This is a genomic window from Pseudomonas sp. LBUM1655 (assembly GCF_059716085.1).
The window spans coordinates 4,579,659-4,637,329 of the sequence record NZ_CP166801.1; the positions used below are offsets into that span (position 1 = coordinate 4,579,659).

The 57,671-nt window shown below is 57.3% G+C and carries 48 protein-coding genes, 5 tRNA genes and 1 riboswitch (2 of these 54 cut by a window edge); of the genes, 18 read left to right on the forward strand and 35 right to left on the reverse strand.

Features of this window, described 5'->3' with window-relative positions:
• The 3 genes from flgB to ACA074_RS20475 all read right to left on the reverse strand — a co-directional run.
• On the reverse strand, positions 1-179 hold the 5' end (the start) of the coding sequence (gene flgB, locus ACA074_RS20465) for a flagellar basal body rod protein FlgB (protein WP_187680887.1). It extends 232 nt beyond the left edge of the window; the window shows 179 of its 411 coding nt (coding positions 1-179); it begins with the start codon at positions 177-179; its stop codon lies beyond the left edge, outside the window.
• Between the two features lie 332 nt (positions 180-511).
• Entirely contained in the window at positions 512-1,339 is an 828-nt protein-coding gene (cheR, locus tag ACA074_RS20470; protein ID WP_463555402.1) for a protein-glutamate O-methyltransferase CheR, read from the reverse strand.
• Positions 1,340-1,385: 46 nt separating this feature from the next.
• A complete protein-coding gene (locus ACA074_RS20475; protein WP_103304087.1) occupies positions 1,386-2,318 on the reverse strand; it encodes a chemotaxis protein CheV in 933 nt (310 codons plus the stop codon).
• Between the two features lie 82 nt (positions 2,319-2,400).
• Between ACA074_RS20475 and flgA the strand changes: the two genes are divergently transcribed.
• The 4 genes from flgA to ACA074_RS20495 all read left to right on the forward strand — a co-directional run bounded on the left by flgA (position 2,401) and on the right by ACA074_RS20495 (position 5,000).
• Complete coding sequence (gene flgA, locus ACA074_RS20480) at positions 2,401-3,162, forward strand: flagellar basal body P-ring formation chaperone FlgA (RefSeq protein WP_497677679.1); 762 nt, start codon at positions 2,401-2,403, stop codon at positions 3,160-3,162.
• A 160-nt stretch (positions 3,163-3,322) separates the two neighbouring features.
• Positions 3,323-3,649, forward strand: coding sequence for a flagellar biosynthesis anti-sigma factor FlgM (flgM, locus tag ACA074_RS20485; protein WP_187679263.1), 327 nt, complete (start codon positions 3,323-3,325; stop codon positions 3,647-3,649).
• 48 nt (positions 3,650-3,697) lie between these two features.
• Positions 3,698-4,165, forward strand: coding sequence for a flagella synthesis protein FlgN (locus ACA074_RS20490; RefSeq protein WP_401271939.1), 468 nt, complete (start codon positions 3,698-3,700; stop codon positions 4,163-4,165).
• 88 nt (positions 4,166-4,253) lie between these two features.
• Positions 4,254-5,000 (forward strand): flagellar brake protein, encoded by a 747-nt coding sequence (locus ACA074_RS20495; RefSeq protein WP_489878957.1) that lies wholly within the window; start codon positions 4,254-4,256, stop codon positions 4,998-5,000.
• Positions 5,001-5,065: 65 nt separating this feature from the next.
• Here ACA074_RS20495 and ACA074_RS20500 read toward each other — a convergent pair whose 3' ends face one another.
• The 5 genes from ACA074_RS20500 to ACA074_RS20520 form a co-directional block, all read right to left on the reverse strand.
• A complete protein-coding gene (locus ACA074_RS20500) occupies positions 5,066-6,442 on the reverse strand; it encodes an MFS transporter (RefSeq protein WP_497677680.1) in 1,377 nt (458 codons plus the stop codon).
• A gap of 69 nt (positions 6,443-6,511) precedes the next feature.
• On the reverse strand, positions 6,512-7,753 hold the full coding sequence (locus ACA074_RS20505; protein ID WP_497679339.1) for a glutamine synthetase family protein: 1,242 nt from the start codon (positions 7,751-7,753) through the stop codon (positions 6,512-6,514).
• A 201-nt stretch (positions 7,754-7,954) separates the two neighbouring features.
• Positions 7,955-8,647 carry a sensor histidine kinase gene (locus ACA074_RS20510; protein WP_401271942.1) on the reverse strand — a complete coding sequence of 231 codons (693 nt, stop codon included), beginning with the start codon at positions 8,645-8,647 and terminating at the stop codon, positions 7,955-7,957.
• A complete protein-coding gene (locus ACA074_RS20515) occupies positions 8,644-10,248 on the reverse strand; it encodes a response regulator (RefSeq protein WP_401271943.1) in 1,605 nt (534 codons plus the stop codon). The genes ACA074_RS20510 and ACA074_RS20515 overlap by 4 nt, the downstream gene beginning before the upstream one ends.
• A 475-nt stretch (positions 10,249-10,723) precedes the next feature.
• Positions 10,724-10,800 (reverse strand) — tRNA-Arg (locus ACA074_RS20520).
• 297 nt (positions 10,801-11,097) lie between these two features.
• Here ACA074_RS20520 and ACA074_RS20525 point away from each other — a divergent pair.
• Positions 11,098-11,325 (forward strand): hypothetical protein, encoded by a 228-nt coding sequence (locus tag ACA074_RS20525; protein ID WP_497677681.1) that lies wholly within the window; start codon positions 11,098-11,100, stop codon positions 11,323-11,325.
• A 20-nt stretch (positions 11,326-11,345) separates the two neighbouring features.
• Positions 11,346-11,525, forward strand: a complete 180-nt coding sequence (locus tag ACA074_RS20530) for a PA3371 family protein (protein WP_497677682.1) — start codon at positions 11,346-11,348, stop codon at positions 11,523-11,525.
• Here the strand turns inward: ACA074_RS20530 and phnN are convergent.
• Positions 11,500-12,069 carry a phosphonate metabolism protein/1,5-bisphosphokinase (PRPP-forming) PhnN gene (gene phnN / locus ACA074_RS20535; RefSeq protein ID WP_497677683.1) on the reverse strand — a complete coding sequence of 190 codons (570 nt, stop codon included), beginning with the start codon at positions 12,067-12,069 and terminating at the stop codon, positions 11,500-11,502. The genes ACA074_RS20530 and phnN overlap by 26 nt on opposite strands.
• Positions 12,070-12,457: 388 nt before the next feature.
• Here phnN and ACA074_RS20540 point away from each other — a divergent pair, with 388 nt between their 5' ends.
• Positions 12,458-12,784: an Arc family DNA-binding protein gene (locus ACA074_RS20540; protein WP_003178899.1), complete on the forward strand. Its 327-nt coding sequence runs from the start codon at positions 12,458-12,460 to the stop codon at positions 12,782-12,784.
• Positions 12,785-12,897: 113 nt separating this feature from the next.
• On the opposite strand, the gene mgtE is transcribed toward ACA074_RS20540, so the two are convergent.
• The gene (gene mgtE, locus ACA074_RS20545; RefSeq protein WP_187679273.1) at positions 12,898-14,340 is read right to left on the reverse strand and encodes a magnesium transporter; all 1,443 of its coding nucleotides are present in this window, start codon (positions 14,338-14,340) and stop codon (positions 12,898-12,900) included.
• 321 nt (positions 14,341-14,661) lie between these two features.
• Here mgtE and ACA074_RS20550 point away from each other — a divergent pair, with 321 nt between their 5' ends.
• Positions 14,662-15,180, forward strand: coding sequence for a cell envelope protein SmpA (locus tag ACA074_RS20550; RefSeq protein WP_489878953.1), 519 nt, complete (start codon positions 14,662-14,664; stop codon positions 15,178-15,180).
• Between the two features lie 19 nt (positions 15,181-15,199).
• Here ACA074_RS20550 and ACA074_RS20555 read toward each other — a convergent pair.
• From ACA074_RS20555 to ltaE, 8 genes are all read right to left on the reverse strand, one after another.
• A tRNA-Arg gene (locus ACA074_RS20555) sits at positions 15,200-15,276 on the reverse strand.
• 71 nt (positions 15,277-15,347) lie between these two features.
• A tRNA-Arg gene (locus ACA074_RS20560) sits at positions 15,348-15,424 on the reverse strand.
• Between the two features lie 71 nt (positions 15,425-15,495).
• A tRNA-Arg gene (locus tag ACA074_RS20565) sits at positions 15,496-15,572 on the reverse strand.
• A gap of 107 nt (positions 15,573-15,679) precedes the next feature.
• A tRNA-Ser gene (locus ACA074_RS20570) sits at positions 15,680-15,770 on the reverse strand.
• Between the two features lie 62 nt (positions 15,771-15,832).
• Positions 15,833-16,021, reverse strand: a complete 189-nt coding sequence (gene csrA, locus ACA074_RS20575) for a carbon storage regulator CsrA (protein ID WP_002554426.1) — start codon at positions 16,019-16,021, stop codon at positions 15,833-15,835.
• A 186-nt stretch (positions 16,022-16,207) separates the two neighbouring features.
• Entirely contained in the window at positions 16,208-17,449 is a 1,242-nt protein-coding gene (locus ACA074_RS20580) for an aspartate kinase (RefSeq protein WP_007919332.1), read from the reverse strand.
• Positions 17,450-17,540: 91 nt separating this feature from the next.
• Positions 17,541-20,159 carry an alanine--tRNA ligase gene (gene alaS / locus ACA074_RS20585; protein ID WP_187679276.1) on the reverse strand — a complete coding sequence of 873 codons (2,619 nt, stop codon included), beginning with the start codon at positions 20,157-20,159 and terminating at the stop codon, positions 17,541-17,543.
• Positions 20,160-20,305: 146 nt separating this feature from the next.
• Positions 20,306-21,310: a low-specificity L-threonine aldolase gene (gene ltaE / locus ACA074_RS20590; RefSeq protein ID WP_497677684.1), complete on the reverse strand. Its 1,005-nt coding sequence runs from the start codon at positions 21,308-21,310 to the stop codon at positions 20,306-20,308.
• Positions 21,311-21,507: 197 nt separating this feature from the next.
• Positions 21,508-21,679, forward strand: a riboswitch (FMN riboswitch).
• Positions 21,680-21,782: 103 nt separating this feature from the next.
• Here ltaE and ACA074_RS20595 point away from each other — a divergent pair.
• Entirely contained in the window at positions 21,783-22,292 is a 510-nt protein-coding gene (locus ACA074_RS20595; protein WP_401272014.1) for a 6,7-dimethyl-8-ribityllumazine synthase, read from the forward strand.
• A gap of 47 nt (positions 22,293-22,339) precedes the next feature.
• Here the strand turns inward: ACA074_RS20595 and astE are convergent, their stop codons facing one another.
• The 7 genes from astE to ACA074_RS20630 form a co-directional block, all read right to left on the reverse strand.
• Positions 22,340-23,347 carry a succinylglutamate desuccinylase gene (astE, locus tag ACA074_RS20600; RefSeq protein WP_401272013.1) on the reverse strand — a complete coding sequence of 336 codons (1,008 nt, stop codon included), beginning with the start codon at positions 23,345-23,347 and terminating at the stop codon, positions 22,340-22,342.
• Positions 23,348-23,359: 12 nt separating this feature from the next.
• Positions 23,360-23,650, reverse strand: coding sequence for a hypothetical protein (locus tag ACA074_RS20605; protein WP_016983958.1), 291 nt, complete (start codon positions 23,648-23,650; stop codon positions 23,360-23,362).
• A gap of 57 nt (positions 23,651-23,707) precedes the next feature.
• Positions 23,708-25,054, reverse strand: a complete 1,347-nt coding sequence (astB, locus tag ACA074_RS20610; RefSeq protein WP_497677685.1) for an N-succinylarginine dihydrolase — start codon at positions 25,052-25,054, stop codon at positions 23,708-23,710.
• A 166-nt stretch (positions 25,055-25,220) separates the two neighbouring features.
• Positions 25,221-26,690 carry a succinylglutamate-semialdehyde dehydrogenase gene (gene astD / locus ACA074_RS20615; protein WP_187679342.1) on the reverse strand — a complete coding sequence of 490 codons (1,470 nt, stop codon included), beginning with the start codon at positions 26,688-26,690 and terminating at the stop codon, positions 25,221-25,223.
• Positions 26,687-27,712, reverse strand: coding sequence for an arginine N-succinyltransferase (gene astA / locus ACA074_RS20620; protein WP_187679281.1), 1,026 nt, complete (start codon positions 27,710-27,712; stop codon positions 26,687-26,689). The genes astD and astA overlap by 4 nt, the downstream gene beginning before the upstream one ends.
• Positions 27,713-27,763: 51 nt before the next feature.
• Positions 27,764-28,783 (reverse strand): arginine/ornithine succinyltransferase subunit alpha, encoded by a 1,020-nt coding sequence (aruF, locus tag ACA074_RS20625; protein WP_100847631.1) that lies wholly within the window; start codon positions 28,781-28,783, stop codon positions 27,764-27,766.
• A gap of 289 nt (positions 28,784-29,072) precedes the next feature.
• A complete protein-coding gene (locus tag ACA074_RS20630; RefSeq protein ID WP_187679282.1) occupies positions 29,073-30,293 on the reverse strand; it encodes an aspartate aminotransferase family protein in 1,221 nt (406 codons plus the stop codon).
• A gap of 304 nt (positions 30,294-30,597) precedes the next feature.
• Here ACA074_RS20630 and ACA074_RS20635 point away from each other — a divergent pair, with 304 nt between their 5' ends.
• Positions 30,598-38,400: a dermonecrotic toxin domain-containing protein gene (locus ACA074_RS20635; RefSeq protein WP_497677686.1), complete on the forward strand. Its 7,803-nt coding sequence runs from the start codon at positions 30,598-30,600 to the stop codon at positions 38,398-38,400.
• A 3-nt stretch (positions 38,401-38,403) separates the two neighbouring features.
• On the opposite strand, the gene ACA074_RS20640 is transcribed toward ACA074_RS20635, so the two are convergent.
• From ACA074_RS20640 to acs, 7 genes are all read right to left on the reverse strand, one after another.
• Positions 38,404-39,384 (reverse strand): GlxA family transcriptional regulator, encoded by a 981-nt coding sequence (locus ACA074_RS20640; protein ID WP_187679284.1) that lies wholly within the window; start codon positions 39,382-39,384, stop codon positions 38,404-38,406.
• Positions 39,385-39,619: 235 nt separating this feature from the next.
• The gene (locus ACA074_RS20645; RefSeq protein WP_102354226.1) at positions 39,620-40,384 is read right to left on the reverse strand and encodes an ABC transporter ATP-binding protein; all 765 of its coding nucleotides are present in this window, start codon (positions 40,382-40,384) and stop codon (positions 39,620-39,622) included.
• A gap of 27 nt (positions 40,385-40,411) precedes the next feature.
• Positions 40,412-41,524 carry a M14 family metallopeptidase gene (locus ACA074_RS20650; RefSeq protein ID WP_497657936.1) on the reverse strand — a complete coding sequence of 371 codons (1,113 nt, stop codon included), beginning with the start codon at positions 41,522-41,524 and terminating at the stop codon, positions 40,412-40,414.
• Between the two features lies 1 nt (position 41,525).
• The gene (locus tag ACA074_RS20655) at positions 41,526-42,224 is read right to left on the reverse strand and encodes an ABC transporter permease (protein WP_187679286.1); all 699 of its coding nucleotides are present in this window, start codon (positions 42,222-42,224) and stop codon (positions 41,526-41,528) included.
• Positions 42,221-42,910 carry an ABC transporter permease gene (locus tag ACA074_RS20660; RefSeq protein ID WP_007912702.1) on the reverse strand — a complete coding sequence of 230 codons (690 nt, stop codon included), beginning with the start codon at positions 42,908-42,910 and terminating at the stop codon, positions 42,221-42,223. Before ACA074_RS20660 ends, ACA074_RS20655 begins: the two co-directional genes overlap by 4 nt.
• Positions 42,911-43,001: 91 nt before the next feature.
• A complete protein-coding gene (locus ACA074_RS20665; protein ID WP_489878941.1) occupies positions 43,002-43,775 on the reverse strand; it encodes an ABC transporter substrate-binding protein in 774 nt (257 codons plus the stop codon).
• A gap of 719 nt (positions 43,776-44,494) precedes the next feature.
• Positions 44,495-46,450: an acetate--CoA ligase gene (acs, locus tag ACA074_RS20670; protein WP_489878940.1), complete on the reverse strand. Its 1,956-nt coding sequence runs from the start codon at positions 46,448-46,450 to the stop codon at positions 44,495-44,497.
• A 417-nt stretch (positions 46,451-46,867) separates the two neighbouring features.
• Between acs and ACA074_RS20675 the strand changes: the two genes are divergently transcribed.
• The 4 genes from ACA074_RS20675 (at position 46,868) to ACA074_RS20690 (ending at position 50,574) form a co-directional block, all read left to right on the forward strand.
• The gene (locus tag ACA074_RS20675; protein ID WP_445181286.1) at positions 46,868-47,128 is read left to right on the forward strand and encodes a DUF2790 domain-containing protein; all 261 of its coding nucleotides are present in this window, start codon (positions 46,868-46,870) and stop codon (positions 47,126-47,128) included.
• A 553-nt stretch (positions 47,129-47,681) separates the two neighbouring features.
• Positions 47,682-48,932 (forward strand): ribonucleotide-diphosphate reductase subunit beta, encoded by a 1,251-nt coding sequence (locus ACA074_RS20680; protein WP_187679290.1) that lies wholly within the window; start codon positions 47,682-47,684, stop codon positions 48,930-48,932.
• A gap of 768 nt (positions 48,933-49,700) precedes the next feature.
• Positions 49,701-50,162, forward strand: coding sequence for a hypothetical protein (locus ACA074_RS20685; RefSeq protein WP_497677687.1), 462 nt, complete (start codon positions 49,701-49,703; stop codon positions 50,160-50,162).
• 115 nt (positions 50,163-50,277) lie between these two features.
• A complete protein-coding gene (locus ACA074_RS20690; protein ID WP_497677688.1) occupies positions 50,278-50,574 on the forward strand; it encodes a helix-turn-helix domain-containing protein in 297 nt (98 codons plus the stop codon).
• Between the two features lie 335 nt (positions 50,575-50,909).
• On the opposite strand, the gene ACA074_RS20695 is transcribed toward ACA074_RS20690, so the two are convergent.
• Both ACA074_RS20695 and ACA074_RS20700 read right to left on the reverse strand, forming a co-directional pair.
• Complete coding sequence (locus ACA074_RS20695) at positions 50,910-51,128, reverse strand: hypothetical protein (RefSeq protein ID WP_497677689.1); 219 nt, start codon at positions 51,126-51,128, stop codon at positions 50,910-50,912.
• Between the two features lie 291 nt (positions 51,129-51,419).
• Positions 51,420-51,608 (reverse strand): AbrB/MazE/SpoVT family DNA-binding domain-containing protein, encoded by a 189-nt coding sequence (locus tag ACA074_RS20700; RefSeq protein ID WP_497677690.1) that lies wholly within the window; start codon positions 51,606-51,608, stop codon positions 51,420-51,422.
• A gap of 775 nt (positions 51,609-52,383) precedes the next feature.
• Between ACA074_RS20700 and ACA074_RS20705 the strand changes: the two genes are divergently transcribed.
• From ACA074_RS20705 to ACA074_RS20715, 3 genes are read left to right on the forward strand one after another with little or no spacing between them, the layout of a single operon-like run.
• Complete coding sequence (locus ACA074_RS20705) at positions 52,384-53,646, forward strand: nucleotidyltransferase domain-containing protein (RefSeq protein WP_497677691.1); 1,263 nt, start codon at positions 52,384-52,386, stop codon at positions 53,644-53,646.
• Complete coding sequence (locus ACA074_RS20710; protein WP_497677692.1) at positions 53,630-55,417, forward strand: ThiF family adenylyltransferase; 1,788 nt, start codon at positions 53,630-53,632, stop codon at positions 55,415-55,417. Before ACA074_RS20705 ends, ACA074_RS20710 begins: the two co-directional genes overlap by 17 nt.
• Positions 55,414-55,896 (forward strand): Mov34/MPN/PAD-1 family protein, encoded by a 483-nt coding sequence (locus tag ACA074_RS20715; protein ID WP_497677693.1) that lies wholly within the window; start codon positions 55,414-55,416, stop codon positions 55,894-55,896. The genes ACA074_RS20710 and ACA074_RS20715 overlap by 4 nt, the downstream gene beginning before the upstream one ends.
• Here the strand turns inward: ACA074_RS20715 and ACA074_RS20720 are convergent.
• Positions 55,893-56,447 (reverse strand): 3'-5' exonuclease, encoded by a 555-nt coding sequence (locus ACA074_RS20720; RefSeq protein ID WP_497677694.1) that lies wholly within the window; start codon positions 56,445-56,447, stop codon positions 55,893-55,895. The genes ACA074_RS20715 and ACA074_RS20720 overlap by 4 nt on opposite strands.
• Positions 56,448-56,961: 514 nt before the next feature.
• On the opposite strand from ACA074_RS20720, the gene ACA074_RS20725 reads away from it, so the two are divergent.
• Positions 56,962-57,671, forward strand: the 5' portion of a protein-coding gene (locus tag ACA074_RS20725) for an SAVED domain-containing protein (RefSeq protein ID WP_497677695.1). 397 nt of this gene lie beyond the right edge of the window; 710 of the gene's 1,107 nt are visible here — the first part of the coding sequence; its start codon is at positions 56,962-56,964; its stop codon lies off the right edge, out of view.

Consider the following 57,671-nt stretch of genomic DNA (forward strand, 5'->3'; position numbering starts at 1 on the left):
CCACCGCTCTTGGTTTTCTCGGTCTGTGCTTCGAGCACTTTGGAGAATTCCAGATCCCGCGCCTTGTAGTTCGGGGTATCGGCGTTGGCGATGTTGTTGGCCAGGACTTCGGCACGCTGGGCGCGGAAGCCCAGGGCTTTTTCGTGAATGCCGAGCGCTTTATCGAAGCTGATGCTCATGTCGGGAACCTTCGGGTGACCGGTTTTTCGTAACTGAGCTTTAGCAAGCGGCGTGCCAATGCGAGAAGTCCCCATAAACCGGGGCTTTGCCGGGCATCGGCAAAGCGGCAATGCCAGAAAAGCGGCAACCGGTTTCCGCCAGATGCCGCTTTTCTGCCGCTCTCAGCCCTGCCCTTGCCCTGTAGGAGCTGCCGAAGGCTGCGATCTTTTGATCTTCAAAAACAAAATCAAAAGATCGCAGCCTTCGGCAGCTCCTACATGAAGCAGAATCATCGGGCATAAAAAAACGGGAGGCTTTGAGGGCCTCCCGTTTTTTTGTGTTGCCGATGCAATCATTTCGCCTGGTAAATGATCCCCGGGCTGCACTGGACCATCTGGTAATGATCCGGCAAACCGTTCAGCGCTTCGGAAGCGCCAAGGAACAGATAACCGCCCGGCTTCAACGTGCTGTGAATGCGCAACAGGATGTCTTTCTTCACCTCGGCGGAGAAGTAGATCAGCACGTTGCGGCAGAACACGATGTCGAACTTGCCCAGCGCGGCATAGCTGTCGAGCAAGTTGAACGAGCGAAACTCCACCCGGTTCTTGATCGGCGCCTTGATCACCCAGCGCCCCGGCCCTTTCGGGTCGAAGTAACGCTGCAAACGATCGGCAGACAAACCGCGCCCGATCGCCAGGCTGTCGTACTCGCCGGTCTTGCAATTGTTCAGCATGAGGCCGGACAAGTCCGTGGCAACAATCTGCACGCCCATCTTCAACTGGCCGAGGTTGGTCCGCTCGAACTCGTCGATCGACATCGACAGCGAGTACGGTTCCTGCCCCGACGAGCAAGCCGCCGACCAGATCCGCAGACGCTGGTTGGGGCTGGCCTTGATGGCCTCGGGCAGCACCTTGTTCTTCAAGACTTCAAACGGATAGGTGTCACGAAACCACAGGGTTTCGTTGGTCGTCATGGCATCGACCACCTGCTCGCGCAAACCGCTGCGCGGCTGGGTCTGGATGCGCTGGACCAGCTCACCCAGTGACTTGATGCCTTGCTGCTCCATCAGTTTGTTGAGACGGCTCGAGACCAGGTACTGCTTGTTTTCACCGAGCAAAATGCCACAGGCTTTTTCCAGGAAGACCCGGAACTGTTCGAAATCCAAATTACCCGTAGACAATGATGCCGCCTCTTAAATCGTGTTGACCGCCAGGGACAAAAGGCCCCTAGCTGATATCTGCTGCTTTGATCCGGTCGACTACCCGGGATGCCAGGTCATCAGGACGGAATTTGGCCAAAAAGTCATCGGCACCGACTTTCTTGACCATCGCCTGATTGAATACCCCGGACAACGAAGTATGCAGGATGATATGAAGCTTTTGCATGCGCGCGTCGCCGCGGATTTCCGCCGTCAGGGTGTACCCGTCCATCTCCGGCATCTCGATGTCGGAGATCATCATCAGGAACTCTTCTTCCGGCTTCTTGCCCTCGTCGACCAGCTTGCGCAGGTAATCCAGCGCCTGCTTGCCGTCGTTCAACGCCACCACTTCGACGCCGATCGTCTGCAGGCAACGCGTGACCTGCTTGCGCGCCACCGACGAGTCATCGACGGTCAGCACCCGCAGCGACAACGCCTTGGTCTGCGTCTCGACATCAACCACACCCACCGAGATCGCTTCCGGCGTTGGCGCAACTTCGGCCAGTACCTTCTCGACGTCGATGATTTCGACTAACTGATTGTCCACCCGAGTCACAGCGGTCAGGTAATGATCGCGACCCGTGCCCTTGGGCGGTGGATGGATCTCTTCCCAGTTCATGTTGACGATGCGCTCCACCGAGCGGACCAGGAATCCCTGGGTCTTGGTGTTGTACTCCGTGATGATCACGAACGGATTTTTCTTGTCTTTCAACGCCCCGGAACCGGTCGCCATTGCCAGATCAAGGATCGGAATGGTCGCCCCCCGGATATTCGCCACCCCGCACACGACAGGACTGGACTTGGGCATCAACGTCAGCGACGGGCATTGCAGCACTTCCCGCACCTTGAACACGTTGATTCCATAGAGCTGCTGGCCGTCGAGACGGAACAACAACAGCTCCAGGCGATTCTGCCCTACCAGTTGCGTGCGCTGGTTCACCGAATCCATTACACCAGCCATGCCCAGACTCCTACACCAACGCCAAGTGTTGTTGCGACGCACATTCATTGCTAAACGGCACGGCGCTTGCTTTTTAACTCGTATGAACGCTCAAACGACATTTTTCCGACGCCTGACATCTCCCCTTCGCAGAGGGCTTTGCGCGGTGTCCGCCGTTTGCTTCTTCTTCGCCGGCAGCCCTGCCATTGCTGATGCGGTTACCTTGCCTGACATGCTTATCGGCGTCACTCAGGGCTTTCTTGAGTTCACCGTAGAAGACTATCTGGCAACCAGTCAAACGGAAGGCCGCTACGAAATCGAAGTCAACCAGCTCGACCCCCGTATGCGCATGCCTATGTGCGACAAGGAATTGACAGCGTCTCTGGAGAGTCCGGCACGTCCGCTGGGCCGGGTAACCGTGAAGGTTCGCTGTGAAGGCGCCTCGCCCTGGACGGTGTTCGTGCCCGCTCAAGTCCGCCTGTTTCGCGAGATTGTGACCACCACCCGACCGCTCAAACGCGCCGGGATAATCGAACCTCAGGACGTGACCTTGCGCGAGCGCGACGTCAGCGTGATCAATCAAGGTTTCTTGACGTCGGTGGACGAAGCGATCGGGCAAAAATTAACCCGACCAACGGTCGCTGATCAGGTCATTACCCTGGTGCATCTGGAACAGGCCGAAGTCGTGCGCAAGGGTGATCAAGTGGTCATCACCGCCCGCAGCGGCACGCTCGCCGTGCGCATGCCCGGTGAAGCCCTGGCCAATGGCGGCCTGAAAGAACAGATCCGGGTGAAAAACCTTAACTCCCAACGAGTCATCAAGGCGCAGGTCACCGCGCCGGGCCAGGTGGAAGTGTCCATGTAAAACGCTGATGAGAAAACTGGCGCGGACCCCGTCGCTTCCCTAAACTGTGCCGCAGCAGGACACGCGCCGGCGCATGCAAGCTCATTGATAAATGGGCCTAAAGTTTTCCAGGGGATGGCCGAAAACATGGCAAGCGTCCAAATTCCCAGAGGTTTTTATCATGGTCATCGATTTCAGCCGTTTGAACAGCTCCTCGTCACTTACGGGCAGTACACGTACCAGCAACGCCAAGGAAACCGCCGAAACCGGCACCTCCGCGCCGCTGAATACCCAGGCCGAATCGGCCAGTACCGCAAAGAGCGGGGAATCGGTACACCTCAGCAATGAGGCTCAACAGTTGCAGAAGGTCACTGACAAGCTGCGCGATCAACCTGCTGTCGACAAAGCCCGTGTGGCCGAGTTGAAAGCCGCGATTGCCGATGGCAGCTATAAAGTCGACAGCAACCGTGTAGCCAGCAAACTGCTCAACTTCGAAGCCCAGCGCTAGGCTTTTGCCTGCGCCAGGCTTTTGGACGCTTAAAACCCAAGGCCAGCCATGCACGACACTAATTTACTGCAACTGATCATCGACGACTTTGCTCCAGCTCAACAATTGCTGGAGTTACTGCAAACCGAATCCCTCGCCTTGCACGGTCGCGACATGCCACTGCTGGAAGAAATTCTGGCGCGCAAACAGGCATTGATCATTCTGCTTGAACAGCATGGCCGCAAACGCAGCGAAATCCTCGCCAGCCTCAACCTGCCGACCAATCGGCAGGGTCTCGAGCAACTCGCCAGCCAGTCGAGCATCGGCGAGCAGTTGCTCAGCAAGAGCGACTTGTTGACTGACCTCATCGCCCAATGCCAGGCGGCCAACGTCAACAATGGCCAGTCGATCCAGGTACAGCAGGCCGCCACGGCCAATCAGCTGAAAATCCTCAACGGGGGCGAACCGCCAGCGCTGTATGACGCCAGCGGCACTTTTGCCAAACCCGCCAAGCCGCGTACATTCAGCCAGGCATGAGCCGTTGATGCGCCAGCCCTATCAACTCGCGAAACATACTGGCAAAATACTGGCCAGTTGTCATATTTTGTCTGGAGAGTGATAAACCGTGTCCAACACGCTAAGCGCGGATGATGCTCCGCAGCCCCCAAAGGTGCTCACCACGTCACTGGAAATCTCCAGCAACCTGCGCCAGCTGCAAGATAGCCACGACCCGCTGATCATCACGTTCCATGAACGCAGCCAGCGTTTCCAGACCTACCTGATCAAAGTCGACCGCGACACCGCATCAATGGCTCTGGACGAAATGATCCCGCGCGATGGCGAGCGCTTCTTGCTCGCCGGCGAACCGTTCAAGATCGAAGGTTTTCATGAAGGTGTACGCATTGCCTGGGAATGCACCGGCACGCTGAACATCGAAGAATCCGACGGCGACCGCTTTTACACTGGCGAGCTGCCGACCGAGGTGGTTTACCACCAACGCCGCAACGCCTTCCGCGCCGCATTGAAGCTGACCGACCTGGTCGGCGTCGAACTGGGCGGTGAAAAGCTCAAGGCGCCAATCAACGGCAAGCTGCTGGATATTTCCGCCACCGGTTGCAAACTGCGCTTTGAAGGTGACATCACCGAGCGCCTGCAACTGGGCCAGGTCTACGACCGCATGATCGCCCCGCCGCTGTTCGGCAATCAGCCGGTCTCCGTAGAACTGCGTTATCTGCACTTCGAAGAAAAACTCAACATCACGTTTGCCGGTCTGCGCTTCCACAACATCAGTGGTCAGGCGGCACGTAACGTTGAACGCTTCGTCTATCAGTTGCAGCGTGAAGCACGGCGTTTCGATAAAGACGACATGTGATTCGAACATGCAAATGAAAAGGGCAGTCCTTGGCGGGACTGCCCTTTTTTACTTCCGGCGATGCTTCAAGGCCTGGCGCCACTGATATCCGGGGTGGGTTTGTCGCTGTCGTCATCCGGACTTACTGCCGGCTCAGACTCCGGTTCTATCTCAGGTTCTGGTTCTGGTTCCGGCGTGACCGTATTCTGCATCTGCTCCTGCACCACCTGCTCATCAACACGCGGGTCGAGGGCCGCCACCAGCGGCGAGCTGGACATGCTGTCCGGCATCGCCACGTGATGCAGCGGCGCGTCATCGACCTGATGCAGATTGGTCACGGCTTTCGGACGGATGCGCCACACCAGTACCAGTGCAAAGAAGCTGAAGAACGCGTACAGGCTCTGACTGCCGAAGAATTTCATCAACACACCAGCGGCCAGCGGGCCGATACTGGCGCCAACCCCGTAAGTCACCAGCAACATGGCCGTCAGCGACACCCGGCGATCACCCTCTACGTGGTCGTTGGAAAACGCCACCGCCAGCGGATACAGACAGAACTGCACCAGCGAACAGAGGAAGCCGACCACAAACAGCACCTCCAGCGGCACCTGCGGCAGGATCGCCAGCGGCAAGGCCGCCACCGCGAGAAACCCGGCAAAGCAGCGGATCAAAAGCGCCCGATCATAGCGATCGGACAACCAGCCCAGCGGCCACTGCACCAGCAATCCGGCAAAAATGCAGCTACCCATGAACAGACCGACCTGCTCGGTCGACAGCCCCTGCTGCGAGGCATACAGCGGCGCCAGACCATAGAACGAGCCGATGATCAGACCCGCACCGAGCACCGTGCTCAACGATTGCGGCACACGCTTGATGAAGAAACGCGGCTCCATCGGTGCCGGATGCAGCGGCGCCGGGTGAATCCGCCGGGTCAGCGTCACCGGTACCAGACACAGCGCAAAGCACAGGGCGACCAGCATCAGCAGTTCCAGGCCCAGGCCCGGGTGCATGACCAGAATCAACTGACCCAGCACCAGCCCCAGATACGAAGCGATCATGTAGCCGCTGAACACCAGGCCGCGCTGATTGGCGTCGGCCTGCTCATTGAGCCAGCTCTCGATCACCATGTACTGGCACATCATGCCCAGACCGACAATCGTCCGCAGCACCAGCCACGCCGGCAACCAGTCCACCAGACCGTGGCCCAGCACCGCCGCGCCGACGATCCCGGCACACGCTGAATATGCACGGATATGCCCAACCCGGGCGATCAGCCGGTGACCGATCTTGCCGCCCAGTACCAGACCGAAATAGTTGGCCGCCATCAGCGCACCGACCCACAGCCCATCGACATTGTCAGCGGCCAGGCGCAATGCCAGATAAGTAGACAAAAGGCCCGAGCCGATCAACATCATCAGCGAGGCGAAATACAGCGCTCGAAAGGATTTCCAGATTTGGCGCATCGGCGTTCCGAGCGGCTCCTTGCAGTGAATATCGGGCTACCAAAACGATAGCCCTATGGCGACGGTTCGTCAGGCCTGGGCTGCTAGAACACGCCGTTCCCAGGGAGTTATCTCATCAAAGAAGCTGGTCAACTCCATGGTCTTCGAAGCGATGTAGCCTTCGATGAACTCCTGTCCGAACAGTTCCCTGGCCAATTGGCTACGTTTCAGACGTTCGAGCGCGGCATGCAAGGTACACGGCAACGAAAGATTATCCGGCACCGCGAACTCGCCCTGAATCGGTTCGCTCGGTTCAAGCTCATGCTCGATCCCATGCAAACCCGCGGCCAGACTGGCGGCGATCGCCAGATATGGGTTGGCATCGGCGCCCGGCAAACGGTTTTCGACCCGACGGGCAACCGGCGCACTGGCCGGAATCCGCAGCCCTGCAGCGCGGTTATCGTGCGACCAGCAAGCGTTATTCGGCGAAGCGTACGGGTGACACAGACGCTGATAAGAGTTCACATTCGGTGCAAACAGCGCAGTGAAGTCGGCCATGCCCGCCTGCTGCCCACCAATGAAATGGCGGAACATTGCGGTCGGCTCACCTTTCTCGTCACTGAAAACGTTCTTGCCGGTAGCAATTTCGACGATGCTCTGGTGAATGTGCATCGAACTGCCCGGCGTGTGCGCCAGCGGTTTGGCCATGCACACCACGGTCAAGCCATGTTTGAGCGCGACTTCCTTAAGCAGATGCTTGAACAGGAACGTCTGATCGGCCAGCAACAGTGGATCACCGTGCAACAGGTTGATCTCGAACTGGCTGACGCCCATCTCGTGCATGAAGGTATCGCGCGGCAAACCGAGGGCCGCCATGCATTTATAAACTTCGCTGAAAAACGGCCGCAGACCGTTGTTGGAACTGACGCTGAAGGCTGACAAGCCATCCTCGCGGCGGCCGTCGAGGCCAACTGGCGGGCGGAACGGTTGAGTCGGATCGGTGTTCGGGGCGAAAACAAAGAATTCCAGCTCGGTCGCCACCACAGGCGCCAGGCCTCGCGCCGCGTAACGGGCGATCACTTTTTTGAGCTGGCCACGGGTCGACAGGTTGGAGCTTTCGCCGGTCAGTTCGTCGGCATCGCAAATCGCCAGGGCGCGTGGCTCGTCGCTCCATGGCAAAGGATGAATCTGCCCAGGGTCGGCGACCAATGCGAGGTCGCCATCATCACTGCCGTAAAACCGCGCCGCAGGATATCCACCCATGATGCATTGCAGCAGCACTCCCCGCGCCAACTGCAAGCGTCGCCCTTCGAGGAAACCTTCGGCGGTCATCACCTTGCCGCGCGGTACGCCATTCAAATCCGGCGTGACACATTCAATCTCATCAATGCCCGTCAATCGCTGCGCGAGTGAACGCTGGCCATCGGTTGTCATGACGCAATCCTTGTTGTTGTGCGAGCCGCGAACGGCGACCCGAACAAAATAGGCTCCGCCTGTTCGGAATATCAAGCAGCGTCATGCAAAAAGCCTGCATCACGGCAGGTAGAGACTGAATACCCCACCGCCCAGCGGGCCGCCGTTACGGATTTCCGTGCGCCCTTCAACACCATTGCGTTGATGCAACGCCGCAATACGAGCCGCGAAATACAAGCCGAGCCCGGTGCTGCCGCTGCTGTGATTGATGCCCTGCACGTAATCGGCCTGACGTTCGAGCATCTCGGCCGGGTAACCGTCGCCGTCATCGTTGATGCTCAACACCAATTGCCCGGCCTCGTCGCTGACGGTGATCAGCAGCGACTCACGGGCATAACGAATGGCGTTGTTGATGCAGTTGCCCAGCACCGAGGCGATCAGTTCACGGTCGAAGAAACCCAGCGGGCTCAGCGGATCGACTTCATACGTCGCGACAATTGCGCGACTGGCGAACACCTCTTGATGCGCCGCCAGTTGTGCTTCGATGAAATCATCCAGTTCGTGATAGGCCGGTTGCAGCGGCATCTGGTTGACGCCGAGCTTATACAGCCCGAGCAACTGCACCAGCATGCCGTTGAGGTGGGCGAACTCGAAGTCGATCACCCCCTGCTCCGTGCCGGAGCGCAGCTCTTGGGGCAAGCGCGCCAGCCATTGGCTGTGGGCCTGCATCAGCATGGCCAGCGAGTTCTTCATGTCATGAACGGTGGAGGCGATCACCGTGGAAAAATCCAAAGCCGGATCAGAGTGGTTCATTCGCCAAACGCCTTGCTTTTCAGCTTCTGATAACGCGAGTAACGCGCGTCGGTATCGGGCATCAGGCCAACCAGTTTCAGGCAGGCCCGACATTCTTCCAGTTCCGCCGACAGCACACTGGTGTCGGTGCCGTGCAGCAGCGACTGAGCCATGTTCAGCGCGATACTGATGTTCTTCGGTTGCATCTTCAGCGCCTTGCGGAACACCTCGCGGGCCTCCACCAGGTTGCCGGTCTTGTACACGCGCACGCCTTGACGGTTGAGGTCGGCGGCGGCATTGCTGGAACTGAGAATCGTCGGGTCATCGGTGAGCTTGGCGATGTCTTTCATCACCGCCGGATCATCGCCGTAGATTTCCGCACAGCTCTTGAGCATAGAAGTGCCCGCCTCGGCCTGACCGAGCATCTGCAACTGTTTGGCGACGAGCAGCGCCGCTTCCGGACTCATGAACTGCTCCATGCCGTCGAGACGCATCATCGCCTGCTCGGTGAGCTTGTCGGCGGTTTCAGCATCGTTCAGCAGCAGGCTGGTGGCTTTCATCAAACGCGCACGAATCTGCAAACCGGGGTCGGTCGGGTTCTCTTTGGCCACGGCGCTTAGGGTGGTGTTGATCTCCAGGCGCGTGCGCGTGTCGAGACCGCGCTCACTGCCCTTGCTGATCAGCGCATGGGCCAGGCCGAGATTGCTTTCCGGGTCTTTAAAGCGCGACTGCGCGCCCTGCGACACAGCTTGGCGATAAGCCCGCGAGGCGGTATCAAAATCTTCGTTAGCCATCGCCAGCTTGCCGAGCAATGCCTGCCGGCGCACGGCCAGCGGCGACAGGCGAATCGCCTCTTCCAGCACCCGCTGCGCGCCTTTGGTGTCGCCCTCGGAAACCAGCACATCGGCCATGCCGTCATACAGCGCCGGCATCATCGGGAACACCTTCAAGGCTTTTTCGTAGACGCCTTTGGCCTGCGCCACTTGCCCACGCTTGAACAGCAGTTTGCCCAACCCGGCAAACGCCCACGGCAACGGTCGGTCAGCGATGATGCTGTCGTAGAGACGTTCCAGTGCTTCGTTCTGGTTCATGTCGCGCAAGGCATCGGCGCGGTAGCGCAGGCACAGCGGCGAATAACGGATGTCCTGCTTGCACAGAGCGATGCAGGCGTTAAGCACCTCGGCCGGCTTGCCACGGTCGAGGGCTTGCAGAATCGGTTTGAGCAACGTCTTGCGCTGCTCCAGACGCTCCAGCCGCTGGGCCAGGCCGGAACGGTTGAACGGTTTAGTCAGGTACGCATCCGGCTCGTGCTCCAGAGCACTGAGCACCATCGCCTGACTGGTTTCGGCCGTCACCATGACAAACACGGCTTCGTGGCTGATGAGCTTTTCCGACATCAGGTCTTCAAGGACCTGCTGGCCGTTCTTCTTGCCATCGCCGAGATGGAAATCCTGCAGGATGAAATCGTAGGACTTCTGCGCACACATCTTCAGCGCCTGCTCACCGGTGTCGGCGGTGTCCACGTCCTTGACCCCCAGCTCGCGCAACATCGAGCGCACGGAACTGCGGAAATCCGAGAAATCATCGACGATCAGAAAACTCTTTTGGTGATACGACAGCATCGAGGATTTCCAGGCAATTGAAGTAGATGAACCGAGGCAAAATTCAGGCGCGCAGATGATAGCCGCCGGCCAAATGCCATCAAGCGATTTCGCGCGAGTCTGAACTCACCGTTTGGGTTATCGGCCACAAGTGGCGTTCTCTGAAGCGGGCGCTTCAAGATTCCTCTCACTGCGATTACCCTGCGCGCCTGCCCACATTTCAATACAAGGCTGACCTCGTGTACATCAAAGGACGCTACATCGTATCCGCCTGTGCGCTGCTGTTTATCCAGCACGTAGCGGCGGCCGGAATGGACTGCACAAAAGCTTCGAAGGCCGAGGTAAGCACTTCGATTGGCACGTTCGAGGAGAACGGTGACAACTAGCCAAATGACAAGGCGCGCGCTGCCAAAAGCAATCTGAAGCTGGAAACACACGGCTTGCAAAAAGCCCCGGTGCAATCGAAATTGCACCGGGGCTTTCTGTTTGAATTTGATGGTGTCCCAGGGCAGGTTCGAACTGCCAACCTTCCCCTTAGGAGGGGGATGCTCTATCCAATTGAGCTACTGAGACACGGGGGTTGTCACGGGCTGAACGCTGCGCGACGGACGGCGTGCATGTTAACGGCCGAGCCCTGATTTGTCATGTCGTCCGTGGGGCTTTTTAAGTGTAGGCAGGCACCTTGCAATGCTGCGGGAAAATTTACCGTGCATTTTGCACTCCTGCAAAACGCCATCATTGCAGATTGCAACCCGAACCTTCCGAAAAATCCTTCCAAATGCTTGTTTTTAAAGGACTTAACAGCGGTTAGACTGTTGGCACGACGGCTGCTTTGTCTGTTCCATAGAAGAACAACCGGAGCACCGTCCCATGAACAGCACTCTCTTGCTTGCAAACGCAATCGCATTGGCCGTTTTGGTGGGCTTCCACTTTATCCCCGAGGGTGCTGAGCCGGTCGCCCAGCGCATGCCGCACTACTTGCAGGTGCAGAGGGCGCCGCAGTTGGCGGTGTTGAGCGATCAGAGCTTCGCACCGCAAGCGGTCAGCGAACCTCAGCAGGCTTTGCCAGCACTTGTTACCGAACGTCTGGTTTTTTGAAATATCTTCAGGAGTACAGCATGTCCAAATCAGCAGCAGGATTTCTGATCCTCGCCTTATTGAGTGGCGTCGTGCATTTTTCGCTGTTCGAGGAAACCGAAGTCACCCTGCCCCTGGTTGGCTGCGGCATGTTTGCGGTGTTGTTCGTGCTGGCACTGGTTGCCGGGCGCAGGATCAAGTTTGATCCGGTATTGCGTTGATTTTTACCCAATCCAGCAATTGATTGACGGCGTCAGTCAACGCGCCCGAGTTGTCGATCAGGTGAACAGGAGCATCACTTGATCTCCTGTCCTTGAACAACCCGTTGCGGGCAAGCCTTGCGTCGATCTGGTCAATCGTTTCTCGGCCGCGTCTGAGTAGGCGCTCACGCAATACTTCATCCTTCACCGTCAACAAAACCGGCAGCAGTGTCGGGTATCGCTCAAGCGCTTGGCGCAGGTTGGCGCGAGAGCCGTTCACCAATACATGCCTTCCGGTTTTCAACCATTCGTCCATTTCCACCGGGATGCCATAGGCAAGTCCATTGGCCTGCCATGCCAGGGAAAAATCACCGCTGCGTTTACGCTTTTCGAATTCTTCTGGCGTTACACCGATCGCGTCCTCGCCTACCGATTCGGCCGAGCGCGTGATTACCCGGCGCATCACTGAACAGTTCAATTCGCGCAGTGGCTCGCGCGCAGCGTCAATCAGGCTGTCCTTGCCTGACCCGGACGGTCCCATCAGATAAATAAGCCTGCCATCCATCTTGAAAACGCCCTCCGGCCTGCTTCAACGCTAGTAAATCGGCAAATTGCCACTATCCTGTACAGATAAGGATCACGGATCGAACGCCGCATAGGATGCACGTTCTGAGGTCTTCGGACATCAATTGATGTGTACCAGTAAGCGGACAATGATGCGGGCGAAGGCAAAGTTTTCAAACCAGTCCGCATTTCTGATAATTGGTGCTGGCATTACGCCTTTACCCGGCTCAATATTTGTCACAGAATTGACGCCAATGATCTGGCAATTTTGAGGCATGATGCGGGCCTCTTAACAATTCAGGTTGAACCATTTGGCGCGGATGCTTGTCCTACCACACATCCTGCGGCCAATCCCGAGAACCGCTCCCCTGAACTAACCGGTTAAATATATGCGCCCATTGAAACAGGCAATTTATTCCAGCCGTACGGCTGACAAGTTCGTCGTACGTCTGCCAGACGGAATGCGTGAACGCATTGCCGAGGTGGCTCGCAATCATCATCGCAGCATGAACTCCGAGATCATTGCGCGCCTTGAGCAGAGTCTTATTCAGGAAGGTGCATTGGGCGAAGAGCTGAGCATGCGCCTGGACAGCCCCGAGCTGTCGTTGCACGAACGCGAGCTGCTGCAACGCTTCCGTCAGCTGTCTCACCGTCAGCAGAACGCATTGGTGTCCTTGATCGCCCATGACGCCGAAATGGCCGCAGACGCGTCCTGAGTCATACCGAGCATCTCAAGCCAGCATGATTGCTGGCTTTTTTTTGCCTGGAATTTGAGTTTTCGCGAACACAAAAAAGCCCGCCGATTGGCGGGCTTTTTGTTTACAGCCGATCAGAGCAGGAAGATGGTCGCCAGACCAAGGAAGATGAAGAAACCACCGCTGTCCGTCATTGCGGTGATCATCACGCTGGCACCCATTGCCGGGTCGCGGCCCATCTTCGCCAGGGTCATCGGGATCAACACCCCCATCAGCGCCGCCAGCAACAAGTTAAGCGTCATCGCCGCCGTCATCACTACGCCCAGTGACCAACTGCCGTAGAGCAGGTAAGCGACCACACCGATCACCCCGCCCCAGACCAGACCGTTAATCAGCCCCACTGCCAACTCTTTGCGCATCAGGCGCGAAGTGTTGCCGGTACTGACCTGATCGAGCGCCATGGCGCGCACAATCATGGTGATCGTCTGGTTACCGGAGTTGCCGCCAATACCGGCCACGATCGGCATCAAAGCCGCGAGCGCTACCAGCTTCTCGATCGAGCCTTCAAACAGGCCGATCACCCGGGAAGCGATGAACGCTGTGATCAAGTTGATCGCCAGCCACGCCCAACGGTTGCGAAGCGATTTCCACACGGAAGCGAAGATGTCTTCCTCTTCGCGCAAACCGGCCATGTTGAGGACTTCGCTTTCGCTCTCCTCACGGATCAGGTCAACCATTTCATCGATGGTCAGACGACCGATCAGCTTGCCGTTCTTGTCGACCACCGGGGCGGAGATCAAGTCGTAACGCTCGAACGCCTGAGCGGCGTCGTAGGCGTCTTCGTCGGGATGGAAACTCACCGGATCACTGGCCATGACATCGGCCACCTGCTTATCCGGATCGTTGACCAGCAGACGCTTGATCGGCAGCACACCCTTGAGCACACCGTCGTAATCGACCACGAACAGTTTGTCGGTGTGACCAGGAAGCTCTTTGAGACGGCGCAGGTAACGCAGAACCACCTCGAGGCTGACATCCTCACGGATCGTCACCATCTCGAAGTCCATCAGCGCACCGACCTGTTCCTCGTCATAGGACAGGGCCGAACGCACGCGCTCGCGCTGCTGGTTATCCAGACTCTCCATCAGCTCGTGGACGACGTCTCGCGGCAGCTCGGAGGCCAGGTCAGCGAGTTCGTCGGCATCCATGTCCTTGGCGGCAGCCAGGAGCTCGTGATCGTCCATGTCGGCGATCAGCGTTTCACGGACGGAATCGGATACTTCGAGAAGAATGTCGCCGTCGCGATCGGCCTTGACCAGTTGCCAGAGCGTCAGACGGTCGTCCAGCGGCAAGGCTTCAAGAATGTAGGCGACGTCGGCGGAGTGCAGATCATCGAGCTTGCGTTGCAGCTCGACCAGATTTTGCCGGTGAACCAGGTTTTCCACCCGGTCGTGATGCGCGCCTTCCTGGCGATGAGTCAGGTCTTCAACAACCCGTTGACGCTGCAGCAGCTCAACGACTTGAGCCAGGCGATCCTGCAGGCTTTCCTGTGTTTTCTTTACTTCGATTTCAGACATAGGCGAACTCCACTCCCAGCAGCGGGGCACGCCGGAAGGATCAATCAGTCAATTCATGATTGGTGAAACGGGTTACTGAGTAACTACTGGGTAAGTCCATGGAGGTATTCCATAAGCCCCGGCGGGGCTGACGGGCGCAATGATACACCGCCTGACGGTTTTAAACGTTAAAAAATCGCGGCCGAAACAAGCGCTTGCGAAACAAACCTGAGCGCTGTCCTGACCCATGCAGATGCGACGACTCATCCTGAAAAGAAAACACACCGGCAATGAAAAATGCAGCGACTACCCTTGAGCATAGATCGTCATGGAGGACGTCGAATGCCATCAAAAACCACTCGTTTTTTACTCACCAGCCTGCTTTGCCTGCCGCCCGCCGGGGCTGCGACCAGCCTTCATCGTTGCGAAGCGCCCGATGGCGGCATAACGTTTACCAGCATGAGCTGTGCGCTCGGCGAGCAACTTTCAGTGCAGGAAGTACACCCCTATTTGCCCGGATCGGTTGTGGCAATCATGCCGGAACACAACCACGAAGAAATATCCGGTATGAAAATCAGAAGCGCAGAACCAGGCCTTGTGGGCGGAGTAGAAGACAAATGCGGCAACCTGATCGACGCCAGACAACGCCGCGAGGCAATCATCAATCAACGCGTGATCGCCGGCATGAGCCAGCAGGATGTTGAAAGCGCGCTGGGCAAGCCGGACAAGGTGAATATCCGGACTTCGACGACGAGCTATCGATACGACCTCAAGCGCGGCCGTAGTGCCCAAGTCGATTTCGACGAGAAGGGATGCGTGAAAGGAAAAGCCAAAACCCGGACAGCAAAAAGCCCGCGTTAAACGCGGGCTTCTTGGTATATGGTGCACTCGACAGGATTCGAACCTGTGACCGCTCGGTTCGTAGCCGAGTACTCTATCCAGCTGAGCTACGAGTGCATTTGTGTTTTTAGACCAGATCACAACTGGCTGAAGCAAAGCTACCTGCATTGCTGCAACTAACTCTTAAATGGTGCACTCGACAGGATTCGAACCTGTGACCGCTCGGTTCGTAGCCGAGTACTCTATCCAGCTGAGCTACGAGTGCATTTGTGTTTTTAAACCAGATCACAACTGGCTAAAGCAAAGCCACTTATATTGCTATAAGTAACTCTTAAATGGTGCACTCGACAGGATTCGAACCTGTGACCGCTCGGTTCGTAGCCGAGTACTCTATCCAGCTGAGCTACGAGTGCATTTGTTGCGCCGCATTATAGCCCGTCTAATCTCTATTCCAACCACTTTTTCTAGTAAATTCAAGAACTTACCGAAAAAGCCAGATTACGACGTACTAAGCAAATAATGGCGGAGAACGGGGGATTCGAACCCCCGACACCCTTTTGAGGTGTACTCCCTTAGCAGGGGAGCGCCTTCGGCCACTCGGCCAGCTCTCCGCAACACGGGGCGTATCTTAACCAACCTTTTCCCCGTTTGCAAACATAAAAAACGATAAAAATTAATGGCTTGGTTCTTCGTCCTTCTCTTTCTTTATACGCAGGTAAATTTCCTCACGGTGCACGGCAACCTCTTTCGGGGCATTGACGCCGATACGCACTTGATTTCCTTTAACGCCGAGCACGGTCACGGTGATTTCGCCATCACCGATAATCAGGCTTTCTGCGCACCGACGAGTCAGAATCAGCATACCTTTCTCCTCACGCATTTCATTTCAGGGACAACAGTCTGCAAAAAAAAGGCACCCGACCTACAACCGGAGCGATCGTAGCCCTACATGCCTGAGTATTGACCAGCGCGAGCAAAAGAACAGTTCAGGGCTCGCGCCATTCAAAAATAAAGGGCGCGGTCAGACCGCGCCCTTCAAGAAACCGAATTACTCGCCCTGACGGGCCGGAGCATCCAGTTCGAAAGCCGTGTGCAGAGCGCGCACGGCCAGTTCCAGGTACTTCTCTTCGATCACCACGGAAACCTTGATTTCCGAGGTCGAGATCATCTGAATGTTGATGCTTTCCTTGGCCAGGGATTCGAACATGCGGCTGGCCACGCCTGCGTGGGAACGCATGCCGACGCCGACGATCGAGACCTTGGCAATCTTGGTGTCGCCAACCACTTCACGGGCACCGATCTCGCGAGCAGTGTTTTCCAGCACGGTCTGTGCGGCCTGGTAGTCGTTGCGGTGCACGGTGAAGGTGAAGTCGGTGGTGTTATCGTGCGCAACGTTCTGCACGATCATGTCGACTTCGATGTTCGCGGCACTGATCGGGCCGAGAATCTTGAACGCCACACCCGGGGTGTCTGGCACGCCACGGATGGTCAGCTTGGCTTCATCGCGGTTGAAAGCGATGCCGGAAATGATCGGCTGTTCCATGGTTTCCTCTTCATCAATAGTAATGAGGGTGCCCGGACCCTCCTTGAAGCTGTGCAGTACGCGCAGCGGAACGTTGTACTTGCCGGCGAATTCCACCGCACGGATCTGCAACACCTTGGAGCCGAGGCTGGCCATTTCCAGCATCTCTTCGAAGGTAATCTTGTCCAGACGCTGAGCGACCGGCACCACACGCGGGTCGGTGGTATAGACACCATCGACGTCAGTGTAGATCTGGCATTCGTCAGCTTTCAGCGCAGCAGCGAGTGCCACACCGGTAGTGTCGGAACCGCCACGACCCAGCGTGGTGATGTTGCCGTGCTCGTCGACGCCCTGGAAACCGGCGACTACCACAACGCGACCGGCCTTCAGATCACCACGGATCTTCTGGTCATCAATCTGCAAGATACGCGCTTTATTGTGCGCACTGTCCGTCAGGATCCGCACCTGATTACCGGTGTACGACACCGCCGGCACACCGCGCTTGATCAGCGCCATGGCCAACAGGGCAATCGTCACCTGCTCACCGGTGGAAACGATCACGTCCAGTTCACGCGGAACCGGTTGAGTGTCGCCACTGATTTGCTTGGCCAGATCGATCAGACGGTTGGTTTCACCGCTCATTGCAGACAGCACGACCACCAGGTCATCGCCGGCATCGCGGAATTTCTTAACCTTGTCGGCGACCTGCTCGATTCTCTCGACAGTGCCGACCGAGGTGCCTCCAAATTTCTGTACGATCAAAGCCATTTCAAAGCCGCCTCTGCCCATGAAGGGCGCCCAAATAATCACTCAAACAGCCGTCGGGCCCGCCACTAGACTGCGGGCCCGGCGCGCCGCCTTATAAAGCTTGCTCGACGAATGGAACGGTCAGCGCCAGTGCGCCATCCAGCGCGCCGGCGTCGACACCGCCGCCCTGCGCCATGTCCGGACGACCACCGCCCTTCCCGCCCACTGCCGCAGCAGCCTGTTTCATCAAATCACCGGCTTTGAGTTGGCCAGTCAGGTCTTTGGTTACGCCTGCAACCAGAACGACCTTTTCCTCATGGACACTGCCGAGCAGGATCACTGCGCGGCCGAGTTTGTTTTTCAACTGATCGACCAGCGCCAGCAGCGCCTTGGCGTCCTGACCATCCAGACGTGCGGCCAGAACCTTCACGCCTTTGACGTCCAGCGCCGAGCTCGACAGATCGTCGCCCGCGGCGCTTGCAGCCTTGGCCTGCAACTGCTCGAGTTGCTTTTCCAGCGCACGGTTGCGCTCGAGCACTGCCGACAGCTTGTCGATCAGGTTGTCGCGACTGCCCTTGACCAGGCTGGCCGCTTCCTTGAGTTGTTCTTCTGCCGCGTTCAAGTAGGCCAGTGCCGCGGCACCGGTGACTGCCTCGATACGACGCACGCCCGATGCCACACCGCCTTCGCTGATGATTTTCAGCAGGCCGATGTCGCCAGTACGGTTGGCGTGGATACCGCCGCACAGCTCGACGGAGAAATCGCCGCCCATGCTCAGCACGCGCACGTTGTCGCCGTACTTCTCGCCGAACAGCGCCATGGCGCCTTTGTTCTTGGCGGTTTCGATGTCGGTTTCTTCGGTTTCAACGGCAGAGTTCTTGCGAATCTCGGCGTTGACGATATCTTCCAGCGCTTTGATTTGTTCAGGCTTGATCGCTTCAAAGTGGCTGAAGTCGAAACGCAGACGCTGACTGTCGACCAACGAACCTTTCTGCTGAACGTGCTCGCCCAGTACCTGACGCAATGCGGCATGCAGCAAGTGAGTGGCCGAGTGGTTCAGCGAAGTCGCGTGACGCACCTCGGCATCCACGTGGGTTTCCACTGGAGCACCGATGGTCAGGCTGCCCGAATCCAGCACACCGTGGTGCAGGAATGCGCCACCGGTTTTGGTGGTGTCACGTACGTCGAAACGCGCGTTGCCCGCCTGCAGGAAACCGCAGTCGCCAATCTGGCCGCCGGATTCAGCGTAGAACGGCGTCTGGTTCAGAACGATCACCGCCTCTTCGCCTTCATTCAAGACATCAACCGACTGGCCATCTTTATAAATAGCGACAATTTTTGCCGAACCGCTGGTGTCTTTGTAGCCAGTGAACTCGGTGGCCACATCAACCTTGACCAGCGTGTTGTAGTCCAGACCGAACGAGCTGGCCGAACGTGCGCGCACTCGCTGGGCTTCCATCTCACGCTCGAAACCGGCTTCGTCGACGGTCAGGCTGCGCTCGCGGGCGATGTCCGCGGTCAGGTCCATCGGGAAACCGTAGGTGTCGTAGAGTTTGAACACGACGTCGCCCGGCACCACAGTGCCTTTGAGTTCGGCCAGATCCTGCTCGAGAATCTTCAGACCGTGCTCCAGGGTCTTGGAGAACTGCTCTTCTTCGGCTTTAAGTACGCGCTCGATGTTGCTCTGCTGCTTCTTCAGCTCCGGGAACGCTTCGCCCATCTCGGCGACCAGCGCCGCAACGATCTTGTAGAAAAAGCTGCCGGTGGCGCCGAGCTTGTTGCCGTGACGGCAGGCGCGACGAATGATCCGGCGCAGCACGTAACCACGACCTTCGTTGGACGGCAGCACGCCGTCGGCGATGAGGAAACCGCACGAACGAATGTGGTCGGAAACAACCTTCAGCGAAGACTGATCGCCATTTTCGCAGCCGATTGCCTCAGCCGAAGCTTTCAACAGGTTCTTGAACAGGTCGATGTCATAGTTGGAATTGACGTGCTGCATCACCGCACTGATCCGTTCCAGGCCCATGCCGGTATCCACCGACGGCGCTGGCAACGGATGCAACACGCCATCGGCGGTGCGGTTGAACTGCATGAACACGTTGTTCCAGATCTCGATGTAACGGTCGCCGTCTTCTTCCGGCGAACCCGGTGGGCCGCCCCAGATGTGGTCGCCGTGATCGTAGAAAATCTCGGTGCACGGGCCGCAAGGGCCGGTATCGCCCATGGTCCAGAAGTTGTCGGAGGCGTAAGGCGCGCCTTTGTTGTCGCCGATGCGGATCATGCGCTCGACTGGCACACCGATTTGCTTGGTCCAGATGTCATACGCTTCGTCGTCGGAGGCGTAGACGGTGACCCAGAGTTTTTCCTTCGGCAGTTTCAGAACGCCGGTCAGGAAGGTCCAGGCGAAGGTAATCGCGTCGTGCTTGAAATAGTCACCGAAGCTGAAGTTACCGAGCATTTCGAAGAACGTGTGGTGACGAGCGGTATAACCGACGTTTTCCAGGTCGCTGTTCTTGCCACCGGCACGCACGCATTTCTGGCTGCTGGTCGCACGGGTGTACGCACGTTTTTCCTGGCCCAGGAAGCAGTCCTTGAACTGGTTCATCCCCGCGTTGGTGAACAGCAGGGTTGGGTCGTTGCCCGGAATCAAAGAGCTGGAGGCTACACGGGTGTGGCCTTGCTCTTCGAAGAAGCGAAGGAAGGCTTCACGGATTTCTGCGCTTTTCATTAGGTTCTTCCACGGAGGCTGCGGCCAAAGGCCTGTGCGAAACGTCAACAGACGAAGCGACGGCAAAGGGCCGCATTATATCGGCCCAGCGCGCGGGGTACAGCGTGTTTATACGATAGAAACGGTCAATTGGACGGCTAACGCTGTCACTTGCGCGAAAACTCGACGAATGTCGCGATCACTTGCTCGATTTGCGAGCGATTGACGTCCATGTGCGTGACCATGCGCAGACGCGCGGCAGCGCTCAATTTGATCCCGCGCTCGGCGGCGAACGCCTTGAGCGCCTCGGCCTTGTCGCCCATCTGCACGTAAACCATATTGGTCTGCACGGGTTCGACAGTGAAACCGGCGTCACGCAGGCCTTCGGCGAGCAATTGCGCGTTGGCGTGGTCATCGGCCAGGCGCTCGACGTTGTGATCCAGCGCGTACAGCCCCGCCGCAGCGAGCAATCCGGCCTGACGCATGCCGCCGCCGACCATCTTGCGCAGGCGACGCGCCTTGCCGATCAACTCGACCGATCCGCACAACACCGAGCCGACCGGCGCGCCAAGGCCCTTGGACAGGCACACCGACACCGAATCGAAGTGCTGAGTGATTTGCCGGGCATCAACGCCCAGCTTGACGGCTGCGTTGTACAACCGCGCGCCGTCCAGGTGCAGTTGCAAGCCATTGTCCTGCGTGAACTTGCGCGCCCGCGCCAGATACTCCAGCGGCAGCACTTTGCCTTGCATGGTGTTTTCCAGCGCCAGCAATCGCGTCCGGGCGAAGTGGAAGTCATCGGGTTTGATCGCGGCGGCGACCTGATCCAGATCCAGCGAGCCATCGGCCTGCACCTCCAGCGGCTGTGGCTGGATCGAACCGAGCACCGCCGCGCCACCGCCCTCGTACTTATAGGTGTGCGCCTGTTGACCAACGATGTATTCGTCACCGCGCTCACAATGCGCCATCAAGCCGAGCAAGTTGCTCATGGTGCCGGTCGGCACAAACAGCGCAGCGGCGAAACCCAGCCGTTTCGCCAATTCGGCCTCCAGACGATTGACCGTCGGATCTTCGCCGTACACGTCATCACCGGTGTCCGCCGCAGTCATCGCGTCGAGCATGGCGGGAGTCGGTTGAGTGACGGTGTCGCTGCGAAGATCGATAACGCTCATGAACCTGGCCTCAAGTCAGCAGGGGAAATCCCTTTGTGGAGGTGAATTACTGCGGTCATCGCACCGATTAATCAACCCTTGGCGCAGGAAAACACCCAAAGAGCGTTCAAAAAACTCGATAGCAATCATCGCAAAGGCGCAATGCGCAGACACAGAATCTGTGTTAAAAACGCTGCGCCGCCCACAAAAGGGCGGCAAAACGTTCTCAGGGCGGGGTGCAATTCCCCACCGGCGGTAATTGCGCGCAATGCGCATAGCCCGCGAGCGCTTGGCGGCGGCCACGGCTTCGGCGGTGGATGGCGGCAAGGTCAGCAGACCCGGTGTGATTCCGGGGCCGACGGTCATAGTCCGGATGAAGAGAGAACGGGATTGACGCTAAAGGGCCGTCCGCGTGCATTCGTGCGAGCGTGCGCACCCTTGAATCCCATTCGATTCATAACGCCCTGTTTTTCACACAAACAGGAGTCAGAACATGCAACCCACCGCTTTCGATAGCAAAACCAAACACCCTCACGGCGAGCGCGTCGCGTTCATCCAGGCTTGCTGGCACAAGGAAATCGTCGACCAGAGCCGTAAAGGCTTCGTCGCTGAAATGCTCGTTCAGGGTTATCAGGAATCGGACATCGACTTTTTCGAAGTCGGCGGCGCCTTTGAAATGCCCTTGCATGCCAAGCTACTGGCCAAGACCGGTCGTTATGCCGGTATCGTCGCGGCAGCCCTGGTAGTGGACGGCGGCATCTATCGTCACGAGTTCGTCGCCCAGTCGGTGGTCAGCGGCCTGATGCAGGTTCAGCTGGAAACCGAAGTACCGGTGTTCTCGGTGTCCCTGACCCCGCATCACTTCCATGCCGGTGAAGAACATCAGAAGTTCTTCTTGGAGCACTTTGTGCACAAGGGCCAGGAAGCGGCGAAGACTTGCGCGGATACGTTGCAGAAGGTTCGTGCGTTGCGTCGCACAGAGCCGCGTGCAGTAGCGGTCTGACCCTCCATTGAGGCGTTCCCACGCTCTGCGTGGGAACGATCATCACATCAGGCCAGGTTTTCGTCGGTGGCCGGGACGATCAGGATGCCCGCCCGCAGGCCATTCTTGACCTTGGGATTGGGGAAGATGATCCGCGCGCCCTCTTCCTCGATGATCCAGCGGGTATTGGCCAGATCTTCGGCCAGCACATAACCCACTTCCAGCTCGGAAAAGTTTTCGATGTCCTGCGGCAGGTTCAGGCGGAACGCATCGCTGTGCTTGATGATTTCCCGCGCGACGCTGAACAGTTGCAAACCGTCCAGGCCCTCCTCGGCGGCCGGTTCGTTGCCTTCGATGATCTGCTTCAGGCGGGTTTCCAGCAGCGACACATTGACCCCGTCGTTTTGCCCGAACGGTCGCGCCTTGCCCAGTTCCAGCGTGAAGGCCTCGGCATCGAGCTTGTCGTAGGTGTATGAGCTGAACACGATCGACGGTTTGTTCTGCAACAGCACCGCCTCCATGCCGGCCGCACGCAGGCGTGCCAGTTCGCGGCGGGAATGCTGGCGACCTTCCTTCCACGGGTACAAAGCGAACTGCTCGATCTTCGAACCGCGAATGGCCGTATGCAGGTCATAGTGAAGTCGCTGACGATCCGGCAGGCTGAAGAAGCTCGCCGCCAGTCGTTCCAGCTCACAGGCGCGTATGGCCTCAGAACCGCTGGTTTGTTCATGACGGCCGTTGAACAGCCGATTGACGTCCTGCTCGACGAAGCGCTCACCCTTGCGAATCGCTTCCGGGTTGCCGAACAGGAACAGAATGCGTGCGCGCGGTTTCAAATCGCCGCGTGCGATGTCGTGCAGCAGCCGGTCAAGCAACTCGATCGGCGCTGTTTCGTTGCCATGGATCCCCGCCGACAGCAGTAGATCCAGGCCATTGTCGCGTGCTTCCGGTGGCCGGACTTCCAGCGCACCTTCGCTCAACCAGCGCATCCGCACGCCTTCGACAGTCAGTTGAGTCTTCTCCGCCGGTTCGCGGCCGGCGAGGGTCAGTTCAAGCAGTTTGCCGAGGGCGAGCATAGAGCGGTTTCCTTAGTGGTCGTGGTTGCAATCCGGGCCGTGCACGTGGTCTTCGTCGTCGCCGACGTCAGCCGGTTCCATTTCCAGTTGCAGACTTACCAGATTAGTCGCCAATGGGCGCAGCAGCAGGTTGGCGTACTCGGCGTCGCCTTCTTCGACGTCCACGCCGATCAGCAGTTGGCCACGGCCGTCCTGCTGGATCCACAGCTCTTTGCCTTGCCACATGACCGCGACGCGGGTGCACGAGGTTTGCAGTTGCGTGCCGTCGGTGTCTTCAAGGATCAGCTGCAGGGAATCGCTCATGTTTTTACTCTCTTGGGGAGATAAACCGCGCGCCGCGTTCAGGCGACGCGCCGGCCATCAATTGATCTGGAATGGATAAACCGCGCCCAGTTTAAGGATTTGCGTCAGTTCATCCAGTGCCGTCCGGCATTCAAGCAGCAACTGCGGGTCCGCCAGATCGGTTTCGCTCAGACGGTCGCGGTAGTGCTTTTCAACCCATGCGGTCAACGAACCGTACAACGGGGCCGTCATGATAACGCCTGGGTTGACCGCCGCCAGTTCAGTTTCATTGAGCGCGACGCGTAGACGCAGGCACGCCGGGCCACCACCGTTCTGCATGCTTTGCTTGAGGTCGAAGACTTTCACTTCACGGATCAGACCGCCGGAGCTGGTCAGGCTTTGCAGGTAGGCCCACACGCGCTCGTTGGCCTGGCACTCTTGCGGCACGATCAACAGCATCGAGCCATCAGGGCGCGACAGCAACTGGCTGTTGAACAGGTACGAACGCACCGCGTCATCCACGGTGACCGCCGAACGCGGCACGCAGATCGACTGGAAGTTGCCGCCGACCTTGGCCAGTTTGCCTTGCAACTCGGCCAGCATCTGCTCGGTGTTGAGGAACGCGTCCTCGTGATAGAACAGCGCCTCGCCGTTGCCCACCGCGATCACATCGTTGTGGAACACGCCCTGATCGATCACGTTGGGGTTTTGCTGGGCGTAAACCACGCCTTCTTCACGCAGACCGTGCAGACGCGCAACCGCTTGCGAGGCTTCGAGGGTCTGACGGGCCGGGTACTTTTGCGGTGCCGGGAAACGATTGTCGAAAGCACTGCGACCGAACACGAAGAACTCGACACCGGCCTCGCCGTACTCGCGGCAGAAACGCGTGTGGTTGGCCGCGCCTTCGTCGCCGAACTGCGCCACCGCCGGCAATGCCGCGTGATGGGCGAAGTGTTGCTGATTGGCGAACATCGCGCCGAGTACACGGCTGGTGGTCGGGTGCTCGATACTGCGGTGATATTTGCAGTTGAGGTTGGCGGCAGTGAAATGCACCCGACCGTCAGCGGTGTCGGCACTCGGGCTGACCGTGGCGGCGTTGGCCACCCACATGCTCGACGCCGAGCAACTGGCAACCAGCAACGGCATGGCTTCTTTGGCGGCGCGCTCGATCACTTGAGCATCGGTGCCGCTGAAACCCAGACGGCGCAGAGCGGCCACGTCCGGACGCTCCTGTGGCGCCAGCACACCTTGCTGAAAGCCCATTTCCATCAGCGCTTTCATTTTCGCCAGGCCTTGCAGCGCGGCTTCCTTCGGATTCGAGGATTGCTGGCTGTTGCTCTGGGACGCCACGTTGCCGTAGGACAGACCGCCGTAGTTATGGGTCGGCCCCACTAGACCGTCAAAATTGACTTCATAGGATTTCATCAGCGAGGCTCCACGAGAATCTGTTGTTATAGGCTTCAGTAACTAACTGTTCAGTGCGACCGAGGTGCGGCCTTCGCGAGCAGGCTCACTCCTACAGGTTTGGCGGTGACATACATGTTGTGTACGACACAAATCCTGTGGGAGCGAGCCTGCTCGCGAATGGATATCACGCCATCTTCACGCCAGGCGTCAGGGTGGCAGGCAACACCAGGCTCGGTGTTTCCAGCGACGCCACCGGGTACGCGCAGTAATCCGCCGCGTAGTAGGCACTGGCGCGATGGTTGCCCGAGGCACCGACACCGCCGAACGGTGCGCTGCTCGCAGCACCGGTCAGTTGTTTGTTCCAGTTGACGATACCGGCGCGGCTTTCCAGCCAGAACTGCTGATAGCGATCTTCGGAATCGGACAGCAGACCCGCGGCCAAGCCGTAAGCGGTGTCGTTGGCCTCACTGATCGCGGCAGCGAAATCGGTGTAGCGGATCACTTGCAGCAACGGGCCAAACAGTTCTTCGTCCGGACGCTCGGCCACAGCCGTCACATCAACAATGCCCGGAGTCAGCAGCGCCGATTGCGCCTGCGGCTGAGTCATCTCCAGCAGCGACACGGCGCCGTTGGCCAGCAGATGTTCCTGGGCATCCATCAGCGCTTTCGCCGCACCGAGGGAAATCACCGACCCCATGAACGGTGCCGGTTGCTGATCGAATGCACCGACCTCGATGGTCGCGCTGACTTCCACCAGACGCTTGAGCAGGCTGTCGCCCCACGCGCCTTGCGGCACCAGCAAGCGACGGGCGCAGGTGCAGCGCTGGCCGGCAGAAATGAACGCCGACTGAATGATCGTGTAAACCGCGGCATCCAGATCAGCGACCTGATCGACCACCAGCGGGTTGTTGCCGCCCATTTCCAGCGCAAGAATCTTGTCCGGGCGCCCGGCGAATTGCTGGTGCAGATGATTGCCGGTGCGGCTGGAACCGGTGAAGAACAGACCGTCGATGCCCGGATTCGCGGCCAGCGCGATACCAGTTTCGCGAGCGCCTTGCAGCAGGTTCAATACGCCGGCCGGCAGACCGGCTTCGATCCAGCACTTGACCGTCAGCTCGGCGACTTTCGGGGTCAGCTCGCTTGGTTTGAACAACACGCTGTTACCGGCCAGCAGCGCCGGCACGATGTGGCCGTTCGGCAAGTGCCCCGGGAAGTTGTAAGGGCCGAACACCGCGACCACGCCGTGGGGCTTGTGGCGCAGCACGGCGGTGGCGTCGCCCAGCGGGCCGCTCTTCTCGCCGGTACGTTCGCGGTAGCTCTGCACCGAGATCGCGATCTTGTTGACCATGCTGGTGACTTCGGTCGCGGCTTCCCACAGTGGCTTGCCGGTTTCCTCACCGATGGTGCGGGCCAGTTCGTCGGCGTGGTTTTTCAGCGCGGCGGCGAAAGCTTCCAGAACGCTGATGCGATCTTCCAGCGAACGACGTGCCCAGCCCGGAAATGCCTGACGGGCAGCCTGCACGGCCGACTCGACCTGAGCAGCGGTGGCGCCCTCCCCCGACCACAGCACTTGCTGGGTCACCGGGTTCAGCGATTGAAAAGCTTCGCCCTGACCGGCCAGCCATTCACCTGCGATGTATAGCGAATTCATTATTTCGACTCCCGAGCAGCGGACAACGCCACGGCGCGCACTTGATCACCAGCGTTGAGTTGAAGACGTTTGGCGGTCTGTTGATCGACCACCAGAGTGCCGGCGGCCAGACGTGCCGGCGCGGCAGTGATGCGGCAGTCTTCGCGCTTGCGGTTATGGATGATGAACGGCGTGGCGTCGTCGCCCGGCGTACCCACGGCCAGCACCAGCGCTTCGCTGTCACGCACAGCGCGGATCTTGCTGGTTTCGCATTCGATGGCCGGACCGGCGTCGAAGATGTCGACGTAGCCCTGATAGCTGAAACCTTCACTCTTGAGCATCGCCAGCGCCGGCTCGGTGTCCGGGTGAACCTGACCGATGACATTGCGTGCGTCCGGAGACAGGAAGCAGGTGTACAGCGGGAATTTCGGCATCAGTTCAGCGATGAAGGCCTTGTTGCCGACACCGGTCAGGTAATCAGCCTGGCTGAATTCCATCTTGAAGAAGTGCCGGCCCAGACTCTCCCAGAACGGCGAGCGACCGGCTTCATCCGACACACCACGCATCTCGGCGATGATCTTGTTGCCGAACAGTTCCGGGAACTCGGCGATGAACAGCATCCGCGCCTTGGACAGCATGCGGCCGTTGAGGCCAGTGCGGTAATCGGCGTGCAGAAACAGCGAGCACAGCTCGGAGTTGCCGGTCAGGTCGTTGGCGAGGAACAGCGTCGGGATCTCGCGATAGATGTTCAGCTCTTGCGAAGCGCTGACAGTGAGGCCGACACGGAAGTTGTACCAGGGCTCACGCAGACCGACCGCGCCGGCAATGGCAGAAATCCCCACCACGCGGCCGTTGTCATCTTCGAGCACGAACAGGTAGTCCGCGTCGCCACGGCCGGCTTCGCCGCGAAAGGTCTTCTCGGCCCAGCCGACCCGATGGGTCAGGCGCTCTTCGTTGGCCGGCAATGTGGTCAGGCCGGTGCCGGTGCTGCGGGCCAGGTCGATCAGCGCGGATAAATCGCTGCTGCGTACGGGACGAACAATCATGCTATCTCCTCAAACGGGCCGCCTTCGCCACCCGTGAAACTCGCTAAGGCGTTAAACCGCCACCAGGCGCACGCTGGCACCTTCACCGACGCCCAAGGCTTCGGCCGCTTCCATATCCAGCGTCACCGGTTTGCCCGGCGCGTAGTCCAGCTCAAGCAACACGGCGCGGTAATCCTGCAACTGGGCGTTGGCCACCAAATACTGGCGCCCGGCACCTTTGACCGGCTCGCCGATCTTCACTGGCACCACGCGGCTCTGGGCGATCGAACGGATCCCCGAAACACGCGCATGCAGGGTCGGGCCACCGTCGAAAATGTCGATGTAGTGGTCGGTCTCAAAGCCTTCGCGCATCAGGATGTCGAAGGTGATCTGCGCACGCGGGTGCACCTGGCCCATCGCTTCTTGAGCGGAATCCGGCAGCAGCGGCACGTAGATCGGGTAATGCGGCATCAGCTCGGCGAGGAACGTACGGCTTTTCAGCCCGCACAGGCGCTCGGCCTCGGCGTAGTTGAGGTCGAAGAAGTTGCGACCAATGGCGTCCCAGAACGGCGAGTCGCCATTCTCGTCGCTGTAACCGACGATCTCGGTCACCACCGAATCAGCGAACCGCTCCGGGTGGCTGGCGACAAACAGCAGACGGCCACGGGAGTTGAGCTCCGACCAAGGCGAACCCACCAACTCGCGCTGCACATAGAAACTGGTCAGCAAGCTGTTGCCGGTCAGGTCGTGGCATTGCGAAAGCACGTGGATCTTGTTGTGGATCTTCAGCTCGCGGGAAGCGTGGACGAAGGTCTCGTTGCGGAAGCTGTAGAACGGCTCCGAATAACCCGCCGAGGCAACGATGGCCGAGCAGCCGACCAGTTTGCCGGTGGCGGTGTCTTCAAGGACGAAGAAGTAGCTCTCTTCACCGTTAAAGCTCACTTCGGCGGCGAACGAGGCTTCGCTCGCAGCGATCTTGTCGCTCAGACGTTCCACGTCATCCGGCAAGGAAGTGACACCAATCGGGCTGTCCGCAGCCAGACGCTGTACCTCGCCCAGATCAGCCATTTGCGCGGGGCGCATCACCAGCATGGTGTCACTCCTTTTCTCTTATCAATTCACAGAAGATGAAAATCTCGGGCCACTTCCCAGGGGAAACAGGGGGAAAAGCTGTTTGTGGCGAGGGGATTTATCCCCGTTGGGGTGCGAAGCGCCCCTGAACCCGTCCCCGCACAATTGCGTGCGCGGTGACTGGATTTAGGGCGGCTGCGCCACCCAACGGGGATAAATCCCCTCGCCACAGGGGCTCACTCCCAAATCAATCTGGCCCGAAACAAAAATTGGCTTCGACGCCTGAAATGCTCAGGCGTCGAAAGGTCTATCAGGCTTGCGTCAGTTTTGCGGCAGCGCGTTCGAAGCGGTCCAGGCCGGCATCGATGTCGGCGTCTTCCACCACCAGGCTCGGGGCGAAACGGATTACGTCCGGGCCGGCTTGCAGAATCATCAGGCCTTCTTTTTCAGCGGCGTTGAAGATGTCCTTGGCCTTGCCTTTCCAGGCATCGCTCAGTACGCAACCGATCAGCAGACCAAGGCCACGCACCTGAGTGAACAGGCCGTACTTCTCGCCGATCTGCTGCAGACGCGTTTTGAACTTGTCGTGCTTGGCATTCACGCCATTCAACACTTCAGGGGTGTTGATCACGTCGATCACCGCTTCCGCGACGGCGCACGCCAGCGGGTTGCCGCCGTAAGTGGTGCCGTGGGTGCCGACCACCAGATGTTTGGCCAGCGCTTCGGTGGTCAGCATCGCCGCGATCGGGAAACCGCCGCCCAGGCTCTTGGCGCTGGTCAGGATGTCCGGAGTCACGCCGTAATGCTGGTAGGCGAACAGCTTGCCGCTGCGGCCCATGCCGGTCTGCACTTCATCGAACACCAGCAGCGCGTTGTTTGCGTCGCACAGTTCGCGGGCACCTTGCAGGTAAGCCAGTTCGGCCGGCAGTACGCCGCCCTCGCCCTGGATCGGCTCCAGCACGACCGCACAGGTCTTGTCGGAAACCGCAGCTTTCAGCGCAGCCAGGTCGTTATAAGGAACGTGGGTGATGCCGGTGATTTTCGGGCCGAAACCGTCGGAGTACTTCGACTGGCCACCGACGTTAACGGTGAACAGGGTACGGCCGTGGAAGCTGTTCAGCGCGGCGATGATTTCGTACTTCTCGCTGCCGAAACGGTCGAATGCGACGCGACGGGCCAGCTTGAACGCGGCCTCGTTGGCTTCGGCGCCGGAGTTGCAGAAGAACACGCGCTCGGCGAACGTGGCGTCGATCAGCTTGTGCGCCAGACGCAGGGCCGGCTCGTTGGTGAACACGTTCGATACGTGCCACAGCTTGTTCGCTTGCTCGGTCAAGGCACCGACCAGCGCCGGGTGCGCGTGGCCCAATACGTTGACGGCGATGCCGCCAGCAAAGTCGATCAGCTCGCGGCCGGCCTGATCCCAGACGCGGGAACCGGCGCCACGCACCGGAATGAAAGCGGCAGGCGCGTAGTTGGGAACCATAACCTGGTCGAAATCGGCGCGTTGTACCGCAGCGTGCTCAACGGACATCGGAGTCTCCTGATGAGGGCCACCCGCCTGAAACTGGCGAGCGATGGGGGGATTGTAAGGACAGTTTTCAGCCCGGCCTTGCCGCCAAGCGACAACTTCTTATAGCGCAAACCCCGGATTTTCCCGGGTTTACGGCAATGCGACATATAGCGTCGCAAAGGCGCAGTTTAAACCGGCGCTGCCGATTTGCGGCAGGCGGGCAAGGATATCAACTCAAGACCTTCCCACCGGTATAAATATGTACCGCACCGACGGTGCATCGCTCTGATTTGATTGGCGCTTTCAAACGCCAAGGATTGGCCCGATGCATCCGACCGACGAGCAGCACACCGCCACCAGTCACAACGTCGATTCACAGCAGCCCGACGTCCATTACCTGCACCTCAAAGCCAGCATGCCCGACTGGTTGGGCAACGCTTCGGCGGCCAGGCGCAACGCCCTCAAGACCACGCAACCCGCACTGCCCCCCAAGCTGCGAGCGGTATCGGTCGCCCACCATCAAGCGCTGAAGGCGCTCAATGCCGCGCACTGGACCGCCCAAAACGATGTCGACCAACAGCTCGAACATTTCCAGGACGCCAGCACCTTCGCCGAGCCCCTGCTCAAAGCCGCGTTGAAAGAACAGTTCGCTCTGGATCTGGACGTCAGAACCACGTACCTGCACCTGTACATCCCGGCCACCACGCCACTGTTTTCGATCAAGACCGGCGCCCGCACCTGGACGGTGTCGCTACTGGACGCCGCGCTGCATAACTTCGAGGAGAAGGAAACCGAGGACGATGCCTATGAAGCCGAATCCACCTTCATTACCAAACCCTCGGCGACCGGCCAGTTCGACACCCTGCCTGCGATCAAGCAAACGCTGAGCATCGCCGCATTCACCCCGCTCTGCCGAACGCTGGATATCGGCGCGCAGTACAAAACCTGGCTGGAAGACCATCTGGGGTTTGGCGATGAAGCGAAAGCCTCGGCGTTGCGCCTCAAGGTCGACAAGAGCCAGCAAGCCGCCCTGAAAGCCGCCCTGCAACTCGCCCGCATGAACGACGATATCAGCGAGGGCTACTTTCGTACGATCACCGCACTGGCCGAAGGCGTACCGCACCTGCGAATCAATGGCCAGTCCCTGCTATGTAACAGCCTGACGATGATGGAGGCCCCACTCACCGGCATCGCTGTGTTCGCCCCGCCGGCAGATGAACCGCAAAGCGTGGCGCGAGTGGTGGCCTGGGTGCCGGATGACCCTGAACACCCGATCAAGGAATACGCCTCCTCAGCAGAGCTGGAAGTCGAACTGACCCGGCAACTGCGTTCACGCGACTATCAGAAATTCTTCAGCCGGTTCGTCAACCACGAACAGCGTGGCTTTTTCTTCTCCAGCCTGAACGCTCGCCTGAGCCGGGTGACGTGGCACGAACCCGTGCCGGGCAGCACGCAGCCGGTGTGGCGAGACGAACCATTCGACAAACCGGACCTGCAACTGGCCGCCACGCCAATCAGCGCCGAGTTATGGGAGCACCTCTATCAAGGCAAACTGAACAAGATCCTCAATGACGCCCAAGTCATTGCCGTCGCGACCGCCACAGTCGATTCAAAAGTGCGCTGGGCACTGTGGGATTCGTTCGTCGGCATCGCCTCGACGATTGTGCAGACCGCCGCATTCATCATTGCGCCGTTCGTGCCGGTTCTGGGCGAAATGATGATGGCGTACATGGCCTACCAGTTTCTCGACGAAATGTTCGAAGGCATTGTCGAGTGGACGCAAGGCCAGAACACCGAAGCGCTGACGCACCTGTTCGGCTGCCTTGAGTCGCTGGTTCAACTCGGCGCATTTGTCGCCGGCGGTGTCGTTGCCCTGGGCGAGTTCCGCAACGTGCTGCCCAAAGAAATAGTCGCCTTCATCGACAGTTTCAAACCGGTACAGATGCCCAACGGCAAAACCCTTTATTGGAAACCGGATCTGTCCGCCTACCAGCAAAAAAACCTGCCGACGCCAGGTTCATCCCCTTCGCGACTGGGCCTGCACGAACATCAGGGCAAGCTATTGCTACCCATTGATCAAGGCCACTATGCCGTCAAAGAAACTCCGATTCCCGGCCAATATCGAATTGATCATCCAACCCGACCCGACGCCTATAAGCCGCTGGTGCGCCATAACGGCGACGGTGCGTGGCACACCGAGGTCGAACAGCCGCTGGAGTGGGACGCCCCCACGGCGTTGCGGCGGATTGGCCACTCGGTCGAGTCCTTCTCACCCGTTCAACGTGAACGAGTCCTTCAGATCAGCGGCTTCGACCACAACGCTCTTCGTCAGATGCATGTCGACCAGGAGCCGTTACCGCCGTTGCTGGCGGACAGTATTGCGCGCTTCAAGATCGACCAGGATCTGCAACTGTTAATCGAGCAAATGGGCAGCGAGTTGCCCGAACAGCAACGCAGTGCCGACCCGCTGACGCAACTGCAACTGCTCAATGATTACGGACGCTGGCCTGGCAACAAACGCCTGCGCCTGATGGACCAACAACAGGCTGTCACCTGGCAGTCTTCAGCAGACGAAACGCTTCCCCTCACCGATATTCGCTCGGACGGACTGGTGGACGGCGATGTCCTGAAGACACTGCTGCAAACCCTGGATGAACAGGACGCCAAAGCGCTGCTGGGCGAAGACTTCGCCGGTCCGGATCTGACACTGGAGGTCCGCACCCGCCATTTGCGCAAGCAACTGCTGCACCATGCCAAAACGCAACGCGGGACACTGTTCGAAGCACGCTACCAGGCTCTCGAAACGCCCGACGATCCGCTGATCAGCCGCCTTACGCAGCATGAACCAACGCTCCCCCGGCGCATCACGGAGGAACTGCTCAACAACGCCACCGGCGATGAGCTATTGCTGATCAGTGAAGGGCAGTTACCCCAGCGCCAGCAAAACCTTATCCAGATTGCCAGCGAAGAGGTACGCGTCGCGCGCGCATATGAAGGACTGGAGATGGGCTCGGTGAGTAATCCGGATACCGACACTTTGGTACTGCACAGCCTCAGGCAAGTGCCTGGCTGGAGCGGTGATGTGCGCCTGGAAATTCGCGACGGCGCCTATGAGGGCAAGGTGCTCGACAGCACCGGGCGAGTGGATGCGCCGGTGCAAAAAATTCTGGTCAGACAAACCGATGACCTCTATCAGCCGTTCGACGACCGCGGCCAGGAACTGCATTCGGCCACCGATATTTATTCCAGCATTCTGTACGCCCTGCCGGATACCGAACGTCAGGCCCTGAACATTCAGATTGGCCAGCCGGAACAACTGAAAAGTGAGATCCGCGCCCGGCCACTGGCTCGGGAGGATCTGCGCGTAGCGATATCACTGCCCCCGGCTCCGCAACCGCAACTGGATACTCTGCGCCTGGTCGGGCGTGGCGGTCGCCAGCCAACATTCGGTCTGCCTGACGCCTACGTGCATCCGGGCGCAATCATAGAGCCCCAGCCACTGGATCCTGTTCAGGTGATCTATCGCGGCTACACCACTCAGGAGGCCGAAGACTTTGCGACCCGATTCAATCAGGACCCGGTAGCAATCAGAAACGAACTGACCCGTCTGAGGGGTGAACTCAGTCAACTTCAGGATGACCTGCGGCTGTGGGAAACCCGGATCCCCGTGAACAATCCCGACACCGGCCTTCCATTGACGGTGATTGAACTGCGGGCTGCAAGGCAAAGCCGAGCGCGACTCAGGGTCGACATTGAACGCTGCTGGCGCAGGGAGCTACGCAGCTCTACCGGTTACACGCTGCAGATCAGGGAGCCGATCATTGGCGACCTGCCTGTGTTGAATGCAGACTTCAGTCATGTCACCTTGCTGAGCATCAATGGCAGCGCCCGCACCGGCGCCGTCGATGGGTTTTTGCAGCAATTCCCGCAACTGTTTTACCTCGACATGCAAAACCTGAATGTGCCGAATCTGCCGCCCGCCATTCGCTCGATGCCACGATTGCGAAATCTGATCCTGCGCAACTGCGGCATTGTTCTGCCCGCCGACAGCCGAGCGCTATTTTCACCCTTGTCCGAACTCCTTATCCTGGACCTGCAAGGCAACCGATTAGGCGCTGCGCCCGAGGTACACACGATACCTTCGTTGCGCTACATCAATCTCGAAAACACGGGAATCACGAAGCTGCCAGACGGTCTGCTGGATCATCCACGGCTGAGCAATGGCAGATTCGACGGCAATCAGATCACTGACATTCCCAAGGCTTTTTTCGACTTGCCCCCGGCGCTGAGCGATGGCTTCAGTTTTGCCAACAACCCACTGTCTCCAATCAGTCGGGAGCGGGTGAAAGCGTACTACCAGCAAACCGGAAAACACTTCGGCATCTTGCCGGAGCGAGCCGATATGAATCGGGCCATGAACCTCTTTCCTGCCCTCGACACCGAGCAGGCCGCCGAGTTGCTCTATCAACTGCCCGGCACACTGGTTGACGGTCGCGTCCACCTCGCCGGATGGGAAGCCGAAGCCCACCGAATGCAAAACGACCTGGCGCAATGGACCAATAACGTTCCTGACCACCACCCCGAAACCGGCCAGGCGCTGACTATCAGTGAGCGGGTGAACGAACGTCTCGCCCGGCAGCGATTCAGTATCAAACTCGAACAGTTCTGGCACGAAAGAAGCCCTGTATCCCCCAACTCTCGCAGTAGCCGTCTGGTAGCGAGCGTCGAGTTTATCGGAGACATGCCAGTACTCGACGCTGACTTCAGCCACGTTGCTGAACTGACGCTCGACGGCAACAAAAACGTTTCGACCGTACTGCCCTTCCTGCAACGTTTCCAGAATCTGACCGACCTGGAGCTGAGTTTTTTTGACCTGGAACCGGCCACCTTGGAATCCATCAATGCCCGGCAACTGGTCACACTGCGGCTCAAGAACTGCGGGGTCGTGATCACCCCGGAAAATCAAGCAGCACTCTGCGCCATGAGCCAACTGGAGATACTCGAGTTGCGCGGCAACCCGCTCGGATCCTTCTTTGATCTGAATCTGCTGCCCTCGCTCAAGCACCTCGACCTGTCAGACACCGGACTCTCCGAGCTTCCAGCCGGAATCACCGACAATCACAACCTGGCAACCGCATTGTTCAGTGAAAACAATATTGTCGAATTGCCCGATGCCTTGTTCGATCTGCCGGCCGAGCGCAGTGACGGAATTGATCTGGCCGAGAATCCGAGGCTCTCCTCGAACGCTCGCAACCAGATAAAAAACTATTACCGCAAAACCGGGCATGATTTCGACGTGCTGGCAGATCCAACAGATATCGCCTTGGCGAAGCGGCTGTTCCCGACGCTGGATACCGTCGAAGCCAGTGAAGTGATCTATGACCTGCCCGGCACCCTGGCGGACAGTCGGATTCAGCTCAATATCTGGCAAATGGAGCTGAGCGGGCTGGAGCAGGATCTGCGCACATGGGCCGTTGAGGTACCACATCAGAACCCTGTGACGGGGGCGGCGATCGATGCTGTCGAAATGTTCAACAACTACACGGCCCGATCGGAGTTTGCCCAGCGGCTGCAGGATTTCTGGCAAAGTCGTTCGACCACCTCCAGCATGCGCGACGATCACTTTATCGCGAACCTGGCCTTCACGGGGGACATGCCACGGCTGAACGTAGATTTCAGCCATGTGTCGAGTCTGAACCTGATGGGCACTGCGTCGGTGAATGACATCGCCTCGTTCGTGGAACTGTTTCCCAACCTGCACGTCCTTGAGATGCGCAACTTCGAATTGGGACAAATACCAGCCAACCTCGGACACCTGTCGCAGCTCAAGGAGCTGATGCTGACCCACTGCAACATTACCCTCACGGCCGAGGGGCAGACCCTTCTGCAATCGCTGAACGAACTTGAACTCCTGAACCTGAGCCATAACACACTGGTGCAGATTCCAGATCTGGCGGCGCTGCCCATGCTGAACGATGTTCGCCTGACCAATACCGGCATTGGCAACGTACCCAATGGTTTGAGCTCTCATCCGAACCTGCGCAATGCACTGCTCAACGACAACGCGATCACGGATCTGCCCGAATCGTTTTTCGCGGTGGACATTGATCTGGCTGACGGCATAGATCTGGCAAACAATCCTTTGTCCCCGCCCACGCGTGAGCGTATCAAGTCCCACTACGCTGCCATCGGCTATGACTTCGGTGTACTCCCCGACCTGGCCGACATCGCCAAGGCACAAGCACTGTTTCCCGATCTGGACATCGAAGATGTCACGCACGTGATCTATGAATTGCCTGGAACGCTGGCAGACGGCAGCGCCCAACTGGCGCACTGGGAGGCTGAACTCACGCAGATGGTCAGTGACCTTACCGAATGGTCCGACCGCGCACCTGCGGGTCTGGCGGGTTTGAACATGACCGCTGCTGACAGAGCGACACAGCGGTTCGAGCGCCGAGCGTTCAGCGAACAACTGGAACATTTCTGGCGCAGCAGACAAAACAGCAAAACAGAACTCAGGCTCAACGCTTTCGACGCCCACCTCAGGGTGATCGGTGATCTGCCAGCGCTGAGTGCTGATTTCAGTCACGTCACCCAAATGACCTTGCAGGGCAGCGAAAAGCTGACGGGGGTTGAGGGTTTCCTGAATTGCTTTACCGGGCTGGAGGCACTGGAAATGCGCCGCTTTGCCTTGGATCAATTCCCCCTGGCCGTGTCCCGCATGCCCCAACTCAAAACCCTGGTACTGAGCAGCTGCGGCATTGCTTTTGATGAATCGGGGCAAGCGGCCTTGTCTTCGTTATCCCGACTGACAATGCTGGATATGTACAACAACCCGCTGGGCAGCGCCCCAGACGTTTCGGCGCTGAGAGCACTGACGTTCATCGATCTATCCCGAACCGGGATCGACCATCTACCGCCCAGCCTGCTCGAACTGCCGGTTCTGGAAACGGCGATACTCCATGAAAACCGCATCAGCGAGTTGCCAGAGGCACTTTTTCAACTGCCCGCCGACGCCAGCAATGGCTTTGACTTGAATCGCAACCCGCTGTTGCCAGCCACGCGCGAACGGATAAAAACCCATCATCAAGCGCTGGGCATTGATTTTGGCGTTTCCGTACCTCAGGAAGATAGTTTGCTGGCCCGTGCGTTGTATCCGCATCTGACCGACGCGCGCCTCGACGAAATCGTCTACGGCCTGCCCGGTACTTTGGCCGATGGGCATCTGGAACTGATCCGCAGACAAACAGAGATCACCACACTGATCAATGATCTTGAGGCGTGGACGAATGAAATTCCCCTCGCCCCCGGCACCAACACACCCTTGACGGGCGATAGCCTGATCGAGGAACAAGATTGCAGAATGCGATTCAAGGAAAGTCTCGAACAATGCTGGCGCCGGATAGTGAGGGAAGGCCGATCCGAGTTCGACTTTACGTTCCATCTGCCAATTACAGGCGAACTACCAACGCTGTCGGCGGATTTTTGGCATATACGCACGCTGATCCTGGCGGGTAACAGATTCAAGCTCCCTCGCGTCGGTCGATTCCTGGAGCGCTTCCCCCATCTGCGTTCGCTTACCATAGAGAGCTATCATCTGGGCGACATTCCTGGCGCCATTCCAGCCATGGAAAGTTTGACGGAACTCAGTCTGGTCAATTGTCAGATCACCCTCACTCAGGAAAGCGCGAATGCGTTGCGCGGCATGAGTAACCTCACGCGACTCGCCTTGAGGGATAACGCGCTGGGCCGAACCCCCGACCTCAGTCAGATGACGTCACTGGCCAGACTGAACTTGAACAACACAGGACTCACGGAAATTCCGCCGGGCTTGTTCAATCGCCCGGACCTTGTGTATGCCGACCTGGCCAACAACGCCATTGTCGAATTGCCCATCGAGATAATGGAGGCCGACACCACCGAATTCATCTTCAGCGGCGATCTGCTCTCCCCTAGTAGCCAGCAAGCACTGAGTGTTTATGCCAGCAGAAGGGCTGTCAGACTGCAGATCCCACAAAGAATTGGTCGCCATTTCGAAGAGTTCGAAGACGACTCGTTTTCCAGTGGCGCTGAAGCCAGGTCTTACATCGACTCTTCGCAGAGTTCAGGTGACCTGGTCGTCGACTAGCGTCTAGCCGCGCTCGGGCGGCACCGACGACAATTCAAACGGACTGCTGCTGCGCCGCTGGTTGCGATCTTCCCGCGGTGTGGCGCCGAAGAAGTTGCGGTAGGCACTGGAGAAATGCGGCCCCGAGGAGAAGCCGCACGACAGGCCGATCTGGATGATCGACTTGCTGGTTTGCATCAACATCTGCCGGGCCTTGTTCAGGCGCAGTTCCAGGTAGTACTGGCTCGGCACGCGGTTGAGGTACTGCTTGAAGATCCGCTCCAACTGCCGACGGGATACGCACACATGCTGGGCGATTTCGTCGGTGGTCAGCGGCTCTTCGATGTTGGCTTCCATCAGCAACACGGCTTGCGTGAGCTTCGGATGACTGGAGCCGAGACGGTTCTGCAACGGAATACGCTGACGCTCGCCGCCCTCGCGGATGCGCTCGACCACCAGTTCTTCCGACACCGCACCGGCCAGTTCCGCGCCGTGGTCACGGGCCAGCACTGCCAGCAACAAATCGAGCACCGACATGCCGCCGCATGCGGTCAGGCGATCGCGATCCCAATCGAACAGATGACTGGTGGCGATGACTTTCGGGAAGCGTTCGGCGAAATCGTCCTGCCAGCGCCAGTGCACGGCGGCGCGATAACCATCGAGCAACCCCAGTTGCGCCAACGGATATACACCGGCCGACAGACCACCGATCACACAACCGGCACGCACCAGTTGCTTGAGCGCGCTGCTCAGTGGCGAGGCCAGCGAAGTTGGCGGCTCATCGGCAAGCAGGAACAGTTTCTGGAAGTTCTCGAGCTTGCCGGCCCACGGTTCGCCGGGTAATTGCCAGGCGCCTTCGACGGGCGGCTCGGCCTGCAAGAACGACAGTTCGTAAACCACGTCCGGGTGCACCCGCTGAGCAACACGCAAGGCCTCCTCCGCCAGCGCCAGCGTCAACGCTTTAGTGCTGGGCCAAATCAGGAAACCAATTCGATGGGCAGTCATGGGCGGGCAATCCGAAACGAGGAACGGTGATGAAGGCAAGGGCCAATGCTAGCCCGAAAATGAACACAAATCTTGAGTCTGACGGAGATCACCTGTAGGAGCTGTCGAGTGAAACGAGGCTGCGATCTTTTGATTTTGGTTTTTGAAGATCAAAAGATCGCAGCCTGCGGGAGCTCTTACAGGGGAACCCGGTCGGCGAAGCATGCACTATTCCGGTGCATACCGGCAGTCCTGATTACTTGAGGCTACCCGAGAGGAACTGTTGCAGGCGCTCCGACTGCGGATTAACCAGCACTTCGCGCGGGTTGCCGCTTTCTTCAACAACACCTTTGTGCAGGAACACCAACTGGTTCGACACTTCACGGGCAAAGCCCATTTCGTGCGTCACCACAACCATGGTGCGGCCTTCCTGAGCCAGCGCCTGCATCACCTTGAGCACGTCACCGACCAGTTCCGGGTCAAGCGCCGAAGTCGGTTCGTCGAACAGCATCACTTCCGGCTCCATCGCCAGCGCACGGGCAATCGCCACACGCTGCTGCTCGCCACCGGACATGTGCCCCGGGAACGCATCCTTACGATGAGCCACGCCAACCTTGTTCAGGTAGTGCTCGGCTTTCTCGCGGGCTTCAGCCTTGGACACGCCCAGTACGTGGACCGGCGCTTCCATGATGTTTTCAATCGCGGTCATGTGCGACCACAGGTTGAAATGCTGGAACACCATCGACAGACGCGAACGCATGCGCTGCAGCTGTTTCGGATCAGCGGCTTTCAGCGCGCCGTCCTTGTTGGCCACCAGTTTCAGCTCTTCGTTATTGAGCAGAATCTTGCCCGCGTGCGGCTGCTCAAGCAGGTTGATGCAACGCAGGAAAGTACTTTTGCCGGAGCCACTGGAGCCGATGATGCTGATCACATCGCCGGCTGCCGCTTTCAGGGAAACACCCTTGAGCACTTCGTGACTGCCATAGCGTTTATGCAGGTCTTGGACTTCAAGTTTGTACATGCGGTCGGTTCTCACAAAAACAGTCAGTCAGTCGTTGAGCAAGCGTCCGTGACGCAGCGCTTCGCGCCCCGCCACCTTGGCCAGCCAGAAACCGGGTTGGGCATAGCGCAGCCGTTCAATGGCAAACAGCACCCCGGACGTACCAGCACATACCGTGCTGACCCGATCGGACACAGGGTCGATCACTTCAAAAATCTCGTCCCCGGCCTCGACCCACTCGCCGGGTTTACGCAGAAAACTCACCACGCCAGGGTGCGGCGCGAGCAGCAATTCGGTGCCTTCGAACGGCATGCCTTCGCACGGCTCGTTGGCTGGATCGGGCCACTCGCCGGTAATCAAACCTTGCTCGGCGAGGAACGCCAGAATGCCTTCAGCATACGCCTCGGCCTCGGCACGGCCAGTGTCAGCCTGACCGCCCAGCTCGATGGTCGTCGCCAGGCACGCCAGCGGAATCTGCGCATCCGGGAACTGCCGCGACAGACGCAGCCACGGCAGTGAGCACGCTTCATCAAAAGAGCTGCCGCCGGAATCTTCCGCCAGCAAGCCAACCTTCACATTCAGGTGCGCGGCCAGCGAACGCCACTGCGGCCAGTGCTGCGGCAGCGCATACAGGTGCAGCGCGGCTTCGGCGTCGCAGTGCAAGTCGAGCACCACGTCGGCGGTGCAGGCATGACTGAGCAAAACGCGCTGCATGCCTTGCAACTGGCTGCTCGCTGGCGGCAATGCGGCCAAGTGATCAGCCATCGCCTGACGGATCAGACGAATGTTGGCGTGCGGATCATCACCGAGACTGTCGGCCAACGCTGCCGCTACCGGCGCGCTCAGCTCAACGAAATCACGGTTGAAATTCTTGCCGCTGCCCGCCTCGAAACGGCCCTGGAAATTGCCTTGCAGCAATTGCCCAAGACCCAACGGATTGGCCACCGGCACCAGTTCGATCACACCGTTGAGCAGGCCTTTGGCTTCGAGTTCGCCCAAGCGCTTTTTCAGCTCCCAGGCGGTACGCATGCCCGGCAATTCGTCAGCGTGCAGGCTGGCCTGAATGTAGGCCTTGCGCTCACCGCTACCGAAACGGAAGACCGAAATCTTGCGCTCGCTGCCTAAGTGGCTCCACGGCAAAACGTGGTCGATGCGTTCCATATCAGTGCTTCCGCGGAGCGAGGTAGCTCAACCAGCGACGCTCGGCCAGCTTGAACAGCTTGACCAGAATGAAGGTCAGGCACAGATAGAACACGCCAGCGGTGATGTACGCCTCGAACGGCAGGTAGTACTGCGCGTTGACGGTACGGGCCGCGCCGGTGATGTCGATCAAGGTCACGATGGACGCCAGACTGGTGGTTTGCAGCATCATGATCACTTCGTTGCTGTACTGCGGCAGCGCCCGGCGCAGGGCCGACGGCAGCAAGATGCGCTTGTACAGTTTGAAGCGCGACATGCCCATGGCCTTGGCCGCTTCGATCTCACCGTTCGGCGTGGCCTTGAGGCTGCCTGCGATGATTTCCGCGGTGTAGGCGCTGGTGTTGACCGCGAAGGCCAGGCACGCACAGAACGTGGCGCTGGACAGCCACGGCCAGAGGAAGCTTTCACGTACGGCTTCGAACTGCGCCAGACCGTAGTAGATCAGGAACAGTTGAACCAGCATCGGCGTGCCGCGAATCACGTAGGTGTACAACCACGCGGCGCCGTTGACGATCGGGTTCTTCGAGACGCGCATCAGGCCCAGCGGCAGTGCCGCCAGCAGACCGAAAAACAGCGACAGCGCGAGCAATTTGAGGGTAGTCACCAGGCCGCCGAGGTACAGCGGCAGAGCCTCCCAAATGACGTTGTAGTCGAAGATCATAGATCAGCCGCCCTTACGCCTACCGAGTAGCGCTTCTCAAGTTGACGCAGGATCAGCAACGAAACGCTGGTGATCACCAGGTACATCGCCGCCACTGCGAGGAAGAAGGTAAAAGGCTCGCGAGTGGCGTCTGCCGCCTGCTTGGCCTTGAACATCATGTCTTGCAGACCGACCACGGAAATCAGCGCGGTGGCCTTGGTCAGTACCAGCCAGTTGTTGGTGAAGCCGGGAATCGCCAGACGAATCATCTGCGGCACCATCACCCGGAAGAACACCTGAAAACTGCTCATGCCATACGCCATGCCTGCTTCGGCCTGACCTTTCGGAATGGCCATGAACGCACCCCGGAAGGTTTCCGACAGGTACGCACCGAAGATGAAACCCAGGGTGCCGATACCGGCGGCCAACGGGTTCAGGTCGATGTAGTCGTCATAGCCGAGCATCGGTGCAACGCGGTTGAGCAAGTCCTGACCGCCGTAGAAGATCAGCAGGATCAGCACCAGATCGGGAATCCCGCGGATCACCGTGGAATACAGATCGCCCAGCCACGCCAGCCAGCGCACCGGCGACAGGCGCAGCGCGACACCGATCAGCCCCAGAACGATGGCCAGAGCCATGGACGACAAGGCGAGCTGAAGCGTCAGCCATGCGCCATCGAGGATGACAGCCCCGTAGCCTTTCAACATGATTCAGGTCCTCGAAAGTTGGGATGAAAAAATGGCGCAAACCGCAGAGATTCTGTTGCTTGCGCCATTTCGGACTTGTCGCAGAGACGTCTTACTTGCCGTAGATATCGAAGGCGAAGTACTTGTCCTGGATAGCTTTGTATTTGCCGTTTTCGCGAATGGCCGCGATGGCGGTGCTGATCTTGTCTTTCAGGGCGTCGCCCTTGCGGACTGCGATGCCTACGCCGTCGCCGAAGTATTTGACGTCGGTGAATGCCGGGCCAACGAAGGCGAAACCTTTGCCAGCGTCGGTTTTCAGGAAACCGTCATCCAACAGCGTAGCGTCAGCCACGGTGCCGTCGAGGCGACCGGCAGCCACGTCGAGGTAGATTTCGTTCTGCGAACCGTATGGCTTGATCTCGGCACCCAGCGGGGCCAAGACTTCGCGAGCGAAACGCTCGTGGATCGAACCACGTTGCACGCCGATGTTCTTGCCCTTCAGCTCAGCCAGACCTTCGCTGACCTGAGTGCCGGCCTTCATGACCAGACGAGCCGGGGTGTTGTAGTACTTGTTGGTGAAGTCCACGGACTTCTTGCGATCTTCAGTGATCGACATGGACGACAGGATCGCGTCGATCTTGCGCACTTTCAGTGCTGGGATCAGACCGTCGAACTCTTGCTCGACCCATACACACTTGACCTGCATCTGCTCGCACAGCGCGTTGCCGATGTCGTAGTCGAAACCAACGATGCTGCCATCCGGCGCTTTCGATGCGAACGGAGGGTAAGCCGCTTCGATACCGATCTTCAGAGGTTTTTCATCCGCGAAGGAATTCAGCGACAGCACGGACAGTGCCAGGGCGCCAAGCAGCACAAGTTTCTTCATCTTGGGACTCCATCGGTAAAGGGCAAAAACGGCAGAGTGAGCAACAGCCCAATATGCGAATGGTGAATCGGAAATCGGTTGCTGCATCGGTGGGAAATTTCCTATTGAAACCGTCGGAGGTTTCAACGTAAGCAACGATGAGCGAGTGATCGGCATTCTAACGACAGGCCCGAAGCCGATATTTCTTCAATGCGACAACTAATTACAGATGCACAGAGAAAGCGACTTGAGCACATTGACAGCCCTGCAAATTCATGCAAGAGCGAAAGATTGTTAACCGATCTATGCTGCAAATTGCGGGCCTATTATTCGCAAACCCTTCTAATCCGGCAAGCGCAGCGTTGTGTCTTATTTTTCACTAGGCGTTTTAAGGCGCTAAAACGGGGCGATGCGTTTCCCTTTGCCCCGGTTTGGCGCGGGCGGTTACACATTCGGTTACGTGGAAGGCAGGAGGTAACAGCGGGAAATGCCCTACGGCTGAAATCGATAATTATTGGTTGGGTGAGTCCGCGTTCCGACAGCGGACTACCTCGGCGTCCGACAAATTGCCTTCGCGAGCAGGCTCGCTCCCACAGGGATCTGCATTTTGTCTGAAGGTACTCGGTCAAACTGTGGGAGTGAGCCTGCTCGCGAAGGGGCCGGCCCGATCGACACAAATCCACCAGACACAAAAAAGCCCCGCCCGGCAAAACCGGACAGGGCTCCTATGCTTCTAACGCTTAAGCAACATTCATGGTCTTGTGCGTATCAATCAAATGCTGCACCACACCCGGGTCCGCCAGGGTCGAAATATCCCCCAACCCATCATATTCAGCGGTCGCGATCTTGCGCAGAATGCGGCGCATGATCTTGCCCGAACGGGTCTTCGGCAGCCCCGGCGCCCACTGGATCACGTCCGGCGAAGCAATCGGCCCGATCTCTTTACGCACCCAGTTTTTCAACTCCAGACGCAACTGCTCGCTCGGCTCCTCGCCATTCTTCAACGTGACATAGACATAAATGCCCTGTCCCTTGATGTCATGCGGCACACCGACGACCGCTGCTTCGGCGACTTTCGGGTGAGCAACCATCGCGCTTTCGATCTCGGCCGTGCCCATACGGTGGCCAGACACGTTAAGCACGTCATCCACACGCCCGGTGATCCAGTAGTAACCATCGGCGTCACGCCGCGCGCCGTCACCGGTGAAATACATGCCACGGAACGTCTTGAAGTAGGTGTCGACGAAACGGTCATGGTCGCCATACAGCGTGCGCGCCTGACCCGGCCACGAATCGAGAATCACCAGATTGCCTTCAGCCTCGCCCTCAATAATGTTACCGAGGTTGTCGACCAGCGCCGGCACCACACCGAAGAACGGCCGTGCCGCCGAACCCGGTTTCAGCGCATGGGCGCCCGGCAACGGACTCATCATGTTGCCGCCCGTCTCGGTCTGCCACCAGGTATCAACGATCGGGCAACGCGACTTGCCGACATTCTTGTAGTACCAGTCCCAGGCTTCCGGGTTGATCGGCTCACCGACCGAACCGAGCAGACGCAGGCTGCTGCCGTCCGCGCCTTCAACAGCAGCGGTGCCGGACGCCATCATCGCGCGGATCGCAGTCGGCGCGGTGTAGAGGATGTTGACCTTGTGCTTGTCGACGATCTTCGCCACCCGGGTGATGTCCGGATAGTTCGGCACGCCTTCGAACAGCAGCGTGGTCGCGCCATTGGCCAGCGGGCCGTAGACGATATAACTGTGGCCGGTGACCCAGCCGACGTCGGCGGTGCACCAGTAGACTTCGCCCGGGCGGTAATCGAAAACGCGCTCGTGAGTCATCGCCGCATACAGCAGATACCCGCCGGTGGTGTGCTGCACACCCTTCGGCTTGCCGGTCGAGCCGGAGGTATAAAGGATGAACAGCGCTTCTTCAGCGCCCATCTCTTTCGGCGCGCACACGGTGCCCGCCACTTTCATCAGGTCTTCGTACCAGATGTCGCGATGCTGGTTCCACTTGATGTCGCCACCGGTGCGCTTGCACACGATGACTTTCTGGATGCTGCTGGTTTCCGGGTTGGTCAGCGCGTCGTCGACGTTAGCCTTGAGCGGAATCTTCTTGCCAGCACGAATGCCTTCGTCAGCGGTAATCACAACTTTCGATTTGCAGTCGATGATGCGACCGGCCAGGGCTTCCGGCGAGAAACCACCGAACACCACCGAGTGAATCGCGCCGATCCGGGTGCAGGCCAGCATGGCGACCACGGCTTCGGGAATCATCGGCATATAGATAGTCACCACGTCACCGCGGTGTACGTCCTGACCACGCAGGGCGTTGGCGAGTTTGCACACTTGCTCGTGCAGTTCGCGGTAGGTGATGTTGCGGCTCTCGGCAGGATCGTCACCTTCCCAGATGATCGCGACTTGATCGCCGCGCTCGGCCAGATGACGGTCAAGGCAGTTGTAGGAAACGTTCAAGGTGCCGTCGGCGAACCACTTGATGTCGACATGGTGATCGTCGAAAGAAGTCTGCTTCACCGTGGTGAAAGGCTTGATCCAGTCAAGACGCTTGGCTTGCTCGCGCCAGAAGCCGTCAGGGTTGACGACCGACTGCTGGTACATGGCTTTGTAGGTCGCCTCATCAGTCAGCGTATTAGCCAGAACCTCGGGACGAACGGGATACAGAGAAGCCGCACTCATCTTTCCTACCTCGGTGTAATAGTTGTTTTTGTATGACCCCGTTGTAGCCGGAGCGGCCCCATAGAACCATTCGACGATGGTAGTAACAAGCCCCTACAAGTCGTGGCGTTACCGGACCAAAACCCTCAACCCCAAGCCCCACGGCCCTTGTAGGAGCTGCCGAAGGCTGCGATCTTTTGATCTTCCGGCGATTGTTACCAAATCTGCCAAAGGTGTTTATCAAAACCCGCTCTGTTTACCCCCGCCCCACCTCCCTAAAATTCACCTCGCCGACAAGGCAAAGCGATTAACAACGTTACAGCCCCCACGAAGGCCGTTAATCCCGCTCTCCAAGTAATGAAACAAAGCACTGAAGTTCCACACGCAACCCCAAAAAGGTTGCGTGACCCCACTCGACCTCAAAAAGGTACATTTGAAATGAAAGCTTTATTGGTTCTGGCCCTCAGCAGTCTGTGCGCAACCGCCATGGCAAACGAGGGCCCGACTGATGTCGCACAGCAACAACCGGCTATTGAGGAGTACACCTACTCCACCCACCTGGACATCGCCAAAGTTGTTTCCATGAGCGAAGTGCCAAACGTCTGCGAAGTGGTTCCGATGAAAATGGAATACGACGACTCCACAGGCCAGCGTCACATCCTGCGTTACAGCGTCATGGGCAACGGTTGCACCAATTGATGAGCTCAGACTGCACCGAATTGGATCTCTCAGCGCATCAATGAGGGTCGATTCCAGCCCGACTTCGGTCGGGCTCAGTTGTGTCTGGAACCGTCAAAAATGCTTGCAAAACACTAGATGTAGTGAAAAACGCGATTTTTTGTTTATTTTTTGAGCAAATCCACAAATACGAAATTTCTTCGAAAAAAAATCTTTCCCCGGCAAAGCCCTGTAAACCAACGCTCTCACTGAAAAACCACCCTCCCCGACCGCTCCATGCGCGGATTCGCCTCAGCACGGCCCGTTTTTTTTCCCTATAATGCCGCCCTAATCGGGACAGCAATATTCCCTTACAGGGATGAACAGCCAATCTGAAGCCCCGCAGCAGCGTTCAACGCGAGCTGCGCCCGTCAGAGGCTCTCGGAACCCCGTACAAAATTCTGTTTTATTGCCTGCCTTAGCTGCTGCAAAAAACGATTCCTTAAGATCCAACGCGGTCTGTACGACCGTGTGAAAAACCAACCAATCAGGTTTCACACGGGGCGACAGGCCCTCACGCAGGAGACGACACGTCATGCTGAGCTGGGACGAATTCGACAAAGAAGACAGTGAAGTAGCAGCAGTGAAAGGCGCCAACGCCGGCCACGCTACTGAAGCCAACATGGACCGCCTCGACAACGCTGGCGGCGCCGCAGCGCTGGAAGCCCGCGCCGTCACCGCCGCTGACTCGGCCGCCGTGGCCCGCGCCAAGGCTGCACTGAACTCCCTCGACGTCGCCGAAGGCCTCGCCGAACTCGAAGGCGCCTCCGCCCGTGTCGCCGTTGACGAAAAGCGCATGATCAACTGCCGCGCCGACCTCAACCAACTCGTGCCATTCAAGTACGACTGGGCCTGGCAGAAGTACCTGGACGGTTGCGCAAACCACTGGATGCCGCAAGAAGTCAACATGACCGCCGACATCGCCCTCTGGAAAGACCCGGAAGGCCTGACCGACGACGAGCGCCGCATCGTGATGCGCAACCTCGGCTTCTTCTCCACCGCCGACTCCCTGGTTGCCAACAACCTGGTGCTGGCCGTGTACCGCCTGATCACCAACCCGGAATGCCGCCAGTACATCCTGCGCCAGGCGTTCGAAGAGGCGATCCACACCCACGCCTACCAGTACTGCATCGAATCGCTGGCCATGGATGAAGGCGAGATCTTCAACATGTACCACGAGATCCCATCGGTCGCGAAAAAAGCCACCTGGGGCCTGAAATACACCCGCTCGATCTCCGATCCGAAGTTCGAAACCGGCACCGTCGAAACCGACAAAGAGTTGCTGCGCAACCTGATCGCCTACTACTGCGTTCTGGAAGGCATCTTCTTCTACTGCGGCTTCACCCAGATCCTCTCCATGGGCCGCCGCAACAAAATGACCGGCGTCGCCGAGCAGTTCCAATACATCCTGCGCGACGAATCCATGCACCTGAACTTCGGCATCGACGTGATCAACCAGATCAAAATCGAAAACCCACACCTGTGGGACGCCGAGATGAAGGAAGAAGCGACCCAGATGATCCTGCAGGGTACGCAGCTGGAGATCGAATACGCCCGCGACACCATGCCTCGCGGCGTACTGGGCATGAACGCAGCGATGATGGAGGACTACCTGAAGTTCATCGCTAACCGTCGTTTGAGCCAGATTGGTTTGAAGGAAGAGTACCCAGGGACGACTAACCCGTTCCCTTGGATGAGCGAGATTATGGACTTGAAGAAAGAGAAGAATTTCTTTGAGACTCGCGTGATCGAATACCAAACTGGTGGGGCGTTGAGCTGGGACTAATAGTTTCGCTCCCCACTTGTCACGATGCTCTGACACGATGTCAAGATGACTTGCATTTTTCATCCCAGTTGTGAATTGATTTCATTCGTGTTGTTTAATTACACCAGACTGGAGCAACAGCCTCGAAAGCCATCCAAGCCTACGAAGCATTGGATGGCTGCCCCCAAACTTAGCTTCTAAAATCGCGCCACAATCACTTGGGGATGCGGGGTAAACACAAGATCTGCAGCTACAAACATTGGGTGGTGTCGGAGTAGAAGTTAGGCAATTGACGCGAACTGTGTGGACTTTTACACTGAGCGAGCTAGCCGAGGGTAACGCGGGCAAAAGCCTCCCCCCACGGACAACGGAAAAAACTTGTTCAGCCAGCCTGGAAACTCCAGTAACCAGAGCTGAATACATGGAAACCACCTACGCTGTTATGGCGTAGGTGGTTTTTTTGTTTATAGCCTCAGCTAATGACTTCCCGGCCCACTAGAAAGTCGGTCTTCCGCCAACAGGCTTCTCCCTTTAATTACCTCGGACACCGGGAATAACGAAAGTATTACCCGAAGCTCCCGCGCTGTAATTTTCGTCAGAAAATTTGAAGGCTAGTGAGCTAAGTCACTCCCATACTATCAGCGGAAGCTGACTGAATCGTCGAGATACCGCGAACCATTTTGAATCCCAAGTTAACGACGAACGGATCACCCAACCAAATAATCTCCATAGCATATAGAGTAGAATCCATCCGTTTTGATTAAGACACGATCTTTGGAGCTTTTACTGATGTTTGCTAATGATCCGATCTCTAAAACAATTCGGAGCTTTCCTCACGCCGAAATTGAAGGCCCAAACTTTGTTGCAACGATTACATCGCTGGCAACTGGCGATACAAACCGAGCAGCCTTAATAGAATGCGTTTTCGCGTTGCGTCATTTTTTACTGGCAGCTAGAGACATTGAAATCAAACACATTCACATGATGTGTCCACCGTCCATTACCGGAAAAAGCCATTGGCTATTGGAAGAACTCATCAGCATCACCCTCCTCGGCGAGGTTGTTGCAGAGAACGAGGGCATTATCTACCAGACTTGTTCGTCAGTTTATAAAATTGGTAAATTTGATCATGACCATCCACCGAAAGGCCACGTCATCTACTCGGCTGAAATGCTTAATTTTCATGTACCGATTCGCTCTACCAACCACTCTGAATTTACTTACCCGAAGCTGATAGGTCCACTAGACTGACTGAAACAGTAGTGATCTGAGCCTTACTTTTCTGCTGATCGGCACAAGAAATCTCTATAGCGTATAGAGATTTTCGACCCACCAAGGCCTTATCGTTCCTTTTGCGGGAAAGCAAATGGAACTCAGAGAATCATTTGGGGAAACAGTCAGATCCATTCGCCGGGATAAAGGTCTTCCCCAAGGCGCCATCGGGGCGAATCAGGGCTATGTGAGTGAAGTAGAAAATGGGCTGAAATCACCAACGCTGCAGAAAATTGTTGAGATTGCCAGTAATTTAGGAGTGCATCCGCTTACGCTTCTAGCCGTCGCTTTCGAAAAAATGGGAACTGAAACAGCTGAAAAGCTTTTGGCTGATGTGGCTTCAGAAGTAAACTCACTGAAAAATTTACGCTCACCTAACAAGGCTAAATAATTTGCTTTATATAGTCCGTTCAGGCTGCCTGAGTTTTTCATCCATTTCGGTGACAAGAACTCCTCGCTGAGTAAACGGGCCTGCTACATCAAAGCTTCGAAAGCGCCCCCCCCCCCCTGTGATATAAAATAGCACCAGGAGGATTTTTTGCAGCGCCAAAAAGGCTCATAACGACACATATTTCACCTTAACGATATTCCAAGTTCGCAGCTTACATACCAATCATCGACTATATCTCACCTCACGTATTGACGCATTGAATTGAGGCCGCTATCCAAAGCATCACTGTTAGTGATTAGTGACGGTAAGTTGAGGGGATTATCATAATGAGTGATTTACGACTGGCGTATCCTCATAATGGAATCTGTGATCGCTTGTGCATTTCCGTCCAGCACTTCCATGGCCGACATTGCATGAGCGGCGACGCTGCCCACCCCATTTTCTGATAGCCACCTGGTGACTTCTTCTATCGCCGCACTCTGAGCGCGTTGATTGTGCAGCAGCAATGTCGAAGCATCCGCCGTGGAGATCTGGTAGTCCGAGTCATTTAACATGCTGGTCGTCCTTGATGAATGATGCTTAAACCTAGCCTATATTGGTGTTTACAGCTGCTCTGTGCCCTCCCCACAGCCTATTGCATACAATCCGACCAATCTCACCCGCCAATTTTGAGTTGGATACATGCCCAGGCTACGCCCTCACTGCGTAGCCGATTGCTGACTGTCTGGGAGCAAGGCAATCGACCCAAAAGGTTTGTAGTCGCCGGCCAATATGCAATCGCCACGAATAAGTGTGCCGTTTACTCATGCCCCCTCCCAAGATTAGGTAGCCCATAAGGGTTCAACTCAGGGTGTAGCTGAGTCGCTCGACATGGGTGTCAGAACTATCGCGCCGTCGATTACATCAACCGTCAACACGTCACCGATGCTCAGTCCTAAACTGGCGAGTAGATCGGACGGAAAATCAATGATGAAATCACCACTTCCATCCGCATGGTCTTGGCACTTCACTATCCAGCGCTGGTCTTCGGTCATGACGTACTCACATTTATGTATTAGCGGGATACTCATTATGCTCAGAATAACTTTACTGTTTGAAGCGTGCTGCGGTCGGCTGAGGGTGCTCTCTATCCATTTCCTGCCCATGGAGACCGGTGAAAACGCCCCATCGGAGCGGTATGAGAAACTGACAGGAGCAGCAGTCCATTACGACTACTAATTAAAGTTCTCTGATACCAACGTGCTCATCGACGTACCCTACCTATTACATTTGAGCAAAGTTCGCAGTGCGCCATCGCAGAATTAAAGCGTCAGCAATTCAGCGCAAGGAATGCGAAGAAGGCCAGAGGACAAATCAGACAACTTGCGAAGAATTTTTCAAGACATAGCTTCACTTAAACGATTAACCAACCTTATCCTTTGATGCTAATATTAATTCCTGATTAAATCGGTCTCGCGCACCCAAGCAAAAAAATACTTTGTCTTTAATGGAAACGATGAATTTAAGATGAATTTGGTCAAAACATCGAAACAAAAAAGTCAAAAAACCGGCGCCAGTAACTATTAGAAATGCAGCCGATCAGCAAACCTTTTCCATATTATTCAACCTGATCAACTCGTCACGAGACTTTCAAAATCTTGCTTTTTTTATTCACTCAGACTATACGCAAAACCTTTTTTTCCTTAGCATTGTTAGCGGCACTTCAATCAACATGAGCTACTGAATAAGACGCGTTGTAGAACCCCAAAAAATTGAAGAGAAACATCCCAATACGGGTTGATCTGGACCAACTTCTAGTGAGAATCGAACATGACTGTGCAAGATGAATTGACCAGACGCCGTAGCTGGGAACTACTTTTACTGCGGGCGGCCAGCAGCATTTCCTTGACAGAAAGCCAGTACGAGACAATCGAGGAAAGATATTCGCAACTGCAAAAGATTCTATCCGCATCAACGAATCCTCTGCTTCAGGGCGCCCATATTTTCCCACAAGGCTCAATGCGCTTAAGAACCACTATCAATCCAGTCAAAGATGCTCCCAAAGATCTGGGAACGATCGATGCGGATGCAATCGTCTGGCTGCCGAATGCAGGTGGAACGAATGCGACGACGGTACTCAACGTGATCGAGGAGCGTTTCCGTGAAGGCAGCCGCGTCCAGTCCGAAATTGTTCAGCTACGTCGCGGTATCCGAATAGAATACGCTGACGAAAACCCAGGATTCCACATTGACATCACCCCGGCCCGGGCAGTGAGAGGAAATGGTGAAAGTGACGGGCAAGGTAATCTTGAAGTGCCCGATCGTGAAATCGGTTGGAAGGCCAGTAGCCCAATTCCGTATGCGGATTGGCTGCACGACGCGTCTGAGAAACAGATTTCGCTTGCGCTCGCCAAAAGCTTGGTAACAGCCTGCGAAGGCTTCGAAATGATGAGGGATTCCGCGACCCAAGAGCCTCTCCCTTCCTACCAAGATTACGACACGCTCGATCCTCTACGTGCCACTATCAAACTCCTTAAACGGCACCGTGATGAGTGGGCGATTGAGACCCGGAATGAAGACCATCGGCCTATTTCTGCCGTAATCACAACCCTTGCGACTCATGCCTACCTTAAAGTAGTTCAAGAGTCCAAGTTCACTCCACTTACTCCTATCGATGCCATTATCAAAATCGTCGAGAAAATTCCCGAAGAGATCACAGTTTTCGGCGGACAGTATCAGGTCCTGAATCCAAAGGATCATGAGGAAAATTTTGCTGAAAAATGGAACAGACCTCTTGAGGGGAAAAAATACCAATTGGCTTTCGCCAACTGGCATGCAAGCGCAACTGTTGCCTTCAAACTCGGGTTGCAGAGCCACGAAAGCGCTGACGCATTCGCCCAGCTGATGAAAAAAAGTTTTGGGGTCGGCCTGGGCTTGATTGCTGATGTCAATAACGCAATCCCCGCTCATTGGACGATGGCTGGCCGAAAAGCTGGCATGACCAGAAACGTCTTATCCGCCACCGCCATTTTTGGTGGCTCGAGTCACGCAACCTCTCAAACAAATGTGAAACCAGTTGAACGCCTCGGTTAGTCCCACGCTGAGCCCTTTGGTGGAGCGAGGTATCGCAGCCCTTCAAGCCTTTATTGGCGAAGAAGCCGCTACCTCTCTCCTGCGGCCGACGACGCGTAAGCAAGGGGAAGCTGCGAGCTTCTTGCTCCCTCTCCCCCTCGACTACACCGGTGTGGAGCGGCAACTGCGTATCGCTTTTCCACACCGGTTTCCTTTGATCTCACTGCAAATTCGGGTGGAGCCATCTCCGTGGCTGGAATGGCCCCACGCAATGAAATCTGGACTCTGCCTGCATGGCTTCCGTGAAAAACCTATTACCGGCACACCGGAGACAGTGGTTCAGGACAGCCTTTTACGCTTCGGCACTATCCTCAGCTTCGTCATAATGGACTCCGATCCTGCATTGAGAGATGCCGAGTTCCGCCGGGAATTCACCTCGTATTGGAACATGCAACTGAGTGCTTCCCCACAAGATACCTTGCTGCTGGAGCGGCCTGGATCTGCTTCCGAGCTATTTGCGATCAGCGACCCGCGACCTACGCGGCGTACGCGTACTGCATGGCTCGCACCCAGTGTGGAGCCACTTCGAGCACATATCAAACGGACCGTTGGGCGACACGCAATAATTCGGTCTCCCGCAGTTGCCGGTTTCTACGTGAAATTATTGACGTATCCGGACCTGCGATTTCCAGACCCTGAACATTTGCTTGACTGGCTCACTCCCCACTTCAGTCACGACGACCGCAAAAAATTTATTACGTGGTTCTCCGGGAAGGGGTCGTTGGCAAACCGCTGGATATTACTAGAGCTCCCTGGGCCGGCAGGGGCACCATTGTATTGCCTGGACGTCCGCTCCTACAGCAGACAGCCAGATCAGGGACGCTGGTATGGGTTTCGTTCCGCCCGCCGATGGTCCGGCAAAAACCAACCGTCTCACACCCCGGCGCTAGTGCGAGGAGCCATTCTGAATGTGCTGGATCGAAACGATATCCTTTCACGCGACCTTAGCGGGACGGCGGAATATCTAGAGAACGCGCGGGTGATCATGGTCGGTGTAGGCTCACTTGGGAGCACAGTGGCTTTACAACTGGCAAGATCGGGTGTGGGAGAAATCATATTGATCGATCCTGATACTTTAGAGTCTGCCAATTTGGGACGACACGTATTGGGCGCCGACGATCTTGCCCGATCAAAAGCCCGTGCTCTCGCGGAGAGAATCACTCACGATCTGCCAACCGTTAAAGTCGTCCCCTACCAGAGCTTCGTCGAGTTGATGCTTCTTGAAAAACCCGCACTCTTTGAAGGTGCCAATCTGGTGATAGTTACGACCGCCGACTGGTCATCGGAAGTCGCACTGTGGCGTCATAAGACGGGAGACACACGCTGGGGGTTGCTCCAAGCCTGGAGTGAGCCCCACTCCTTCGTTGGGCATGCGCTCCTAGCCCTGGATGGGGTAGCTGATGGACGCCCCCTATTTGACGACACTGGTAATTTCAAATTGAAGTATACCGAGTGGCCGAACGGTGGTGGAGTCGTCCCACTCCCGGCCTGTGGTCAAACCTTTATTCCCGGAGGAGCCTCAGGCATGGGCAACGTCGCATCTATGGTGACACAAGTTGCGCTGCGCACGCTGACGGGACAAATTGACTGTCCGACATGGACGACATCCATTTATCGGCCGCAGGATGTTACCAAACATGATGGCATTTACTCCGGGACAAAGATAGAACCTGGCGTCCAACACATCGTTCTTGAACGAGAGTGGCCGTCCGTGACGGATGAGGATCAATGACCGCCATAGCCTGGACCTGGCAATGGCGTAGCATCGACTTACGCCTATCTGTTTCACAAGCCTCCGCCGAGATGCTCGATCAATACCGGCAACGGTCGTGGAAAACTGAACGAGGTGGGCAGTTGTTTGTTGACTTGAGCAATCCGCATGGATTGATCATGAGCTTAGCGACCCCACCTCATACCAAAGACCGCGCTGGCTGGACCTGGCTGGAACTCGATGCCGAACGCTGCCAACATGAAATTGTAAAGGCCAACGCTGCGGGTCTTCGCCTCATAGGTTACTGGCATACTCACCCACAGACGATTCCAGAGATATCCCCCACGGATATCGCAAGCTTTACAAAGTTCGCAATGCGCTACGCACTCGTGCTGCCCCATCCTATCGCCGTAATCGTGGGCCAGTCGTCAAAACCCGACGGGATCAAAGCTTGGCTGTTCCGGGATGGCGCATGCATAGAGGCTACCCTGACTAGCTAAACGCCCTTTTCTGCCCTACGGAGCAACATCAAATCAAATAGCTCAGCCTGATAGCGAGCGTCGTCCAACGCGTTATGAGTCGGAGTGGTCCGCGGGAGCAAATTCGCGTTCATATGCGATGATTTAGTCTGGCTCCATTCAAGATTGAAAGCCCCCATGTAGAACGCCTTAATATCGAGGGCGGCAAATCCGAAAGGGTTCTCGCCCAGATACCTGTGAAAATAGTAGTTCACAAACGACCAATCAAAAGGAGCATTCAGACCTACAAAAATGGGTTTTCGGTCGGTTCGTCCCACGATCGATATCCAAGCGGCAAGCGTTTGCATAGCCTCCCTTGGAGCGAGCCCGGCGATAGCCAACGCCCCTAGATCTAAACCCGTTACCTCAACAGCTTCTGGATCATGTTTGGGGCTGTCAGGCTTAAGTTCAAGATAGATGGCCTGCTCTGGCTCGCCGACCAGACAAGCGCCAATAGACAGCATACTGTACTCTCCGGGAATAGGCCCGGACGCTTCGATATCAACAGATATGTAACGCTCTTCACTGCTCATTTCCATTCTCCTGATAAGAAGCTCACAAAGTGGGCCGAAAATTGCGACTCGGCTTTCCGTCTTTCAGCAAGTCGACTACCTACTCTTTTGATTTCTACAAATTCTCCCATGCGGAAATCCTTGCAAATAATCACTTGGTAACGCGCTTTAAGATTGCGAACCGGTAGCGTTTTGGCTACTGAAAAGATTTAAATTGCCTTAATACGCAAACATACCCAGGGCTTCGAGCAACGCCAATACTCAAGTGACCCGCTCACTTTTGAGCTCAACGCTTGCAACACGATCGCCACCTTCGGGAACTGAGCTGCCTAGTAACTTTCCACACGCAGCAGCTCTCGACCGGACAAAGGCTAAAACGACCCCATAGTCATCTAGACGCAAAATAAGTCCCTCTCCCGCCTTTCATAATGTCCTAATGGCAAAAACGGTGGATTTAATCCAAGCGATTCAGGATCATGTCCATAATTGCATATTGCCATACTCGCTCCCACGTCTCAGTTAGCAGGAACAGACGATGATAAAGGAAGAATTGCTCAGTTGGGGTCGAAAGCTTGTCGACTGGTACGTCCGCCCAAAAAATATAGGTGTTTTTCTTATCAGCTATGGGGCGCTGGTGATAGGCGCTTCGCTAGCGGGCGGCTTTGTTGGGAAAATAAAGTACGCCAGCGAGTCGGCACAATTACAAGCCAACGTTGACACGACAGGCGGTCCAGCCAGCTGGATGACAATCGCTGCGTTCGTCGTGGGCGCTCTGATGATTGTGGGAGGGGTCGCGCTCAACCTGCACGACCGCAAACAACTAGCTCGGCGCCGCGTCTTGTTACTGGAGCAAAAAGGTCTGTTCAAAATTGATAGTCCGCTGGATGCCATCGTCAAGGCTCTCATCGGCGGTACGGTTGAGACCATTTTTGTGGACATTCGCGAAGGCGTCACAGAAGGTCGTATTACTCATCCAGAAGTCGCCCTGCAAAAAGTGGTCGATGGCCGGGGCGATCTGGTGCGTCGCCTGGACGGTCAAAACAAAAACGACATCGAGATTGTTTATGGAGGATTGCTTGCTGTGCCCTTCACTTTTCTCACCGGGTGCCTTTTGGACGATGAGGGGGGTGGAATCAAAATCTTTGACTGGGATCGCCTCGGGATCGGTCAATGGCGCCTGATTGAAAACGGTGTGGATGATGGCAAACGCTTGCAAACTGTAAGTACGCTTCAAGGGATAGCTGA

Coding starts and splice junctions, on each gene's coding strand:
- ACA074_RS20540 (WP_003178899.1), top strand. CDS start 12,458: ATGCGCCCATTGAAACAGGCAATTTATTCCAGCCGTACGGCTGACAAG.
- ACA074_RS20660 (WP_007912702.1), bottom strand. CDS start 42,910: ATGTTGAAAGGCTACGGGGCTGTCATCCTCGATGGCGCATGGCTGACG.
- ACA074_RS20650 (WP_497657936.1), bottom strand. CDS start 41,524: ATGGAACGCATCGACCACGTTTTGCCGTGGAGCCACTTAGGCAGCGAG.
- ACA074_RS20550 (WP_489878953.1), top strand. CDS start 14,662: ATGCCATCAAAAACCACTCGTTTTTTACTCACCAGCCTGCTTTGCCTG.
- ACA074_RS20645 (WP_102354226.1), bottom strand. CDS start 40,384: ATGTACAAACTTGAAGTCCAAGACCTGCATAAACGCTATGGCAGTCAC.
- csrA (WP_002554426.1), bottom strand. CDS start 16,021: ATGCTGATTCTGACTCGTCGGTGCGCAGAAAGCCTGATTATCGGTGAT.
- ACA074_RS20510 (WP_401271942.1), bottom strand. CDS start 8,647: ATGAACCACTCTGATCCGGCTTTGGATTTTTCCACGGTGATCGCCTCC.
- ACA074_RS20635 (WP_497677686.1), top strand. CDS start 30,598: ATGCATCCGACCGACGAGCAGCACACCGCCACCAGTCACAACGTCGAT.
- ACA074_RS20685 (WP_497677687.1), top strand. CDS start 49,701: ATGTTTGCTAATGATCCGATCTCTAAAACAATTCGGAGCTTTCCTCAC.
- phnN (WP_497677683.1), bottom strand. CDS start 12,069: ATGGATGGCAGGCTTATTTATCTGATGGGACCGTCCGGGTCAGGCAAG.
- aruF (WP_100847631.1), bottom strand. CDS start 28,783: ATGCTGGTGATGCGCCCCGCGCAAATGGCTGATCTGGGCGAGGTACAG.
- ACA074_RS20475 (WP_103304087.1), bottom strand. CDS start 2,318: ATGGCTGGTGTAATGGATTCGGTGAACCAGCGCACGCAACTGGTAGGG.
- ACA074_RS20490 (WP_401271939.1), top strand. CDS start 3,698: ATGCACGACACTAATTTACTGCAACTGATCATCGACGACTTTGCTCCA.
- ACA074_RS20530 (WP_497677682.1), top strand. CDS start 11,346: ATGTCCAAATCAGCAGCAGGATTTCTGATCCTCGCCTTATTGAGTGGC.
- alaS (WP_187679276.1), bottom strand. CDS start 20,159: ATGAAAAGCGCAGAAATCCGTGAAGCCTTCCTTCGCTTCTTCGAAGAG.
- flgM (WP_187679263.1), top strand. CDS start 3,323: ATGGTCATCGATTTCAGCCGTTTGAACAGCTCCTCGTCACTTACGGGC.
- mgtE (WP_187679273.1), bottom strand. CDS start 14,340: ATGTCTGAAATCGAAGTAAAGAAAACACAGGAAAGCCTGCAGGATCGC.
- ACA074_RS20705 (WP_497677691.1), top strand. CDS start 52,384: ATGACTGTGCAAGATGAATTGACCAGACGCCGTAGCTGGGAACTACTT.
- astA (WP_187679281.1), bottom strand. CDS start 27,712: ATGATTGTTCGTCCCGTACGCAGCAGCGATTTATCCGCGCTGATCGAC.
- ACA074_RS20690 (WP_497677688.1), top strand. CDS start 50,278: ATGGAACTCAGAGAATCATTTGGGGAAACAGTCAGATCCATTCGCCGG.
- ACA074_RS20505 (WP_497679339.1), bottom strand. CDS start 7,753: ATGACCGCCGAAGGTTTCCTCGAAGGGCGACGCTTGCAGTTGGCGCGG.
- acs (WP_489878940.1), bottom strand. CDS start 46,450: ATGAGTGCGGCTTCTCTGTATCCCGTTCGTCCCGAGGTTCTGGCTAAT.
- ltaE (WP_497677684.1), bottom strand. CDS start 21,310: ATGAGCGTTATCGATCTTCGCAGCGACACCGTCACTCAACCGACTCCC.
- ACA074_RS20580 (WP_007919332.1), bottom strand. CDS start 17,449: ATGGCTTTGATCGTACAGAAATTTGGAGGCACCTCGGTCGGCACTGTC.
- ACA074_RS20640 (WP_187679284.1), bottom strand. CDS start 39,384: ATGACTGCCCATCGAATTGGTTTCCTGATTTGGCCCAGCACTAAAGCG.
- ACA074_RS20525 (WP_497677681.1), top strand. CDS start 11,098: ATGAACAGCACTCTCTTGCTTGCAAACGCAATCGCATTGGCCGTTTTG.
- ACA074_RS20675 (WP_445181286.1), top strand. CDS start 46,868: ATGAAAGCTTTATTGGTTCTGGCCCTCAGCAGTCTGTGCGCAACCGCC.
- ACA074_RS20630 (WP_187679282.1), bottom strand. CDS start 30,293: ATGTCCGTTGAGCACGCTGCGGTACAACGCGCCGATTTCGACCAGGTT.
- ACA074_RS20605 (WP_016983958.1), bottom strand. CDS start 23,650: ATGAGCGATTCCCTGCAGCTGATCCTTGAAGACACCGACGGCACGCAA.
- ACA074_RS20655 (WP_187679286.1), bottom strand. CDS start 42,224: ATGATCTTCGACTACAACGTCATTTGGGAGGCTCTGCCGCTGTACCTC.
- ACA074_RS20700 (WP_497677690.1), bottom strand. CDS start 51,608: ATGACCGAAGACCAGCGCTGGATAGTGAAGTGCCAAGACCATGCGGAT.
- ACA074_RS20680 (WP_187679290.1), top strand. CDS start 47,682: ATGCTGAGCTGGGACGAATTCGACAAAGAAGACAGTGAAGTAGCAGCA.
- ACA074_RS20720 (WP_497677694.1), bottom strand. CDS start 56,447: ATGAGCAGTGAAGAGCGTTACATATCTGTTGATATCGAAGCGTCCGGG.
- flgA (WP_497677679.1), top strand. CDS start 2,401: ATGAACGCTCAAACGACATTTTTCCGACGCCTGACATCTCCCCTTCGC.
- astB (WP_497677685.1), bottom strand. CDS start 25,054: ATGAAATCCTATGAAGTCAATTTTGACGGTCTAGTGGGGCCGACCCAT.
- ACA074_RS20695 (WP_497677689.1), bottom strand. CDS start 51,128: ATGTTAAATGACTCGGACTACCAGATCTCCACGGCGGATGCTTCGACA.
- ACA074_RS20515 (WP_401271943.1), bottom strand. CDS start 10,248: ATGCTGTCGTATCACCAAAAGAGTTTTCTGATCGTCGATGATTTCTCG.
- ACA074_RS20595 (WP_401272014.1), top strand. CDS start 21,783: ATGCAACCCACCGCTTTCGATAGCAAAACCAAACACCCTCACGGCGAG.
- astE (WP_401272013.1), bottom strand. CDS start 23,347: ATGCTCGCCCTCGGCAAACTGCTTGAACTGACCCTCGCCGGCCGCGAA.
- ACA074_RS20665 (WP_489878941.1), bottom strand. CDS start 43,775: ATGAAGAAACTTGTGCTGCTTGGCGCCCTGGCACTGTCCGTGCTGTCG.
- ACA074_RS20715 (WP_497677693.1), top strand. CDS start 55,414: ATGACCGCCATAGCCTGGACCTGGCAATGGCGTAGCATCGACTTACGC.
- ACA074_RS20500 (WP_497677680.1), bottom strand. CDS start 6,442: ATGCGCCAAATCTGGAAATCCTTTCGAGCGCTGTATTTCGCCTCGCTG.